This is a genomic window from Haloarcula sp. H-GB4, assembly GCF_030848575.1.
Lineage (GTDB): Archaea > Halobacteriota > Halobacteria > Halobacteriales > Haloarculaceae > Haloarcula.
This window is the reverse complement of sequence record NZ_JAVDDX010000003.1, coordinates 285939-343609: the sequence shown is the minus strand read 5'-3', so window position 1 is coordinate 343609 and position 57671 is coordinate 285939. Positions and strand designations below refer to the sequence as shown.

Here is a 57671-nt window from a genome sequence, read left to right as displayed (position 1 = left end):
CAAGATTGCGAGCGAAGCATCTGAGACCAGGACAGTCGGCGTACACACTTTGTTTCGATGACGACTGACTGTGTTATCGTCTCTCAGCGGTATCCTCCTGAAAAGGGAGGCAATGCATCCAGAATCCACGACACAGCCGTTAATCTGGATGATGACTTTGATGTGACCGTTCTGGCGCCGTCCCTCTGCTACCCACCGGGGAACTTCGAACGGACTTGGAAGCGCAAGCAGACAGAACACGATAACGGGGTGGTTGTCCACCGTCTGTGGACGTGGCAGCCACAGAGAGAGAATCCCTCTCTGCTCCGCCGACTCCCTTATTATCTTATATTCGCACTGCATGCGGCACTCTGGTTAGTCATGAACTTCCGGCAGTACGACGTTGTCATGACATCTACGCCACCAATCACTACCGGGTTCCCCGGACTTGTGGCTGCTGCCATTGGGAATCCCTGGGTAATTGATGTCCGGGATCTGTGGATTGAGAACTCGATTGCTCTTGGATACATTACAGCAGACAGTCCACTAGTAAAAGCTGGTCGCACCTTCCAGCGCCTCGCGTTACACTCCGCTGATCGCATTACGGTAACGACTGAGACACTCGGAGATGCGGTCGCTGACACGTATGGCACCGATCTCCGGGAACGGGTTCGGGTCGTCCCAAACGGTGTGGACACCGACCGCTTCTCCTCGGTATCTACCACTGAAGGCAACCACTCGCGAATAGTATACACCGGGAATATCGGAAGCGCACAGGCACTTGAACCGTGTATCCGGGCAATGCAGCACGTTTCAAGCGATGATGCCGTGCTCCAGTTGGTCGGTGATGGGGACGAGGTGTCTCGGCTCAAGAGTATGACAGATAGACTTGGTCTTGAAGACCGCGTAGAATTTGTTGGACTGGTGGACCGTGGACGAATTCCGGAGATTCTTGATAGCGCAACTGTCGGACTGGCCCCGATAAAAGACAGCCCAGAGCTGGACTACGCGATACCCACGAAACTCTACGAGTACATGGCGTGCTCGCTACCTGTCGTCGTCACTGGTAGAGGGGAAATCAAGCGGTTTGCGACGGATACAGACGCAGGTATCCACACAGAGCCTGAACCCGAGAGTATTGCGGCAGCGATTGACAGTCTCCTCGAAAACCCCGAACAGCGGGTGGCAATGGGTCGAGATGGGCTCCAAGTCGTATCCGCGGGGTACGACCGGCAGGCCATCGCGGACCGACTTGGAGAGGTGTTTCGGACATTGACAACAAGTAAACGACAAGAACCGTACACGGCCCCATGTATTGAAGATGACTGAGCACCTTCAGGCGCTTCCGAAAGCGGTCAGGTTGTACGGACACACACTCACACAGTTGGAGCCTGCTCAGGTACTTGGAATGGCTGAGCGGACGACCCGTAACTCCGTACTCACGCGACTCCCACTCGACTTCGATGGGCGATACGACGCCGCGATCCCTCAGACCCTTTCGGTGGCAACCACTCCGGTCAAAGCTGACCTTGACCTACTTCAGGGCGAACTCTCGGAGGCAACCGTCCAGACGTTCCAGCAACGGAGCCGCCAGGCGGCAGACGGCAACCTGACCTTCCTCAACAGGTCGATACAGCTTCGGTCGCCGGATCTCCCTCACTGGTTTGACGACCGATTTGACGACTATCCGCTACTCTGGCCGCTGAAACTATATGCGTTCGACCCCCTCCGATGGGCGACGCTGGGATTCAAAGGCCCGCAGTCCGCCCCCGACAGGGTTGTCGAGGTGTTCGACCAGTGGGTACGGGACTGGGCCGACAGTATCGAAATCGGTCAGCCGGGGTACCTTCGAAATGCGTGGACACCGTGGGCAGTATCACTCCGTATTCAAACACTCGTGCGATACCTCGCGTGGCGAACTGGGGGCACGCAGGGAACTGTCCCAGAGAAACTTATTGCGGCACTTGCCCGAGAGATATATCGGAGTTCGACCTTCCTTGAAAATCACGTTGAGGGTGATGTCGGCGGTAATCATCTCATCGAAAACGGGCTCGCACTGCTCATGGCCGGCCTCACCTTCCCAGAGTCTGACCAGTCCTGGATTTCAGATGGAATATCTATCCTTGGCCGTACAGGAGCTAAGCAGTTCCTTTCTGACGGCGGGCATTACGAGCGGTCGCCGATGTACCACGCGATTGTAACAACGAGATACGTGACGGCGTGCTCCGTACTGGCAGCCAGTGATCGCACAGTCCCTACTTGGCTGACAGCGATGACGAGGCAGGCCGTCGCGTACCTGCGGTACCTCTGTCCCCCGGACGAACAGATTCCGATGTGTAACGACGCCGTGTTTGGTCAAGCGCTCCCGCTTACGGACTGTTTGGAGTATGCTGGTGCTGCCGGATTCGAGCCTACTGACCGGCCAGCCCCGGCTCATAGTCCAGCGAGCGGGGAGTCAGGGTACTATTGGCTCGATACAGACCATGGACGTCTGTTAGTGGACGGTGGCCCCGTCGGGCCTCCACATTTACCCGGCCACTCTCACAACGATATGCTGAGTGTCTTACTCTGGGTTGACGGACACCGTGTGCTTACCGATACTGGGGTATATGATTATGCTAGCAACGAACGACGACAGTACGTCAGAAGTGTTGCTGGACACAATACAGTCCAGGTTGGCGATACGGAACCGATCGAGATCGGCGGAAAGTATCTGATGGGTGCGCGAACGGAACCGACGGTACGCTACGAGGATACGGACCCGACGGTTTTCAACGGACGATATGAGACAGATCCACATGCACCGGCGTCGTATCAGCATAGCAGGGCAATCGTTGCGGCGGACGACTGGTGGCTTGTTCGCGATACACTCCGCGGGCCCGACACTGAGACCGAGCCAAGCATCTCCCGACTCCACTTCCACCCAGATATTGGCGTTACAATCGACGAGTCTGGAACAATACGGGTATTTCACGGAACAGTCACCGACGATGATCCACCCTTGCTAAGTATTCACCCGCTGGGTACCAACGACGTTCGCACCACTACGACCGAATACTTCCCCGAGTTTGGCGTTGCTCAGGAGCGACAAACAGTGGAATTACGATCCGGTCCCGAGTCAGGAGCAACAGCTTTGGGCTACCTTCTTAGCCCGGGAGCTAGCCGTGGAGATATATCTGGCTTCTCGAGTGACGATGACATAACCGCCAATGAGATACAACGGTTTGGCTCTCGGATAAGGCCGGTTTAGGACATTTCAGACGATTCGCAATCCCGCATTTGAGACTGGATTGTCCACTTTCTACTTAGCTCCGTAGCTGATGGAATTGCCCACTCCGAAGGGACCGGGCGAAAAATATCCTATGTCGGCATGATATAGCTCCGAATCAACTGAACAGACGCTTCAGTCGGGCCACGAAACTCTTTGAACGGTCACCGCCACGGCGGCGCTGCTGATCGGACTCAGTACTCGTGGACTCGGCATCCTCTCCTTTGCCCCCGGTTGCCGGCGCGTCGCCGTCAGCAGCCGCAATCGCATCAGCGACCATTCCTTCAGCGTCGTTAACGGCGTCTTTAACGGTTCCGTCGACTAGCGGGACACCACTGAATCGGTCCGGACTCACCGATGTATCTGCGGCGATGATGGCCGCATCGGCGGCTGCAACGTCCTCATCGGAGAGTTCGTTTTCCGCACCCATTGCTCCCTGAACTTCGACCTTGATATCGTGGCCCTGTTCTTCTGCTGTCTGTTCGAGGTTCTCGGCTGCCATCTGACTGTGTGCGATCCCAGTCGGGCAGGAGGTGACTGCGACGAGTTTCATGTGTCTAGTGTGGTATACTTCGCTGCGCGTTGCGGCAAGTCGGGCGCGGTCCCCGCGCTCGCTTGCGGAACTGTACTCTGTTTCGCTGACGGCCGTCTTGACCTCCGGAATCGTCACGGCGCTCATGCTGAGTTCGTCGAGGCCGAGACCAACAAGGAGCTCCGTCAACTCTGGATCACCGGCCATCTCTCCACACATTCCGACCCAGGCGTCTTCGGCGTGGGCCGCGGTGACTGTCTGCTCGATGGCGCGGAGGACGCCCAGATGAGTGGGATCGTGCAGGTCGCCGACGCGCTCGTTCTGGCGGTTGGCAGCCATGACGTACTGTGTGAGGTCGTTCGTCCGATCGAGAGGAAATCGACTCGTGCGGCGAGTTCCTCTGCGATGAGGGCGGCGCTCGGTGTTTCTATCATTACGCCGACTTCGGGATCAACGGCCTCGGCGTCGCGGCCATCAAGATCGGCCGCCGCTGCATCCAGTGCGTCGAGTGCAGCATCGAGTTCCTTGACGGTGGCCACAAGCGGGAACATGATGGCGAGGTCTCCAGCCCCGTCCGCAGCAGCGTGCAGGAGCGCACGGAACTGCGTGGCGAACAGGTCCGAATCCGGAGCGAGTGAGCGCCGGATTCCGCGCTCGCCGAGGAACGGGTTCTCTTCGTCTGGTAGGTCAAGATAGGGAATCCACTTGTCGCCACCGATATCCAGCGTCCGAACAACGACGCGCCCATCTGGGAATGTATCGAGCGCCTTGCGGACCGCCTCGTACTGCTCGTCTTCCGACGGTGGCGTCTCCTGATCGAGAAAGAGGAACTCGGTTCGGTAGAGGGCAACGCTGTCGGCTCCCGCTCTGCTCCGGGCTTCAGCTCCGCCGGTTGTCAAATATATGTTGCCATTTCGATGTGTCGACCGTCAGTGGTTTCGACAGACTCATCGACGACAGCGGCCCCCGAGTCGCTTGTTGCCCCTGCCCGCTCGGTGCCGTCAGGACTGATCAGTAGGGTTCCGTTGTCGCCGTCGATAATGACCTCTGTTCCGTCCTCAACGGTGTCGAGCGCGTCGCCGACACCGACGACGGCCGGCAGGGCCAGCGAGCAGGCGAAAGTCGCCGCGTGAGACGTCGGTTACACCCATACCCGTATCCCGAATTGCAGCCACAAGCAGGGCCTGGTTGAACCGATCAGCGAGGTCACGTAGACTCTGTCGCTGCCCATTCTCTCCGAGCCAAGCGCGTTTCAGTTCCGCGCCCATCGACGACAGTTCATACGTTTCGATCAACTGTGCGGCTTTCGACTGCGCTGACCCCATTATCGCCAGAACGCATCGGTCCGGTTTACCCGTTTTGTTGCGATATCAGGTAGTCTGTTCACCGGTCCGTGGCGATATCTGTTTATCAGAGCGCCCACCATTCAGATTCAGAAATCAGATTTTATATACTCGATATATGGAGTGATATCTGGCGGTATAGATGTGTAAAGATGGCATTTATGAATGTATCAGCGTCTACTGGCATCAGCGTCCGCATCTGATCCCAGCTATAGATGGTCTGATGTGATTTGAGCAACCACGAGAATTTTATACCTGACATTACAAGCGAGAAATTACACGATGGTCCCCTCCACCCGACGTACCCTCCTCCACAGCGTCTGCGGGCTGGCGACAGTGCTATCGGGCTGTAGCGGGGTTTTCGAGGGCAGCGACGAATCAACACGTACCGCTTCGAAAAACAACGGTTCGAGTGCCTCAGGAGCAGGATCAGTATCCGACCCGGATGCAGTTGTCACACGCGTAGACGCAGACCGTCAGCCAGTCTGGCTTGCTGATGGAGATGGTCGGCCGACCGAAAGCCCACACTCCCGTCGACTGGAATCCAAGATTATCGATACGGCATCCCAAGCAGATCAGGTCACTGTCGCCGAAGACGCGGACCGGCCGCTAATCAGGACCTTCCTCGATGAGACTGACTTCGACACGGAAACCGTCTACGTCCAGAATATGATGACCGAGGAGTGCTTTCGATTAACGCTCTGTCAGATCCGTTGGACGTCGGATAACATCTCGACCGACTACGGTCGGGTGAGCCGACCCTACGACGCCTCCTGTACAGCAGGCAACAAGGTGTACGCGGTCTGGTTCATCCGGATTCCTGACACAGTCAACGCCGACGACATCTCCAGTTATTCCTCCTCCATTGGAGGCAACAGTTGCGAAAGACAGCGAGCCGGTGCTGCGGGGGAAAGTGAGGGCGGGAGCGGGGCAGTACCGAGTAGTGACCGACGCACCCGGTCCGAAGGTGAGCAGGCATGACAGACGAGGCATCTGAGACGGACGGGAACTCCGCTGAGATGACCCGGCGGGGTGTGCTCGTCCTAACTGGGGCCAGCGCTATCGCTGGCTGTAGCAGTCTCGACAGTCTGGGTGGGGGAGAGGAGGCAACTATCGATGCCTACAACCTACCCGATATCCCGCGCGACGAGGATCGAGAATCCCCAGTACCCCCTTCGGTTCCGGTCGACATCGCAGCGAGCCATTTCGACGCCGCGCGGGAGCGGGTTCGCTCGCTTCTGGCGACGCTTCCCACGCCACTGGGTCCGGAGCAGATTCCGAACGGTCACATCCGCAAGCGACTGACTGACGCCGCCAGCGACGCCTCAGACGGTCTCGATGATGCACGGACAGCCCGAACTGGCTTGATCGCGCTCCGATCGTTGCGGCGGGCGCGTGAAAACGCCCGCTACGCCGCTGCGGGGTGGGGAGTCGTTGACCGCGGTCTCACCCCTGCTCCGCTCCGGGACGAATACGACCAGACCGTGTCTGGGGCTCACACAATCTGGCAGGAACACGAGTACGTCGGGTCGGATCCAGTGCGCGCGGCGCTGGTTCACGCCCGCATTGAAGCGGGACTGGCACGGGCCACTGACACAGATACCAGGCCAAGGGAGGAGTCGGAGCTGTTGTCTGTCGCCGAATGGGGCGAGACGGCCGAGTCGGCCCAAGCCTATCTTAGCGACGCTCGCCACGTCCGCGCAAAGTTCGCTGCCTCGCTCCCGGCCGATGCTGGGTCAGTCGGGAGAAAACTGACCGCCGCAGCAAAAGCACTGCTGTCGGACATTCGCGACACGCAGTCGAACTTGGCACCGGAGACGAACGCTGATGACCGAAATCCGGGGCAGATGGTTTTCGATGAGCTCCGGTGGGAAGTAGAGAGCGGTATTAGCCGTCTTGGGGATGCTGTCGGCCCCGCGAGTGCCGTTGTCGATGCGAACAGTCAGCTCGCCCGCCTCCAGGCACTCGACCGCGTTCAGACGCGGCGGGAGGCGGGCGAACTCGTTCGGCCATCGGATGGGGAAGCGGTTCGAGACATTAGGGAAACCGCGTACGAGGCGCTCACTGTGGCCCTGGAATCGAGTTCACAACCGGAACTGGTCCGGACGGTTCTCGTCGATGCTGGCCACAAGGTCATGGCCGCTGATCGCGAAGTAGCACATCACCAGGGAGAGATTTCTGCGTCCACCCTCGACAGAAGCGTTGTGGACTACTGGCACGCGACAGCACTCGCCCGTTCAGCGTCAGTAGCGGCTCAACAGACTGTTCAGGAACTGAGCTCTGACTGAAACAGCGTTACGAAAGCAACGTTGCGGCTGGCCCGTCGGTCAACAGGAACGCATTTACTGACATGTGGGGGACTCATTGAACATTCTTGTAATACAGGATATTCACAGTCGGTGATACGTTGTGGTGCGAAATCACAATGTTACCACTGTTATTCGAGTAGTGAACTGATGGGGAACAGAGACTTTGTACGTCGAGTCCCCCTGTTTGCTTGTAATGGATTCCCGGGAACAGGAACCTGCACAACAGCACGATACTGCAACCCAACCGACAGACGGCTTTGACGAAGAGAAGGCGCGACGTGGCGCTCGCCTTCTGCTTGAAGCCGCTGGCCGTGATCCCGATTCGGCAGCGCTCTCGGATACGTGGAGCCGGCGTGTCCCGGACATGTTCGAGACGCTGACGGCAGGGTCTCGGTCCGAGTCAGGACCGGTCATGCGGACCTTCAATGCGGAGACCGACGGACTCATCGTCAAAACCGGAATTCCGCTTCACAGCATGTGCGAACATCACTTGCTCCCCTTCCAGGGCGTTGCCCACGTGGCGTACAGACCCGGGGAAGAAATGGTGGGATTATCAAAGCTCATCCGGTACGTCCGGTGGCAGTCACGCCAGCTGACGACACAGGAGACGCTCACGCGAGATATCGCAGTCGGTCTAGCCGATGAACTCGACGCGCACGGCGTCGTCGTCGAGGTGACCGCAACGCACATGTGCGAAGTCATGCGGGGCATCGAGACGGAGACTGAGACGACGACCAGAGAACACGTCGGAACGATCAGCGAAGCGGACCGTACGCAGTTCAGGGAGTCGATTCGACGACACGACCAGTAGTCACTGATGGGTGATCCGCATTTCAGGAGGGTATTGATAAACAGGAATTCTACCTGCTACTGCGTCTCCGATCGCGTATGGTGCCTGTGTGACCAGTGCGTGGTGCAAAACTCAACGTATTTGTAATCATATAGGATGAGTGCATGCGGTCTAGCCACGGAACCCTGGCCTGTACTCGTCGATCGTTTTGGAAAGATGGCGATGGGCCACGTCCTCGGCGGAGGTGCAGCCTCGAAGACGAGGAAGCGACTGGCCGACCCGACTCATTCCTCGATAACGTAATTTCCGAAGTTATCGACGGTTTCCACCGGTGGCGCACCGAGGGCAAGCCACACGTGCGTCTCAGCAGTATGGTTACACAGGGTTCGAACCGTATCCGGATACACACGGACCACTCTGCGCTAGGGGACGTCGTAAACGTCGCATTCGATAGATATCTGGCCGCCGGTCGTCGCGACGAACACTTCTTCTTGGCCGTCGTGCGTATGCGGCGTCGTCACGGAGTCCGGTTCGACGACCTGATTCACCCGCATCACCTCACAGCCGAGCGGGTCCGTGAGCTTCCGGACCTCCGTCTCGCAGGTATTGAACTGTTCCGTTAGTAGCGTCGCTGGCTGGACGGTTTCGCACGAAGAGGCCATACTTCGTCTTGACACAGCCCAGTCATAGCCTTTGTGACGGGAGGGCCCACATGGCGTTCGAATACCTTCAGGGAAACCATTAGGCAAGTGGGCCGAGAGTGGTGCAGTATGGGCAGTCAATCACCAGAGACGACTGGCACTGTGGCCGACAAATGACCTTCGGGGACCAGCCAATCGGCGAGTTTCTCGACGAAGTCGCGTCGGGGCAGGTAACTCCGAGCGGTGGCGCGGTCGCGGCCATCGGCGGGGCGATGGGCGCGGCGCTCTGTGAGATGGTCTGCATCCACACCGTCAGTGCTGACGAGCCCAGTGCAGACTTCGGTGAATTAGCGGCTCTGGCGGATGCGCTGGCCGATAGCCGGGCACGGCTGCTTGCCCTTGCTGACGAGGACGCGGCAGCGGTCGACGCGGTCGGGGCCGCGTTCGAATCCGGGAACGACAACCGGATTCAGGCGGCCTCGAAACGCTCGACAGAGGTGCCACTAGAGACGGCCGAGGTCTGTCTCGACGTCGTCGAGCACGCCCGTACGGTGACTGCGAAGGGGACGCCGGTCGCCGTCCCGGACGCGACTGTCGGGGTGCTGCTCGCGGCAGCGGCGCTACGGGCGTCCGTCTCGACTGTCCGGGCCAATCTTGACATGATAGACGACGAATCATTCGTGGCAGCGATGAAACAGCGGGCAGACGAAGCAGAAGTGGCCGGCGAAGCGGCGCTCGACGAAGCGGTCACAAACGCGAAGCGGTGAGCGGCGTCCGCTCGTTGAACGTCGAGCAGTGTCCGTTGAAAGTCGAGGCAGCGAAACGCGAATGCTGGAACGCAGGACCGGTCCGTCAGAACAGGCCCGAAATGTTGCCGTCTTCGTCGATGTCCATGTCGGCCGCTGCTGGACGGGCCGGCAGGCCGGGCATCGTGAGCGCATCGGCTGTGAGCGCGACGAGGAAGCCCGCGCCGGCGGATGGGTACACTTCGCTGATTTCGAGTTCCCAGCCCTCCGGCGCACCCTTCTGACTCGCGTCGTCGCTCAGCGAATGGAACGTTTTGGACATAACGACCGGGTAATCGTCGAAGTCAAGCTCGTTCATCTGCTCGATGTCGTCGAGCGCGCCACCGGTGTATTTCACGTCGTCAGCGCCGTAAATCTCGGTCGCAACGGTGTGAATCTTCTTCTTGATGCTGTCCTCGTCGTCGTACAGCATCTGGAAGTCCTCCTCGTTGCTCTCCTCGGTTGCTTCGATGACGTTCTCCGCGAGGTCGACACCGCCCTCACTGCCATCGGAGAACACGTTCGACTCGGCCGCTCTGACGCTGAGTTCGTCGTGACAGTGGTCCAGTACAGCCTGAACCTCCTCGTCGGTGTCGTCCGGGAAGCGATTAACAGAGACGACGACCGGGACGCCGAACTTCTGGAGGTTCCGCGCGTGTTTATCGAGGTTCGAGAAGCCCGCTTCAACGGCTTCAACGCCAGCCTCGTCGATCTCGTCGTAGTCGACGGGCCACTGGTCCAGTCCGTGGTACTTGAGCGCGCGAACCGACGCCACGAGCACGACGGCGTTTGGCGTCATGTCCCCCTTGCGACAGACCACGTCCATGAACTTCTCGGCTCCCAGGTCGGAGCCGAAGCCGGCTTCGGTGACGAGGTAGTCACCCATTCCGAAGGCGGTCTTGTCGGCGACCAGCGAGTTCGTTCCATGGGCGATGTTCGCGAACGGCCCGCCGTGAACCAGCGCCGGCGTCCCTTCGATGGTCTGGACGACGTTCGGCTTAATCGCATCCCGGAGAAGCATGGTTGCTGGGCCGGTTGCCTCGATGTCATCGACAGTCACCGGGTCACCGTCCTCGTCGTAGGCGACAATGATGCGACTGACGCGCTCTTTCAGATCCCCGATATCGCTGGCCAGACAGAGGACCGCCATCAGCTCGGAAGCCGCCGTCAAGATGAAGCTATCCTCCCGCGGCGTCCCACCGGTTTTTCCGCCGAGACCGACGACCGTCTCCCGGAGCGCGCGGTCGTTCATATCGATCGCGCGCGGCCAGGAGACGTTGTTGATGTCGATGTCCAGGTCGTCGCCCTGCGAGATCTTCGCGTCGAGCATTGCAGCAATGAGGTTGTGCGCGGAGGTGAGCGCGTGGAGGTCGCCGGTGAAGTGGAGATTGATGTCCTCCATCGGAAGGACCTGCGACCGGCCGCCACCTGCTGCGCCGCCTTTGACGCCGAACACCGGGCCAAGCGAGGGTTCCCGGATGGCAATCATCGCCTCCTCGCCGACGTGGTTGAGCGTCTGGCCGAGGCCGACGGTCGTTACCGTCTTCCCTTCGCCTTTCGGTGTCGGCGTCATTCCGGTTACGAGTACGAGGTTCTGTTCCCTGTTCTCGGCCTGTTCGCGGAGGCGCTCGATGGCGTGTTGTTTGACTTTTGCGGTGTATTCGCCGAAGTATTGGAGGTCGTCAAGGCCGAGTCCCCACGGCTCGACCAGTTCCCATATCGGCTCCATATCGGTCGACTGGGCGATATCGTAATCCGTTGGAATCGGCTCCCGTGTCTCTTCGGTCGCGGATTGCTCATCCTGTGAAGACATCTCAGTTAGCTCTTCCCTGCACCGTCGTAATAATGTTAGTGAAACTGACACTACCGGGATAGGATGTGTTCGAGATGCCGTTGCAGACCCTAGAAGCCACATCATGTATCTCGGCTTACGAGATCTGTTCACAGATCTGACAGCAGGTCAGCCGACAGTGGCCGCAAAGGCAGAATTTGCGAGATTACTTGACCGCAGCTTCAGGTCCAGTATTTAGGTTTTACACCGATTGAAGCCCGAATTGGCTACGTTACTTGGGTACGTGATATCGAGGCAGATTCGCTCTGGCGATAAATTAATCAGGCCGCCGCCGCCCAATTGTGCTATGGAGTACCACGAGTCGGCGGACTACCTGCAGTCACTACAGCGTCGTCGGCCCAAGTTGGGGACCGATACGACGGCGCGGATGCTCTCGCATCTCGGTGACCCGGACGACAGTTTCGACAGCGTGCAGATCGCTGGGTCGAACGGAAAGGGAAGTACCGCCCGAATGACCGAGAGTGTGCTCAGAGCCGCCGGGCTCGATGTCGGCCTGTTCACCTCGCCAGGATTGAACGGTTTCCGGGAGCAAATCACGGTCAACGGCGGTCGGGTACCGAAAGAGCGAGTGACGGAGTTCGTCGAACAGATAGATCCCTGTATCGACCAACTGGCTGCCGAGGACGACAAGCCGACGCATTTCGAGGTACTCACGGCGCTGGCGTTCTATCACTTCGATGTCGAAGATGTCGACGTGGCAGTACTGGAAGTCGGTATTGGCGGCCGGTACGACGCAACAAGCGCAGTCGATCCCGTCGCAAGCGCTGTCACCAGTATCAGTTTAGAACACACTGACCTGCTCGGCGACACAGTCGAGGAGATCGCTCGCGACAAAGCGCAGGTCAGCCCCAGAGACGCCCCACTTGTGACGGGAACGACCGGCGCTGCTCTCGATTCGGTTCAGGGGATTACCGACACTGTCACGGTCGGTGATGAGGCGGCCGATGTCACGGCCGTCGAAAACGGCATGCGCTCGGCCGTCGAGAACCGTATCGCGCTCACGGGGCCGGACTGGGCCCTCGAATCGAACCTCAAGCTACTTGGACAGCATCAGGCGGAGAACGCTGGCGTCGCCGCGACACTGGCTCGACAACTCACCGACGTAGACACGGAAACTATTGCCGAGGGGCTGCGGGCTGCGACGCTGCCGGGCCGATTCGAGATCCGGTCGACCGACCCGATGGTGGTTCTCGATGGCTCTCACAACCCCGGTGCGATGGAGACGCTGACGACACTTATCCAGCGATACGAGTACGATAATCTCCACGTTGTCTTCGCCGCGATGCAGGACAAGGAGTACGAACAGATGATTGCGACGCTTCCGGCCGTCGAGACGGCCTTCGCGACGAAACCGGCGGTCGACCGAGCCGCAGGCACCGGATCGCTCGCTGCTGCGTTTGAGGGGCAGGCAGCACAGATACAGCAGATTGAGTCCGTCCCCGAAGCTACCGAACGAGCCATAGCCGCGGCCGGCGCGGACGACTTCGTGCTCGTGGCCGGCTCACTCTACGCAGTGGCCGAGGCTCGGGACCGCTGGAGTCGGCTCGTCGTTCCGAAAAAGACTCTCCAGCAGGCGTCCACCGAAGAGACTGCTGGAGTCGGAAAGAAGCCACAACTTCACCAGCAGATGCTCTCGGTCACGTTGCGGCGTGACCAAGCAGGAGTCGTCAAACAAGAGTTCGAGGACTGTGGCGGTACGTGTACCTGTTCGGCTGTCGGAATGCCGGAGAAACTCGTCGATACGACGCTTTCAGGGACGCCGCGACAATTTAAACAGCTCACTGACCGTCTGGCTTCGGCCGGGCTGGGGCTCAGTCGCCTCGCCATGCAACTCGAAGATAGGCTGTCTGGGCGGTCGTTCCCGCCGCCGTTCGATAGTGAGGAGGCGGCCGTGATGGGTATTCTCAATGTTACGCCGGATAGTTTCCACGACGGCGGCGAGTACAACCATCGCGACCTTGCTATCAGTCACGCAGAACAGATGATCGAATCCGGGGCGGATATCATCGATGTCGGCGGCGAGAGCACGCGTCCTGGGGCAGAGCCGGTGTCCATTGAAACGGAAATTGATCGCGTAGTACCGGTCATAGAGGCCGTTTCGTCGCTTGACACGACTGTCTCCGTAGATACCCGAAAGGCCGCCGTCGCTGACGCGGCGCTGGGTGCTGGCGCCGACATCGTCAACGACGTGTCGGGGCTGTCGGACCCCGAAATGCGGTTTGTGGTTGCTGATCACGACGCGTCCGTTATCCTGATGCACAGCCTGTCTGCGCCGGTGGACCCAGGTCGGACTGTGACCTACGACGATGTCGTCGATGACGTGCTTCGAGACCTCACGGAGCAGATACTGCTCGCCGAGCAAGCCGGCATCGACCGCGAGCAAATTATCGTCGACCCCGGCTGTGGGTTTGGGAAGAACGCCGCCGAATCGTTCGAACTCGTCGACCGACTCCACGAGTTCCATGCGCTCGGTTGTCCGGTGCTGGTCGGGCACTCCCGGAAGTCGATGTTTGCTGGCATGAGCGACACAGGAGCGGACAGGCTGCCGCCGACCCTAGCAACGACAGCGCTTGCTGCTGAACGCGGGGCTGACGCCATCAGGGTCCACGACGTCTCCGAGAACAACGCCGTACTCAAGACGGTATCAGCGACAGCGTCGCGACCGTCTGAGCCGCAGAAACAATGATACCCGTCCAACACCAACAGTATGTATGGTACAGTTTCCGGTTCAGCTCGGCTCTGGTCTGCTCGAATCCGTCGGGCAGGTGGCTGCAGTCGCTGGGACCGTCGTTCTCCTACTGATACTCGTCGGCCTAGGTGCCTTCGCGTACAAGAGCGTCGTCGGAGACGGAATCCGGTGGCCCGACGAGCGAGAGGAGATGGACCGTGACGAAGACGGCGACGTCGTACAGGGAAGCCGTGAGGACGACTGGAAGTACTACTGAAGTTAAATCCAACGCGTGTGGTATAAGGAGAGCATCCCACGCTTGACCCTGTGGCCGTTTCGAAGCCACACATAGGCAGCCACATGACGGTACTCCGGTTCGTGTGCCTCTTGTCTAATCGGTACTGTGGTCGTAGGAGTGTTCGAACTCCCAGTGGTACCGACAGTCCGTACAGGTCGCCCACTCGGGAATGTCGAACCGCTCGGGATGTCGTTGACCGTGTTCCATCCGGCTTCGACAGACTGGACACGTGAGATATAGGAGTTGCAGGTCAGCAAATTCGTCGTGGCCGTACTCACCGACACACCGCGGGCAGTCGATGCTGTCACGCGCGTTGTGCTGGAAGATTTTCGACTCGCATCGCGGACACTCGACCGTCGCTGGCGGCCGTCTTGCCCACCCAATGTCACCGTCGTAGGTCGTCGTTGCCGTGTCCATGCTCGACAGCCTGAACTTGTTCGGCCCATCACTCCGCTGGAGTGGCGCCGCAACCCGCTTCCCAACCCAAACAAGCTTCGAGAGCAGAACTGCGGGCCATCTAGACACTGTGACATGGTATGTATTCTGACGGCTTAAATTTCCGGGCAGTGCCGACACTGACCCGGTGCTGTGCGGTCGATAGGTTTTCACGGTGACCCACGGTATGTGAAGTATGAGTTTTGACGTGGCTGCCAGTGTCGCGCCGGCCGTCCCGGAACTGGCCGCAACCAGTTGGAACCCCGTTGTGGGGCAGTTGGCCCCCGGCGTTAGGTCCGAACTGTCCAGACCGATCCGCGGGCTCGCCTCGTTCGTTCTTGTACTGGTGGCTGGCGCAGTAGTACTCCGACTGCGGCAGGGCTACGTTGACGAGTCGATCAACGCGATACTGGCTAGCCCGATGACAGCCGTCCTCTACGGCATCGCTGGATACGTGATCGTCGGTATTGTCGGCCTCTACGGGGCAACGACGCTGGCCCGACTCAGTGTCGCTGGCGGGGTGTTCGTCCGCATCGCGATTCTCGTCAGTAGCGCGTTCGTTCTGGTACTCACAAGTTTCGGGTTTCTCGTCGTCGGCACGCTTTTCACCGATATTCTGTCCGACCGACAACCAGCGTTGGGCCTGCTCATCGGCGCATCGCTCAGTGCTGTGCTGTGGGTCCTGTTGTCTCCGGCTGGCAGTATCGTCTCTAGCATTGCCATCGCCGCGCTCGGAATCGGCGGCGCTGCCCGACTCTGGATACACTCTGAACGGACGGTCGAGACAGAACTGGGTGGTCAGTAGCGTGACCGGTTGTGACCGCTGTTAGCGAGAGCGAACAGACTCGCGCGGTCGCGTACGAAAACGGCAAAACAAGAGCCCGTCAGTCAGTGCCTGTAGCAGTGTCGTCTCCTGGGTCGGAGATATCCGTTACCATCTCGTCACCAGAGGTCACGACGTCCACGTCATCCCGTTCAGAGAGATCCTGAATTGTCTCTGCAAACTCCTCGGACTCGAGTATCTGGTACTCGTTATCGAGCCCCAGATACACCGTATAACACATCAGACACAGGATGGCTGCGAACGGGAGTCCCGTGGTGATTGCGGCCGTCTGGAGCGCAGTCAGTCCGCCGCCGATGAGCAGGATCGACGCGACAAGCCCTTCAGTGAGTGCCCAGAAGATTCGCTGCGTTCGCGGAACGTCGTGTTTCCCGCCCGAAGTCAGGTGGTCGATGACCAGTGACCCCGAGTCCGACGACGTGACGAAGAACGTGATGACCAGCAACGTTGCCAACAGGCCGCTAATCACGCCAAGCGGGAACTGCTCCAGCAGGGCAAACATCGCGACGGTCTGGCCGACTTCGTTATACGTCGCCAGCGCCTGTCCGTTCCCCATCAGTGAATTGAACATCGCGCTGCCGCCGAACACCGACAGCCAGAGCGTCGAGAACAGCGACGGAAGGAACAGGACGCCCAGGACAAACTCCCGGACGGACCGCCCCTTCGAAATGCGTGCGATGAACATCCCGACGAACGGCGACCACGCGATCCACCAGCCCCAGTAGAACACGGTCCATGCAGTGACGGTCCCGTTTGAGGCCTCGTTGAGTGTGCCGGTGAAGAACCCGAGCGCGAGGATGTTCCCGAAGTACGCGCCGAGTCCTTCTACCCAAGAACTGAAGATGTACACCGTTGGGCCCACGATAGCGAGGAACCCAAGCAGTGCGAACATCAGGTAGAGGTTGAGCGTGCTCAGCCGCTTGACACCGCCGTCAAGCCCCGCCGCAACCGAGAGCGTCGCGATAAGCGTGATACCAGCGATGAGCACGACTTGCGGCAAGGTCCCTGTCGGGATACTCACCGCACCGAGCATGTCTCCGCCCACGTATGAGAGGCCCGTGTTGACCTGTGCAACACCGAGTCCCAGCGAGGTTGACAGCCCGAACAGCGTAGCGAACACTGTCACGAGATCGATAATGTGGCCCGGCCAGCCGTAAATCCGCTCACCGAGCAGGGGCCAGAATATCGACCGGAATGTGAGTGGGAGCCCGCGGTTGAATGAAAAGAACGCGAGGCCGAGTCCCACGAGGCCGTACACCGCCCACGGATGAAAGCCCCAGTGGAAGAATGTCTGTGCCATCGCGGCGGACGCTGCCGCACCGGTTCCGGCTTCCGCTCCGAAGAAACTCGGCGGGTTCTGGAAGTAGTACAGCGGTTCCGAGACGCTGAAGAACATGAGTCCGATCCCCATGCCGGCGCTGAACAGCATCGCCATCCAGGAGAAATCGCTGAACTCCTTTTCTGCCTCCACGCCACCGATTTTGATATTGCCGTACTTGCTGAACGCGAAGTACAGCAATGTAATAATGAACACGTTCACCGCCAGCAGGTAGAACCAGCCGAAGGTGTCTCCGATAGTGTTGAACAGCCACGTGTACGCGGAGGCTGCTGTGTCACCCAGCAGTACCGTGACTGCGACAAATAACGCAATGATCGCCAGCGCCACCGGGAATACCACCGGGTGGATGTCAAATCCAGCCGCCTGAATGTTTGTGTCACCGGGCTCGCGGTCGGACTCCGGGTGGAACAGTTCTACCTGAAGCCCGTCCGACATCTCGCCGGTTTGGTCGTCACTGTCTGACATACGTTACCCCTCTCGAACGCGGTACTGATCTGTGGTGTCTCATTGTCGTAGTTACGGTCCTGCTCTGTCATGATCCGTTGCCACCGTCATGCCAGCGACATCCCGGCGTAGGGCGTCTGCAGCATTCGCATCCTGTTTGTCTCACTGTACTCGCCTGTGCGGGCACAGCGTGCCCGTAGGGTTATTGTCGATGTGCTTTATGTGCTACACAGTCTCATACATATGCACTAATGCAACTCTAATAAAACTTCACCTTAGACAGCAATATATTACGGATTGAAGCGCTGTACTGCGGTGGTTTGACAGATACGTATTCAATCTAGCACATTGAGGTTTACTGGCCGTCGATGAGTCGTTCGATTGTCTCGCGGCATGGTGGGCGCGTATTTATTTCGGAATCCCACCTACGACCAGTATGGGACGACTTCTGGCAACGGGGGCAGCCGCGGTGGCAGCACTGCTGATGGGCGTCGGTCTCATCGGGATGACAGCTGGCGACTTTCGGCTTGCAGGGTTCAGTTTCCTCAGCGCAAGTCTTGTGATCTACATACGCGAGACGCGATTGATAGACGCGTAGTATGGGTCAAATATCGTTGACGCTCATCCGCTGACTGATGACTGGAATGCTTGACGTTCGGACCACCTTGTCGGTCGTGCCACCGAGCAGGTTCCCGAGTTTGCCGCGGAACGCCGAGCCAAGAACAATCGCGTCCATACCTTCGCCTTCGGCGAACTCGACGATCTCCTCGCTGGGCGCGCCCGTTTTGAAGTGCGTTTCGTAGTCGACACCGTGTTCTTCAGCGATAGTCCTGAGATTCGCCAGTACCTCCTCCCCGTAGTTCCGATACTCCTCGCGCATCTCTTCCTCGTCATCTCTGAGCGCAAGCGCACGGGGTGTGCCCGGCAGATCGATGACGTACAATGCATGGACTGTCGCACCGAGTGCAGCGGCGAGTTCGATGCCGTGCTCTGCCCCCTTCCGGGCCTCGTCGCTGCCGTCATACGGGACGAGTATGTGGTCGTACATGGTACCTGACTCATGTGTACTTCCCCCACACACCTGTTATAGGTTTCCCCGCTTGCGGAGTCGGTCCATCTGTCTGAACGCTGATTCCCGCTTACAATGCGCTGCTTTTCGCTTCCCGTGCAACGTTATCGACGGGATAGCCCGCGTCGCGTATCGCTGTGATGATGGTCTGTGCGTGCTCGGCACCGCTGGTCTCGACGTTGAATACGAGATACGCCTCCCCGATTTCGAGATTCTCGACAGACCGTTCGTGCCGAACGTCGTGGATATTGGCCCCTTGCCGGGCGATAACGCCCGATATTTCCTCCATCACGCCTGGCTGGTCGTCGATACGAACCCGGAGCTGGAGGAGTTGCTGGCGCTCGGTGAGCGCATGGATGAGAACCTCTCGCATTTGTGTCATGTCGAGGTTCCCGCCACAGAGCAGTGGCATCACAGTTTCGCCCGATACGTCAAGGCCATCACTCAGTACGGCGGCCACGGAGGCGGCCCCAGCACCTTCCACAACCTGCTTTGCCCGTTCCATCAACAGGAGAATTGCCTGTGCGATGTCGGTGTCCGAAACCGTCACAACCTCGTCAACGTTCGCCTCGATGATGTCAAGTGTCGTCTCCGAGATACCGCCGGTGGCGATACCGTCGGCAATGGTGTCAACTTCATCAAGCACGACCGGAATCCCCTTGTCGAGGCTTTCGTGCACCGTCTCCGCGCCGGTCGCCTGAACGCCGACGACGCGCGTCTCGGGCGAGAGGTGCTTGATTGCGGTCGAGACACCGCTGATAAGTCCACCGCCGCCGATGGGGACGATGACCGTGTCGACATCGGGGCAGTCGTGGTACATTTCCGTACCGAGGGTCCCCTGTCCGGCAATGATATCTAGATCGTCGTAGGCGTGAACGAACTCAGCGTCGGTTTCCTCGACGACAGCTTTGGCGTGGGACATCGTCTCCTGAAAGTCGTTGCCGACCAGTTCGACGCTTCCGCCGTAGGACCTTGTGGCGTCGATCTTGGCCTGTGGTGCGTTTTCCGGCATGAAAATCGTCGACTCTGCCCCGCATTTCGTCGCGGCAAGGGCGACGCCCTGTGCGTGATTCCCGGCGCTGGCGGCGACAAAGGATTCCACACCATCGGCGACATCCTGCGAGATTTTGTTATACGCACCTCTGGTTTTGAACGACCCTGTCCATTGGAGGTGCTCCATCTTCAGGTACACCTCGGCGTCAACGAACCCACCAAGGGACGAGCTGCGTTCGACTGGCGTTTTCTTTACAACTGTGTCGTCGTCCAGACGTTCGCGGGCTCGTTCGATATCTGCGTATGTGATGGACAGCGTGTCCGATTCAGTTTGTGTCATATGTTGATATCGTCTCGGGCCTGCTATCAAAGTTGTTGGGGCATTGCGCTGTCCTGTTATTTGATGATTCGCTCCCGGGTCGGGTCGAACAGCGGCTCGTCGCGTACGGTCGCGTCGTATGTCTCGCCCTCGCACTGGATCTGAACCGACGTGCCGGCTTCAGCGTGTTCGGTTGGAACATACGTGTACGCGATTGACTCGCCGAGACTGTAGCCGTAGTTCCCGGCCTGCACGTAGCCAATCGCGTCGCCGTCTTTGAGCACTGGTCGCCCACTTAGCATGATGTCTGTCGAGTCGTCGAGCGTGAGCGGCGTGATTTTGCTGTCGATACCTTCCTCGCGTGCGGTTTCTAGGGCCGCCTTGCCGATGAACTCGGTATCCATATCCACGGCAAAGGGAAGGCCGGCCTCGAAAGGGTTCGAGTCCGTATCGATGTCCGTCCCCCAGAGTCGGTAGCCCTTCTCGAGTCGCATGGAACTGAGCGCGCCGCCGCCCATCGGCCGAACCCCGAGATCCTCTCCAGCGTCCTGCAGCGTCTCCCAAAGTCGCTGGCCGTACTCCGTCGGAGCCCACAGCTCCCACCCGAGCTCGCCGACGTACGAGACCCGCAGCGCGATGACCGGCACGTCGCCAACGTACATCTGCTTGGCGCTGAAGTACGGGAAGCCCTCGTTTGTCACGTCCGCGTCTGTACATCGCTGGAGGAGGAGCCGCGCGTTCGGTCCCCAGAGGCCGATTGTGGATTTTGCACCTTCTTCAACGTGGACCGACACCGTCGCAGGCGCTTCGTCTTCGAGGTGGCCGCCGTGGATACCGGGAGAGTTCCCGCCACCGGTCGTCACCATGAATTCCTCGTCGTCGAGTTTGACGACAGTGATATCGGCGAGGATGCCGCCACCCTCGTTCAGCAGCAGCGAGTACCGTACCTGGCCGACATCGAGGTCCATGTCGTTGCTACAGACCCGCTGGAGGAACGACTGGCTCCCCTCACCTTCGACCATAATCGAACTGAACGTCGTCATGTCGAACATCGACACATTCTCGCGGGTGTGGAGATGCTCCGCGGCCTCGATCTTCGAGCGATTGACGCCCTGCCAGCCGTCCTGGTCAGGAATCCGGTCGTCGTACTTCTCAACGAGGTCGGCGTTTGACTCGTACCACTGTGGTGTCTCCCAGCCGCCGCTCTGGTAGAACTCCGCACCGAGTTCCTTCTGCTGGTGGTAGAATGGACTCGTCCGGAGCGTGCGGTGGTCATTAGGCTGCCACCGCGGCTCGACAATGCTGTACACCTGCTCGTAGCGCTTGGCCCCGCGGTCGACAAAGTAGTCCTTCTCGCCCGCGTGGGGTTCGAACCGTCGGACGTGGATGCCGCCGGTGTCGACCGGGCCGGACGGCAACCGGGGAACGCCGTTCTCCATCCACTCGGCAAGGATGCGGCCGTAGCCGCCGGAGTGGGTCCACCAGATGGCCAGCCCCGTCCAGAGGCCGTCGACCTGCGCCGTCTCGCCGACGGCCGGCATCCCGTCGGGCGTGAAGACGAAGATACCGTTCTCGGTGGCCTCGTATTCCACGTCCTGTGTCGCCGGTAGCAGTTCGTCGAAGGCCTGTTTCGCGGACTTGTCCCGGCCGCGGTGGGTCGGCGTATCCCAGTGTTCTTTCGTGAACCCTCTAACTGACGCCTGATGTTCCTCGGTGTTCTTCCCCATCGCTTCGGGATCGACCGAGAGCGTCTCGTGATTGTACGACCCCATTCCGAAGGCATCGCCGTGGGTTCGGAAGTACAGCGAGTGGTCCTGGTCGCGGCCGACGGGCTGGTGTGGCCCTTCGCTCATGTACTCCGCGATAGAGCGATCCCCCGGAACGTCTAGCCCCGTCGTGTTGTCGCCGACGGAGGATTCGGTGTCGGCGAGTTCGTCCATCGGTTCCGTGACGACGTACTGGTGCTCGACCGGGGCAATTGGGAGGTCGAGTCCGGCCAGTTGGCCGGTCTGGTAGCCCCAGTTGTTCGTCGCAATAACCGCTCGCTCGCAGTCGATTCCGCCCTGGTCCGTCTCGACGGCGTTGATCTCGCCCCCCGAAACATCCAGATCCGTGACCTCCGTGTTTCCGTAGAAAGACGCCGAGGAGTGCTCCATGTACCACTGGAGCGCGCCGATACCGTCAACGCGCCCGTCGGTCGGCGAGTAGTAGCCACCGAGGATTTCGTCTTCGTCGACCATCGGAAGGTGCTCGGTGACCTCCTCAGGCGAGAGCAACTGTGGTTCCGGCAGTCCGTAGGAAGTCGCCCACTCGACACGCCGACGGAGGAAGTCCATGCGCTCCTCGCTGCGGGCCACTTCGATGCCACCCACCTCGTCGTAGACGCCGGCGTCCGAAAGGAGCCGACTGGTGTAGTAGGCTGTCTTTGTTTGTATCTTCGACGGCGAGGTCTGGAACATTATCCCAGGGGCGTGGACCGATGAGCCGCCAGTGACCGGGAGCGGTCCCTGGTCGATGACGGCAACGTCCTCCGCGCCGAGTTCCGTCAGGTGATACGCGACGCTACACCCGACGGCCCCGGCACCGATAACGACAGTATCCGCCCGAGATGGGGGAGTCTCTGTGCTCATGTATCTCGTTTGGGACTGTTTCTGTCACAATCTTAAATACACCGGTGAGGAGAACCGCTCTGGAAAGAAAATGTCATATAGAGGCGCCAAAAGTACGAACTTCGTCCAGTACCGAAACGTCTGCTATTCGTCGGGCAGGGAGAGTAAACGGCGATGCGGAACTGAACCACAGCGTGTTACAATTACGATAGAACCAGCGACCGGTCAGACCGTTCTCAGACGAGCGGTTCCTCGCGGACAGTGGCGTCGTATCGGTCCCCCTCGTAGAGGATTTCGACACTCGTCCCCGGTTCGGCGTATTCGGGCGGCAGGTACGTGTAGGCGACGCAAGCGCCGACGGTGTAGCCGTACTCGGCGCTATGGAGGTAACCAATGGTGTCGTCGCCGTCGAGGACCGGCTTGTTATCCAACACGACGGCGTCCTCGTCGTCGAGTGTCAGGCAGGCGACTTTGTGGTTGATGTTGTCGCCGTCGGCGGCCGCCGCGACCGCCTCCTTGCCGATGAAGTCGGTTTCGAGGTCGACGGCCCAGCCGAGGCCGGCCTCGTAGGGATTATGCTCCGTGTGGAGGTCCTTCCCCCAGAGTCGGAACCCCTTCTCGATTCGAAGGGAATTGAGTGCGCCGTTGCCGTACGGGCGGATACCGTACTCCTCGCCGGCCTCCATGATGTGCTCCCAGAGGCGCTCGCCGTACTCCGAGGGCGTGTAGAACTCCCAGCCGAGTTCACCCGCATAGGAGACGCGGAGCGCAGTCACGGGGATGTTCTTGACGAAGAACTGCTGGCTCGTGAAGAACGGGAAGGCGTCGTCGGAGAGGTCGATGTCGGTGACCTTCGAGAGAACCTTCCGGGCGTTCGGGCCAGTACAGACCATCGCGGCGAGGCTGGAGGTCACGTCGTTGACGACCACGTCGTCAGGGGACTGTTCGCGCACCCACGCGACGTGGTTATTCCCGACTTCGCGACCCGTCGTCAGCAGGAGATAGCGGTCCTCGCCGGTTCGCGTGACCGTGATGTCCGCCCGGACGCCACCGCCTTCGTTGCACATCAGCGTGTACTTCACGTCGCCCACGTCGATGTCCATGTCGTTCGTACAGAGGTACTGGACGAACTCGCCGGCGTCGCTCCCGATGACCTCCATCTTGTTGAACGAGGTCATGTCGTGGAGGCCGACGTTGTTGCGGACGTTCAGCGCCTCGGCACCCTCGATCGGCGACCAGTACTTCGCCTCCCAGCCCTCGCGGTCCGGAATCCGGTCGCCGTACTCCGCCAGCAGGTCGGCGTTGGAGTCAAACCAGTGTGGTTCCTCCCAGCCGGCCTCGGCCCACAATTCGGCGTCATACTTCTTGTGGGTGTGATACATCGGGGTTCGGCGGATGTCCCGCTGTTTGTCGGTCCAGACCCACTTGGGGTGCATGATGTTGTAGACGATGCGGTACTCCTCACCACCGATATCCCGAGCGAAGTCCCAGCTGCCCTCGTGCTCGTCGAAGCGGTTCACGTCACAATGGGCGAGGTCAATCGGACCGTCAGGGAGCCGTGGAACGCCGTGTTCCATCCACTCGGCAAGTGCTTTGCCGGCACCGCCGGCGTGCGTGACCCAGATGGCCGCCGCCGTCCAGAGGCCGTCGTATTCTTGAACGGGACCCATCACGGGGAGACCGTTCGGCGACTCTGCGAACATCCCGTTGTACTTGTGTTCGAGCTCCTTGCCGGCCGTCGCAGGGAGCAGTTCATCGCTGGCCTGACGCGGCGCCTTGTCCGGCCGATCCGGATGGGTCGCGTTGTCCATGTGGTAGTCCGTGAACTCGTGGACGGACCCTTGTTCGCCGTCTGGATCGTTCCCGCCGAGGTCCTGCGGGTCAGGCACGATAGGGTCGTGGTTGTACGAGCCGATACCGTAGGAATCCCCGTGATTCCGATAGTACATCGCGTTGTCCTGGTCACGGAGAATCGGGCGGTCCGGCCCAACGAGAAGTCGCTTCGCCTTCTCTCCGGAGACGTTCTCGTAGTTCTCGAACAGCGGGTGGTCGGTAATGTCGACCGCGCTGTCGGCCAGTTCATCGAGGGACTCCGTCATCGTGTACTGGTGCTCGACCGGCGTTACGGGCAGGTGCACGTCGAGTTTCTCGCCGAGCTGGCGGGCCCAGATGTTCGTCGCTACCACCACCTCGTTGCACTCGATACTGCCGTTCTCCGTGACGACAGCCTGTACCGAGCCGTCCTCTGTCTCGACGTTCTCGGTGCGCGTGTGTGGGACGAACTTCGCACCCCTATCCATCGCTTCCCTGGCCAGCGCATCGCAGGCGACGACACCCGAGACCTGCCCGTCTGTCGGGGAGTAGTAGCCGCCCTTGATCTGGTCGGCGTCGACCAGCGGGAGGTGCTCGGTGACTTCTTCGGGCGAGAGTAACTGCGGGTCCTCGATGCCCCAGGCGTTCGCATACTCGACGCGGCGCTGGAGGAAATCCATGCGCTCCTCGCTGCGTGCGACTTCGATGCCACCTGTTTCGTTGTAGGCCTGATGTCCGTCCGCGCCTTCGAGGTCCGAGTACAGCCGTCGGCTGTAGTCCGCAAACTGGCTGAGGACCTTCGGTTCCGCGGTCTGAAACATGATTCCGGGGGCGTGCGTCGACGATCCACCCGTGGTCGGCATCGGCCCCTGATCGACCACGACCACGTCCTCGCGGCCGAGCTCTGTCAGCTGATAGGCGATGTTACAGCCGACGATTCCAGCACCGACGATGACGGTATCGGTCTGGGTCGGCAGGCTATCGGTAGGCTCCATAACTCTGCGTAGAACGTGCTATGGCGTGGCAATATAGTTACCGCCTGACCCACCGCTTTTGCAAACTGACATTGTTTTATCACGTAGTGTTTCAGAATAACAGGAGTACCATTGTTAATAAATTTGGTCCCCCTATGGTGGTTGCCACTTATGTTCAAAAGCTTCTAATTGCTCCCAACTATCAGATTGTACTGTCGGCTTATGTGTTAACAGTGACCACACAACATTTTCCACATGACGCTCTCACACCATTGAGGGCCGCTGTATCGGGGTGCCTCTGTTCCGGGGGAGTATCACAGTATCACTCCATGTGGCACAGTGGCGCTCCTCCTCCCAGCGTTTTTTGTTTGCACGCCATCAGGCAGTGATATGGACTACACGGCCGTCACGCATACGACGACTGACCGACGGCTTGGACGGTTACCGTCGGGTCGAGACGTGTCTGTGACTGTCCACCAGTACGTCGGCAGCCCCGGGCCGACAGTGTACATTCAGGCGGCGCAACACGGCATCGAACTCAACGGCCCAGCCGCGTTACGTCGACTGCACGGCCGCCTGACCGGCGCGGCCATCGCTGGGACGGTACTCGTCGTCCCGGTAGTGAACCAGCTCGCGTTCGACCACCGGTCATATATGACCCCTGGCGAGTACGACGTGATGAATCCGAACCTGAACCGTGTGTGGCCGGGCGACGAGTCCGGAAGCCTACAGGAACAGTTTGCCGCTCGGCTGTGGGAACTCGTGAAAGACGCCGACGCAGCAGTCGATCTCCACACCGGCACGGCAGATATGCTGGAACACGTCCGGTGCCGGGCGGACGACGAAGCCGCCCAGCGCCTCGCCGAAGCGTTCGGCACTTCCTACAGACTCACCGACGGTCACGAGGACGCCGGCGACGACGGGTCGGGTGGGACGTTCCGCGCTGCGGCTGCGGAAGCCGGGATTCCGGTCATCACTGCAGAACTGTCGAACAGTCGTCGGATAGCACAGGATGCGGTTGCAGCTGGTGTCGACGGGATACAGAATCTCCTGCGCGAGTGGGCAGTCCTCCCAGCGGAGCCGGAACCACAGGCTGTGCAGACGGTGCTCCGAAACGATGCGGAACCAGTCACCGCATCGGAATCGGGGTTGTTTGAGTGCCGACCGGACATCGCTGTCGGCGACACTGTCGACGCCGGGGAGCGACTGGGCACCGTCTACGAGCCCGCCTCGTTCGAGCAACAACAGATCGTCTCAGCGACAGAACGGGGAGTGATATTCTCGCTTGCCAGGGAGTCTGTTGTCGTGAAAGGGGAGCGACTCGCGGGTATTGCGATACCGCGATAACCGGCACGAGTCCAAGGAATCGTCCACGAGCACTGTTTCAGACGTTCGTTGCTAGCCGCAGTTTTGGGGTAGTTTATAAATGGGTTCGGTATTCCACACCTATCTCTACACCACAACGTGTCATAGTCACTCAATGACATGGGACTTCACACCGCTTTCATGGCGCTCGCGGAGGTCATCGATGCGTACGAATCCCGCGGTCGGTCAATCGAGACCGTCGAAGCATCGCCGGCCGACACCGGTGATGCAGTCCTTGATGTGACGCTGGCGATGCCGGTCTCGTTGCGGTCCGGCGGCGGCGCTGATGAGGGCCTCACGCCGGAGACGGCGAGGCTGAACGACAGTGGTGACCTCGAAGTCACATTCTCACCGTCGGCCACCGAACTCCCGTCAGCTACCGGTTCCTCACTGTCGGTAGACGATGCCTCAGCGACAGTCACCGACGACGGCTTGCTCCTGACGGTGCAACTGATAATCGACGCCACAGGCGCGCCAGACGAGGCAGCCAGCGCCGACTGTGGACCGGAACAGGCTGACGCTGGCGGCGCAGAAACCGTCACCGAAACGCGTTTGGCCGCTACCATTGAGGGTGACGATGCCTTGCCCGACGGGTCGGCTGTCTCGGATTCGGAGTCTATCAGTGACGGAAGCGACAGTTCACAGAAAAGCCCACAGTCAGATGCCGCGTCTACGGCGGATACGCAGTCTGATCGCGAGACCGACTCTGAATCCGACCTATTCGCCGCCGTCCGCGACGACTCCGTGCCACCGTACGAGGACACCGACTACCTGCAAGCGCTGTACGATGAGTGTGACAACTTCAGAGCAATCGCTGAGCAGATACAGATGGACGTCTCTTCTGAGACGGTCCGCCGATATATGATAGAAGCGGATATCCACGTCCCGAACACGTACGATACGTCCAGTGATGACGAGGAAGACCCGTCGGCTAAATCAGGGACCGCGGATGAGGACGCTGCCCAGTCTGCAGCGATAGATGAGGACGATCAAATCAGTGTCGCGGAGCCTGTCTCAGCCGAGTCGTCGGATTCTGCCAGAGAGTCGGTCAGAGAACTTCCGGACGAGCAACTGGTCACTGACGGGATTGGACTCCCGGCTGCTGTCCAACTACAAGACGTCGCGGATGCCGTCGTCGATTCTGACACGGTGTACGAGGTGCAGCGATGTCTGCGTCTCGAGCGTGGCCAGACCCGAGATCTGCTGGAGCAACTCAATCTGTTAGATCTCGTCCTCTGCCGGCTCGCAGATGAACCGGACCATGCTGTCTCCTACGGGACTGTGGCCAGTCGAATCCGGCAGTGTACGCCTCATAGCGCGTGATAGGAGTGAGTCCTTATAAATGGGTTCGATGCCCCACCCACAGAGAAAAGTACGGGTGCGTCCTAGCTCTGGCAACTCATGGCCCTCGGAACACGCACGGTCTCAGACAGTCAGGGTGTCCGGACGCTACTGACGAGCGCCCGGTTTGAACTGATGCCGTTCGAGAGCTTCGACGAGGAGATTACCCACCTCCCCGACAATGCGACTATCGCAATCACGACTTCGCCCCAGCTCGGCATCGAGAAGACCGTCGAAAAGACGGCGGAAGCCGCCGAAATGGGGTACGACGTTGTGCCACATATCGCGGCCCGCTACGTGGAAGACAGGGACCAACTCGAATCGATAGCCGAGCGACTGGAACAGGCGGGCATCACGGACATCTTCGTTCCCGGTGGCGACCGCGAGGAACCGGCCGGTGAGTACGAGTCAGCGCTCGACATGCTCGAAGCGCTCGAAGAGACCCAGTACTCCTTCGAGGAGGTAGGCATCACGGGCTACCCCGAGGGCCACGACTTCATCAACGACGAAACGCTGGCGGAGTCGATGGCACAGAAAGCACCGTACGCGACGTATATCGTTACACAACTCTGTTACGACCCGGATGCCGTGCTGGAGTGGGTCGAAGACATCCGTGCTCGCGGTATCGAACTCCCAGTCGAAGTGGGCATCCCGGGCGTGATGAACTACCAGCGGTTGATGCAAATCTCACAGAAAGTCGGCGTCGGTGATTCGATAAAGTTCCTCAGGAAGACCACGGGCATTCTTGGGTTCGTCAAGCAACTGGTCGGCTCCCGCGGGACCTACGAACCCGACGAACTCATCGATGGGCTCGCGCCCTACGTTGGAGACGACGAGTACAATATCCGCGGCGTCCACATCTACACGTTTAATCAGACGCCCGACACAGAGCAGTGGCGGCACAAGCGTCTCGACGCCTGAACCTGACCGGCTACTGTCCAGACCCGGGACAGCCAGCTACACTCTGTTTTCGACAGCCTTGCGAGCCGAAACTGTCAGCAGGCCCCACTATGACCAGACTATCCCCAACGCAGTCCAGCAGGAAACTGAATTAATATTCGCCACGCCGCATCTATATGGCCGCATCTGTACGGCTGCAGAGCGGCAGTAACAATCGGCATGTGAGCGCGATGTCGCGCTACAACAATGTTGGTGGGGACGGAGTGCTGTGATCTGCATCATAAAAAGGTGTCAGGCGAAAATAAGCGAGTAGGGTGCTGGGACAGACGGAGTGGGGGCTAGTCGTCGCTTTCGGCCTCTTTCCGGGCGTTGAGCTTCGCTTGCTCGCGGGCGCTCGGATTGACAGACTCCTTGAATGGCACCTTCGCGGCGGTCGCAAACACCGGCTCGCCGGATTCCTCGGCGTACTCATCGGGGAGGTGGACCTGGAACTCCAGATCCAGTTCCTCGTCGTATATTTCGTCGTTGAGCGGCGTATCGCTGACTTCCTGAATCTTCTCGGCTGGGACGAATCCCATCCCGATGTTGGTCTCTAAGTCCGGATTCCACCACGGGGACGTGAGGTAGCCACACTCCTCACCGGTATCCGGATCGGAGATGAGCCAGAAGTCCGGGGCGTAGTCACGGATTGGCTCGCCAGCAATCTTCAGTCCGATGAGTTTGTGCTCGAACGGATAGTTGCCGTTCTCGATCTGTTCTTTCTGTGCTTCGAGCGCCTCTCTGCCGATGTAGTTGGCTTCTTTGTCGTCGGGGACGTGGTAGCCGAGGTTGACCTGGAACGGGGACGTTTCGTGGTCCATGTCCTGTCCCCAGGACATGATGCCGGCGGCGATACGGCGGTGATGGCCAGGTGCGATCTGGCGGCCGCCGTGGTCCTTGACAGACTCCATGACAGGGTCCCAGACGCGCTCGGCGTTTTCCATTGCGTCTTTGACGTAGATTTCGAAGCCTTTCTCGCCCGAGAAGCCAGTCTGGCTAATCAACACGTCACAACCGTCGATTTCGGCGTCCATCAAGCCGTAGTACGGCACGTCACTGACCTTGTCGCCGACGACATCAATCATCACGTCCTCGGAGCGCGGGCCCTGAATCTGCATCGGCGCCACGTCGATCTCGTCGATTTCAACATCAAAGTCGTTGTCGACGTTGACACCCTGTAACCACTGCATCAGCGTCGAGTCCGAGATAGAGAACCAGAACTCGTCTTCCTCGGGGCGGAGCAACACTGGGTCGTTCAGGATGCCGCCATCTTCGTTACACAGGATGACGTACTTTCCGTCCATGGCGTCCATGCCTGTCACATCACGGGTGACGACATAGTTCGTCAGCGCCTCGGCGTCGGGTCCCTTGACCCGGACCTGACGCTCTACGGCGACATCCCAGAGGGTGACAGTGTTGGTCAGTGCGTCGTACTCTTTCATCACCCCACCGTCCTCGGGTTCGATGAGGCCACGCGGGTGATAGAGGCGGTTGTAGACGGTCGCCCGCCAGGCGCCCTCCTCATTGAAGGACTTGTGGAAGAACGGGGACTTTCGAACGCGCGTCGACACCAACATCTCGATGTTGGGGTCACCAGTCTGGCGGAGGTTACGGGGGACGGTCCGGTCTGACTGGTCGACACTGGGATAGTTAGGATGTTCCTCGTTACCGGTCATGCCTCTGAAAGAACATATGAAATGCTAATAAAAGATATTGTTACTTGCTTCTGGGGTTTATGTACGGGTAGCTTTTGTGGGTAGCAAAGACGGACAGGAGCGTTTTCCAACAGCCCGTGAGCAGGAGTATTCCACCAGAGCCGTGTCGTGTTACTCAGCAGATGCCGAGGGTTGTAGTGTGAGAACGGACCGACACAGAACACAACCGGGCAGTTGCTGTGACTGTTCGGACAGATATCAATCCTAGTCGCTGCTGGTTCGAGTGTATCTCACAATAGCAAATTCGCTATGAGTCGTTCGTTCCGTCTCAGTCCAGTGCGACCAGTCGACTGTCGGAAAGACCGTATCGCCGTCGAAAGCTGCTGTTAGTTCGGTCAGAATGAGTTCGTCGGCCTGTGGGAGAAACTGCTCGTACACTGTCGCCCCGCCAATAACATACGCCGTAGATGCGTCACTATCGGCCGCTTCGGCCAATGCCGCCGTCGTCGAGGTAACGGCCGTGACACTGTCTGGAAGTTGCTGCGGCGCCGTGGTCAAAACAATGTTCAGCCGCTCCGGCAGCGGGCCATCAAGACCACGCCGAATACTCTCGAAGGTCCGCCGCCCCATAATCACCGGATGGCCGACAGTTGTCTGTTTGAAATGTGTCAGATCCTCGGGATACTGCCACGGGATGTCGCCGGCGGCACCGATCACACCGTTAGCCGCGACGGCGGCGATCAGTGAGAGTTTCATACGTACCCCTTTGTCGGGTTACTGGTAATAAATCCGTCCCAGCACGACTTCGCAACGCCAGAGCCACCCCGGACTTTGATAGCGTGTCTCGCGCGCGACTTATGGTGTTCAGCCATATAAAATGCCGTATGGATACGATTCACCTGTCGCCCGGTCCCGCCGCCGCTCAGGCGTTTCGTCTAGGGATCATTGCGAGTGCTGTCGGTGGACTCGCCGGAATCGCGACACTGTACTGGCTAGATGTCCTGACTCCGGTCTTTGCTGGATACACACTCGTTCTTCTGTTCCCCGTGTATCTTGTCTTCGTTGCGACAGCACTGAGCGTGTGGTTAGGCTATAACAAAGACGCGACAGCACTACGGCCAGTCTACCGTCAAAAAGATTCGAACGGGCGATCCGAGTAGAGTATTGCGGGAATGTAGATCTCATATCCGTTCTGATACATCTATTTTTGAGGGTTTTTGTACACATACTGTAGAATTTAAATTCAAATAGGGTTCGGTATCACAGGCGTGGATTTTAATTCAACAAATCGAATGGGAGCGGCCGCGGGCGCCCCCAATAATGGATCTGTGAGCTTACTTCTCTCTATCAATTATTGTTGCCGCAATGAGGTTCCGCATTCCACGACGGAGTCTGCCGCTCATCGCTGTTGAGGACAGGCCAATTTCGTCGGCAACTTCGTTCAGAGAGATATCCCTTGGTTCTCCGAAATAGCCGTGTTCATATGCAGTTATTAGCGCAGTCAGTTGTTCGTCGGTCAACCCGTATGACGACTCACCGCCGGTGTCCGTATTTCCGTATATTTCGATGATATCGAGAGAAATGTCGTTCTCGTTTGCATACTCCCAGATCGTATTGAGTGCCTCGCGGTCAGGGAGCAACAGTCGGACGAGCCAGCCGTTGCTCTTTGTCTCTGTATGGACGAGAAATCCGTTGACATCAGTAACGACAGAGCTGATGAGTTTCGTTTGTGGGGTGTGTTCGATATAGTATATGCCGGTCTGGTCGGTCCAGTCGACAAGTTCGTAGCTCTGGACTGTCGGGTCAGCATCAAGCATCTCTTCGAGTCGGTCCCTGTCGGGATACTCAATGAGGAATGGAAATACGGTGGACCCCGGATCGGTGTTCCCCTGCGTGATGACACGAATCGCTACGTCTTCGAGGTTCTGTAAGGTTGGAACCAGCGCGAGGCGTTCGTGTTCGATATGTATTTTAGTCGTTATTGACATTTTATGGTGCGAAGACTGCTATCGAAGTCAGAGACGAATACCAGTCCGACAACTGGGCGCCATCATATGTGAATTACTGTATATACGCAGGTTCTCTACGTCAATGTTTACATGCACAGGTGCACACACGAGGGCAAAAATAAAAAGATGACTGCCGGCGGAAATAGCTCACATCACTCATAGCAGATCGTATTCTCACTAATGAGACCAGCATGGTGGCCACAGTCAAAACACCGAAGAAATATAGAACAACTTTGAAACTGTGTATCATGAATCCACTAAATTCGTTGCACAGCACACGTATATACCCAGACATGCATCAACAATCATTTATAATTGGGTGTAATAAACACCCGTAATTATCCCCTAGTGAGCTTAGAAAGCTATACCCAGTATTATGTATTGATATGAGCAAGACACAAATCCAATCCACCGAGGAAAGCAAGTTCTCAAACAACGACTTCTATCTGCCGGCAGTCGCCCTTCCACCGAACTTCGGTCGTATTGAGTCGGTCGTGTCCGACCTGTTCGACTTCCACGGTGTCGTGTTGATTCCCGACAGTTACAACAAGTAATACGCCGACCATCGTTTTGCAGCCTGTTCAGGAATAGACTAGCACGTCCGTTTAGCCTACCAACTCGTCAGCAACCGCTTCGACAGCCTCGACAGGCACATCGTACTCGTCGGCTACCGCCTGTGCTTGTGCTGCCGAGAGCGACCCGTTTCCAGCGACGGCATGCTTGCTGGGTCCTTGTGGCTGTGACGGCGCTAACGTTTCGTCACTGATGGACAAGCTGACTGCGTCCCACCGTGTGTAGTGACCCATCGCATCGAAGTACGCCTTCGTCGCCCGCCGTTCGTCGTCTCGGAACTCGGCGGTCAGGAGGCCCTCCTCACCAACCAACGGTCCGGCTTTGACGATCCCCGCCGGGTTTACCAGCATACTCCCGCCTGCGGCGACGTTGAACCCGAGTTCGTCCTCTGAGAACCCATCCGGCACAGCCTCGCTCATGTACGCCGAGCACGCGGCGACGAACGACTGGGTTTCGAAGGCGTACTCACGCATTGCAGGATAGATGTCACAGGTATCTACAGCCTCACTGGTCTCCGCGCGGGTCTTGTCCCCCGGATGACCGTGCTGTTCCCAGAAGCCGGGCCAGACGGCAGCGTGTATTTCTTCACCCATTGCGGTCAGCGCCGCCTTCGAGAGCGTCATATGGTTCTCATAGCAGATGAGCCCGCCGAGTCGACCGACATCCGTTTCGTAGGTGGCCAGGCTTGATGGGTCGCCACGCCCCCAGATGGCACGCTCCTCATGGGTCGGCATTAATTTCCGGTGGCGACCCATCAGTTCCCCGGTACTGTCGAAGTAAAACAGCGAATTGTAGAGCGTCTCGCTCCCCTGCCGGTCACTGACTTCGTTCGTCCCCAGTACGAGCGTGAGGTCGGCTTCCGCGACTGCCTCGCCGAGTATCTCGATAGCCTCATCGTCGACATGGAGACTGTTCTTCTGGAGGTCCACCATCAGGTCAGTCCATCTGGAGATGGACACACTGCCCCGCCAGTATGGGTACCCCGGGAAGTACGTCTCCGGGAAGACGACGATGTCCGCACCGCCCCGGCCGGCCTGCTCGATATACCGGCATGTCTTGTCCAGCGTTCCCTCTTTGTCGTGGTAGACGGGCTCTACCTGCGCGGCCGCAAGTGTGAATGATTCGGCTGGCATACGTTTGCAGCACACAGGCCAGCAGCAAGTCAGTTGGGCCGATATCCATGGGACGCGATCTTTGAACTGTGTCGTGAGAGACCGGATTGAGCGCGTCCTATCCTACTGGCGTCCCGGTTCTGGAGCCTGCCAGGCGACGATGATACCTGCGACGGCAACCGCGCCAGCCAGTAGAAACGCCGGCTCGAATCCAGCTCTGTTCACCACGGCTCCGCCGGCAATCGGTGCAACAAACGCCCCCGCGAGGCCGATACTGGTCTGGAATGCGACCGCCGTTGCAGCGACGCGCGGGTCGACGAGTTCTCGGACGTACGTAAACGAGAGGCCAAGCGTCAACTGGACCGCAAATCCAATCAGCAGGAGGACAGCAACGAGCAGGGCCAGCGAGCGAAACTGTGTAAACCCGAAGAGAAGCGGAGCGGCAAGACCGAACGACCACAGCACGATCGGTCGCCGTCTGCCGTCAAAGACTCGATCCGAGATGAGGCCGCCGCTGATTCGAGAGAGTACACCAACGGCGGGGAATACGGCAACAACAAGCCCGCTCACGGCTAGAGAGAAGTCCAGCCCCTGCGTGAGGTACGACGAGCCCCAGCTGTTCACGAACAGGTACAGCGCGTAGCCGAGAAAGCCGAGGACACCGACGAGCCAGACGCTTGGGCTCCGGAGCACTGCTCCGAATTCCCGCAGGGACGGGGCATCGCCGTGGCTCCCGCCGTGCCCGCGGCTCGCTGGCCAGAAAACGGCCAGCCCCACGATTGCAGGGCCGATAAAGGCCAGAAAGACAGCCGGCCAGCCGAACCGCTCAGCGATGAGCGGACCTGATCCCTGTCCAAGTGCGAAGCCAACCGGCCCGCTCGCGGTGAAGATGCCGACTGCTGTCGCGCGGTGAGAGCCGTCGACGGCCCGGCTCACCATATCGATGCCGGCGTTCCAAACGACGACATACGCGGCTCCGCCCAGTGCACGCGAGGCGAGGATTGATTGGAATTGACCACGCCGCCCGGCTCGCCAGCCCCACACCCCGGCGATGAGTAATATGCCCACTGCAAGTGCCATCGCGGTTCTCGAATCGGTCCGATCCAGCACAGCACCGGCAGGGAGGCTGACAACAACAGCGGTCCCAAACATGACTCCGACCAAGAGGCCGGCAGCTGTCGGCCCGACCCGCAGTGATTCCTGAATAAGTGGTGTGACACTTGCAGGGACGATCTCGTATGCGGCCAATCCCATCGAAATCAGGCTCGCACCAACCACGAGCCACCACGTCGAATTGGCCGTTCGGACAGATGATTCAGCAGTGGTATCGGAAATGTCGGAATCAGTGGCCTGTGGTGTCATTCTGTTGGGCGAGAGTGTTCTGTCATCGCAGTGTCGTAGTTGGCATCGGAGCGAGAAGTGAGAAGCGCAGCCAGTTCGAGTGGCGAGCGTCTAGCAAGCAGTTCACGAACAACACCGAAAAAACTGCCTGATGAGGAGCGGTGGCGACTGAGAGTCACTGTTTGCGAATGAGATAACAGGTCATATTGAAACCATGGGGCCTGAAGCGGATGATACGACAGAGTGGTTGCCGAGTGCGGCGTAGCATGAACGTGGAACCCGTGGCACGACACCCAAACAGAAACGGGAAAGCAATCGAATATATAGACGCCAACCCATATTATAGGAGTGAAACATAAAAATAGGGCCTGTAATTTCCCGGTTTTCGTTTTATTTTTTCGTTTATACCAACAAATAGTCTAATCCCAGTATTCGTTCGAGCACATTCAAAATAACTGTGCCAGATATGTTTATACTCGCGTGAGGTGAAACGTGGTTCAGTATTTGTATTGAGTCTCCAAGGTTGGCTATCACATCAGATCAGTGGGTTCCATGGGGCAAGTCGAGGAGACTCCACTTCCCCACCGGGATATCGGGTTCCAAAGACGCTAGAATACCGTTGAAAAGGGTCGACCGCTGAATTTTGCGGCATTCTAGCGTCAGATTTCGGGGCTGTCGAGGTTGACGTACACCGTTTTGGGTTGCTGATACTGCTCTACCGCTGCCCTGCCGAGGTCGTGGCCAATGCCTGACTGCTTGAACCCGCCGTACGGCCCTTCGGGTCGGATCGGTCCGTACGCATTGATGTAGACAACGCCTGCGTCTATGTCTGTGGCAGCCTGATGGGCGATATCAGTCGATTCTGTCGCGACCCCGCCGGCAAGTCCGAACTGCGTGTCGTTTGCCAGCGCGATGGCCTCGTCATACGTCTTGAACGACTGGACAGTCTGTACGGGGCCAAAGATTTCTTCGCGCGCGATTCGCATATCGGACTCGACATCTGTGAACACAGCCAGTTCAACGTAGCAGGCTGACGGTTTCACGGAAAGGATAACAGAAGTGCAGGCGTTATCTGTGGTGAGAGGTGACCGGTGCGCTGGTCGTGCAATCAGTGTGAGAAAGCGACGCAGATGGCTTCCCAACGATTTTGCTATTTCGATCATATGAAACGTTCGAATCAAAACACGAGATGTAGAGGGAAAATCAAAAGGGCCCAATACCCACATAGCCAAGCTCGGGGACAAAATCATGCCGAACTGACGCTACGTCTCTATTTTAGCGGTGATGCCAAGCGTTTCACTACCATATTCACGTCTATCCGTCTATAGTACTGTATTCGTAGTACTGGCTTCGAACTTCGATTTCGTTTTTCGTATATCGAAGTATCTCTAGTAGATTTGCCATATACCTAGAGGTGAATCGATCTCTGGGTCCAGTAATACCAAGCGACACCATGACTTCCTGTTCGTCGTTGAATATCGGAACGGCGACGCCTCGAACGCCTCTGAGATGCTCCTCATCATCTATCGCATAGCCCTGGTCACGGATTCGCTCAAGCGCCGCTGCGAGATCAGACCGGGACGATAACGTGTTATCAGTCCCTTTCGGAAGCCCATGGTTGGCAACGATTTCGTTTCGCTTTTCGACCGGAAGATGCGCCAGAATTACTTTACCCAGCGATGTCCAGTGCATCTCTGTGTGATTCCCGATGGGAATTTCGTCGCCCGCAGCCTTTCCGCCTGAGCTCCTGTAGAGGATGACCCGCTGGCCGTTCTCCTCGATGCCAGCACCAGCAATCTCGCCGGTTTCTCTGCTGAGCTCTTCAACCTTATTGCGAAGCAGTCGGCCGATGTCAAGTCTTTGCCGAACACTGCCACCGAGCTCCAGAAAGCGGAACGAGCGACGATACTGTCCGGATTCCTTGACAACGTAGTCCCGCTGGACGAGTGTATTGAGGTGGATGAAGACAGTGCTTGTGGGGATATCAAGATGAGACGCAAGATCGGAGAGGCCAATTGGTTCAAGTTTTCCGAGGGCGGCGAGAATGTCCAGCGTTGTCTCAACCGCGCTGATCGTTTTTTTGTTCTGTGAAGGCATGAATGCGCTTTTTCTCCCAGGGTAAAATAGATTCCGTCAGGAAACAAAATGTTTCCAATCATCTTGAAAACTGATGCTTTCCCCTGAGAGAGGCGAATCTAACAAGAGTACGAGTGTTATTTTTGTATCCCTCCCTACTCACGGAAAATGGCAACATACCACATGAGGGCCTATGATGTAATGTCGAGTGCCGGATTTAGTAGTTACAGACACTCTAGAGTCGGTTTGTGACAGTCGTGTATTCCGTACGAGCGTCCCCAGTGACTTTCAATCTCATTGAAAGAGATTGGAAACGCGTTGATATCCGGCCTTTACGAAGTAGTGAGCCTCTACTCCGTATTCTGTATCATAGGATGTGGTCATACGTATCGGTGTGACGTTTAGCCTCGGTTCAGAACCGTCGGCTACGCAGTCATATCGGAGGTTGCGCCACAGGTGCTCCGCGGGTTCCGATGTGAGTGGCCTGCGTGATGTGCCAATACTACCAACATTTATTAATGATGATTGCGATGCTTCTTCTACTCGGTATGAGCGAAGTTACACTATCAAACGTCAGCAAGGTATACGACGACAGCGTCCTTGCAGTTGAGGACCTCTCTCTGGCCGTCGAGGATGGGGAGTTTGTCGTCGTTGTCGGACCCTCGGGGTGTGGCAAGTCGACGACACTTCGGATGATTGCCGGCCTCGAAACGGTCACCGACGGTGAGATTGCTATCGGGGAGAACGTAGTCAACGACGTTCGTCCACAGGACCGGAACATTGCGATGGTGTTCCAGAGTTACGCCCTGTACCCACACATGACCGTACGCGATAACATGTCTTTCGGGCTTCGGCTGTCAGGCGAGTACGATGATCAGATCGAGGAGCGGGTAACTGAGGCCGCCGAGCTACTGGAGATTTCGGACCTCATGGACGACCTGCCGAAGCAGCTCTCGGGTGGCCAGCAACAGCGTGTCGCACTTGGACGGGCGATTGTCCGCGACCCAGATGTGTTTCTGATGGACGAACCGCTGTCGAATCTTGACGCCAAGCTCCGGACACAGATGCGTACGGAGATACAGCGGATTCAGGAAGAGCTTGACGTGACGACAATTTACGTCACGCACGATCAGACGGAAGCGATGACGATGGCCGACCGGATCGTGATTCTCAATCAGGGTGAACTCCAGCAGGTTGCGCCACCGGAACGCTGCTACGATAAGCCCAACAACAAGTTCGTCGCGGGGTTCATCGGATCGCCATCGATGAACTTCTTCGAAGCGAGTGTGACGAATAGCGGCGGGCGCGCGACGTTCCACTCGTCAGATATCGAGTTTACGCTCAACGTCGACATTCCGGACGGAGAGTACACGTTGGGCGTTCGTCCAGAAGATTTCGTCGCCGAGGGCGCCGGCGAGTACATCGATACAGTTGTCGACGTCGTAGAACCAATGGGGTCTGACAACTTCCTCTATCTGGAGACTGGGGGCGGGTCGAAAGAAGTCGTAGCCCGGGTCGATAGCGAGTATCGCCCGGAACGGGGCGACAAAATCGAGCTCGGGTTTCATACAGAGGATATGCATCTGTTTGGTCCCGATGGCGAGCGAGTGGAACTGAATCAGCCACAGCGGACAGAATCAGTGTAATATGTTGTACGATACTATCGGTCGGAAGGACAACGAATGGGCTGGGATGACTGCGAGTCAGATCCGAGATGTCGGTGAACAGTCGGGCTCTGTCCTCGTTATTCCCGTTGGAAGCGTCGAACAGCACGGGAATCACCTCCCGGTCATCACCGACACGCTCCTCGTTGAGGCGATGGTCGACACTGCTATCGAGCGTCTGGACGACGTGCCTGTCGTCGTGACACCGCCGGTCTGGAGCGGGTTCTCGCCACACCATCTGTCGTTCGGTGGGACCCTGTCACTCGAGTTTGCACACTTGCGAGCGACACTTGAGGATATCGCACACGCTGGCATCCAGAACGGATTCGATGCGGTGCTGTTCGTCAACGGCCACGGCGGGAACAGTTCACTCATTGACGCCGTCGTGAGTACCGTGGGCGTCGACACTGACGCCGAAGTACTGGGAACGACGTACTTCCACTTGGCGTCGGATAGAATCGAGGAATTCCGAACGACCGAGACAGGGGGGATGGCGCACGGCGGTGAGTTCGAAACGTCCCTCATGCTCGCGCTCCGACCAGACCTCGTAGGCAACCCAAAGGTCCGCGACGGCGAACCGATGGACGAACATTACGGCTGGGGCGGGCAAGACTTGCTTGACGGAGGCAACGTCTCTGTCTACCGCTCGTTCGACGAGTATTCTACGTCCGGGGCCATCGGGACGCCGAAGCAGGCGAGCGCAGAGACAGGCAAACGAATCCGCTCGGTCATCGGCGACGAACTCGCGGCCCTCATGACTGCGATTCACGAGCACAATGCTGAGCAGTGAGTGACACAATACAAAGAATTATGTACATGGAAATAGGTGACATTAACGATGCAGCCCGATAACAACGACAGGTCTATCGACGACAGTATCGACCGCCGACGGCTTCTCCAAGCACTCGGCGCAGGCGGCGCCATCGCTATCGCCGGGTGCAGCGGCGACGGTGGGAGCGGTAGTGACGGTGGTGACGGCGACAGTGAGAGCGGCGGTGATGGCGGCGACGGCGGTACGCAGAGCGTGCAGTTCCTCACGATGGGTGTCGGGGACAACATCAAGCAATTCTTCGAGGAGAATAACACAGCCTTCGAGGACGAGCATGACGTCGACGTCGAGTTCACCAGCGTTACGTGGGACAACGCCCGGCAAACTGTGAACAACCGTGTCGACGGTGGGGAAGCACCCGATGTCAGTCGGTGGCCTGCGCGCTGGATCCCCCAGCTCGTGGGTAAAGAGGCACTCGAACCGCTCGATGACATGATGGACGGGGAGTTCGGTGAACAGTTCTACGACGGCGTGGCCGATGGAACGATGTACAACGGCTCCCACTACGGCGTGCCGTGGGCCGCCTCGAACAAGTGCCTGTACTACAACAAAGACGTCTTCGAGACGGCGGGGCTCGACCCCGAAGACCCGTCCCTCAACTCGTGGCAGGATATGTTGGATGCCGCAACGCAGATCCGCGACAGTGATGCGAGCGTCCCAGCACTGGGCCTTGCAGGGGCCGACGCGATCGAGACTGGGTCGCAGTACTACCACTACCACTGGTCACACGGCGCGGACCTTGTCGACGACGAGGGAATGCCTGTGGTAAACTCCAGTGGAGCTGTCGATGCCCTCTCGTTGTACACCGACCTCCACCTCGAACACAACGTCACACAGTCCTCACCGCTCTCCTCGACGCGGCAGGACATCCGACAGCTGTTCGAGAACGGGGACCTCGGGATGGTCATCGGGCACGTGTACACGGGACTCAACATCGAATCCGCGAAAGAAAACGGGGAAGCCGACTTCGACTACGGTATCGTGCAGGTACCGCGTGGCCCAGAAGGCCGGTACAGCCTGTTCACCATCGACACGCTCGCCATCCTGAGCCAGAGCGAGAACAAGGACCTCGCCCGGGATCTGATTCGGTTCTACTTCGATGAGGAGCGGCGGTTCCAGTACTCGAAGCAGAAAGGGTTCCTCCCAGTCGTCGAAGCCGTCGGTGAGCGCTCGTACTTCTCAGATTCGGAGAACTGGGGACCCTTCGTCGAGGCGGGGCAGTACGCCCGCGCCCGACCGAAGCTCGGTAACTTCAGCGAGTTCAACGACCGGATGGTCCAGGCGATTCAGGAAGCGCTGGCGGACCGAAAGTCGCCGCAGAAAGCGCTCAACGATGCCCAGAGTGATCTCGAAGATGCCATGGAGTGACAGACAGGGATGAGTTTGGCAGAGGAATACACCGAAACGTCCGATGACTCACGTCTCGAACGAGGGCTGGCGTACGTCCAGCGCAATAGCCGAGCGTACCTCCTCATTGCTCCCGCAGCGGTGTTCCTGCTTTCCGTCGTCGGGTACCCGATTATCGAGACGTTTCGGCTGTCACTGTACCAGTCACCCGCCGACTCCAACATTGAGACGTTCGTGGGACTCCAGCATTACGTCGAGATATTCAACAGCGACATCTTCTACAGGCTGCTCTGGCAGACCGGCCGCTGGGTCGTTGCCGGTGTCGTTGGCAAGACACTGCTGGGACTGCTTATCGCCGTTCACCTCAAGGGTGATATTCGCGGTCGGAAGTTCTTCCGCACAGCGTTTCTCATTCCGTGGGGGATTCCCTACGCGATCTCCGCTGTGGTGTTCCGCTGGATAGAGCACCCGCAGTTCGGCTACCTCAACGCGATCTTGCTGAAACTCGGTGTCATCGAGCAGGGTATCGGTATCCTCGGGAACCCGAGTCTGGCGTGGCTCGGCGTCGTCGTGGCTGATATCTGGATCGGGACGCCGTTCATGGCGATCATATTCCTTGCGGGATTGCAGTCGATACCGCAGGAGCTCTACGAGGCAGCCGCCATCGACGGTGCCGAGAAGTGGCATCAGTTCAGGTACATCACGCTCCCACAGCTGAAAAGCGTCGTTCTGATTGCCACGCTACTGTCGACGATCTGGACGTTCGTCAGTTTCGACGTCATCTGGACGATGACTGGCGGCGGGCCGATCAGTTCGACGGCGACGCTCGTCATCCATATCTATCAGGTGGGCCTCCAGAACGGGAACCTCGGACGCGGCGCCGCCTACAGTGTCATCGGGTTCCTGTTCCTGTTCGTCTTCGCCATCATCTACCTGCGCATCTACACGCGCGGGGGCGATGAGCTGTGACGATGGCAGGCCACGACCGGAGCAGTCTCCGCAAAGTCCGCCTCTACGGCGTGCTGATCGGACTGCTTGGGCTCATGATGTTGCCGTTCTACGCGATGTTCTCGAGTACGCTCAAGCCGGAATCGGAGATATTCGCTGCGCCAGCGACACTGGTCCCCAGCGACCCCAGCATTCAGGCGTATCTTCAAGTCTGGACGCAGACTGACGTGTTACTCTGGGTCGGGAATAGCTTCATCATCTCTGTGGGGACGGTCGTGCTGACGCTTCTGTTAGCGATACCGGCCGCCTACTCCTGTGCCCGGAACGACTTTGTGGGGAAGCGAACCTTCCTCCTCGCCGTGCTGGTCGTCCAGATGTTCGCACCAGTCGTGTTAATCGTCGGCCTCTTCGACGTTATCACCCAGCTGGGGCTATTCAACACCTATTTGGCTGTGATTGTCCCGGCGGCGGCGTTCACACTGCCGTTCAACGTCTGGATGCTGTACGGGTATTTCAAGACGATACCCGTCGCGCTCGAAGAATCAGCGCGTATCGACGGGGCGAGCCAACTACAGATCCTCACGAAGATCGTGCTCCCGCTCACGAAGCCGGCGCTGGTCGCCAGTGTCACATACACCTTCCTCTACGCGTGGAACCGGCTGCTGTTCGTGCTCACCTTCCTCACTGACAGTGCGAAGTACAACATCCCACGCGGTGTCTTCTCGATGGTCGGCGCACTGCAAACCGACTGGCGGATGATGCTCACCGTCTCTGTTATCGGTATTATCCCACTCCTGATTTTGTTCGCCTTCCTAGAGGAGTATATCGTGGCTGGCATGACGGCTGGCGCGGTCAAGGAGTAACCGCCTCTACTTTTATTATCGCCGCGATAGTTGTCCGCGTATGGAATTCGCGATGTGGGCGTACCCGTGGGACCTCTTGGACCAAGGGCCGGCCGAGGTGGAAACCCGGCTGCGTGACATCGGCATCGACGAACTAAATCTCGCGACGAACTATCACACTGTACAGGCATTCACGCCACACAATCCGGAGCGGCGGACACTGTTTGCCCGTGCGAGTTCGTATTTCGAGCCCGGCCCGGAGTACGGGGACCTCGAACCGGTTCCGTATGAACAGATGGACGGGGACTGGGTCGCGGACATCGCCGCCGGCCTGTCAGAGCTTTCACTCAATTCCTGGACAGTCGGCTGCCACAACTCTCGGATCGGGATGGCCAACCCCGAGTACACGCTGGAATCTGCACACGGTGACGACCTGATCTTTGGCCTGTGTCCGTCCCAGCCCGCGGTCCAGACGTATCTCTCGGCACTGGTCTCGGATCTGGCGTCCCGCGATGAGTTTGCCCGTATCGAACTGGAAACATTCGATTACTTCTACGGGACGGGGTTCGGCTGGCACCACCAGAAGATCCACGCGCAGTTGGGCGTGCTCGGAGAGTTCCTGCTCGGAGTGTGTTTCTGCCCACACTGTCAAGAAAATGCGACGGCTGCGGGTGTCGATACTGAACGGGCACGCGAGACGGTGGCCAGCGCGCTGGACGATATCGTCGCTGGCGACGTATCACACGGCCGCTCACCTGAGGAGTGGCTTGCAGACCACAGTACTGTCGCCGCGTACGTTGATGTCCGCGAACAGACGCTGGTGTCACTGTACGCTACGCTGGCTGACGCCGCGGGAGCGACACCGCTTAGCTACTACGTCGGCGCACCGGAACCCGGCCGCGAGTGGATCGTCGGAGCCGACCTGCAAGCGCTCTCGAACCACGTCGATTACTACTGTCTGCCAGCCTACGAGTCGTCAACTGAAGCAGTCATAGATGCGTACAACGCCGTTGAGACCGTGATCGATGACGTGCCACTCCACGTCGGCCTCTTACCGGGCCATCCAGCCATCGACGACGAGGCTACCGTGGTCGATATCGTGGAAACCCTCGACTCGAAGGGAGTGCCGCGGCTCTCGTTCTATAACTACGGACTGCTCCCGGAGCAGTCACTGGAGTGGGTCGAAAGCGCCATCGAGACAGTGACCTGAGAGGGGGAAGCGGTACTTTGATATCGGTTCCCGAACGACAGGGGTGCATGGAGATAACCGGCGTGTCAGCGGTAACTGTAGATGTACCGTTGGCCGACTTGGATGAGCACCTCGGAATCGGGCCGTACGTGACCAACCACGGGAAACTACACTCGATGGAACGCGTCCTCGTCCGTGTCGACACGGATGAGGGGATCAGCGGCTGGGGCGAGATGCGTGTCTTCCTGTCACCAGAGGCCACCGAGTCGATTATTGAAGACGGTGTTGGACCGATGATTGAGGGCCAGTCGCCGTTCGAAACCGAGCGGCTCCGCCGGCAGGTGTTCGTTGAGTACACGAACGTCGATATGTTCTTTGCCGCTGTCGAAACAGCCTGCTGGGACATCGTCGGCAAAGCCCTCGAGAGACCTGTGTACGAGCTTCTCGGTGGGTGGACAGCACCGACACAGGGTGCTCAGCAACACCGGCAAAGCGTCGATGGCAATAGTACTGCACCCGCTGACGTCCCTGTCGCCTTCTGCCTCGGTATTCTCTCGCCCGAGGAGTCTCGTCTCAAGGCGCGAGAAGCGCTTGAAGCTGGCTTCACTGTCCTCAAAACAAAGGCTGGGCGGGACTGGCGACAGGACGTCGAGCGGATCAAAGCGATGCACGATGAGGTCGACGGGCAACTGGAGTTTCGACTCGACCCGAATCAGGGCTGGACGCTCGACCAAGCAGTTCGGGTCGGTGCGATGCTCGAAGATGCAGGTATCTACTTACAGTACATGGAACAGCCGATTCGAGTCGATTCACACACGTCGCTAGCTCGGCTCCGGCAACGACTCCGCCAGCCAATCGCACCGAACGAGGACACCTATATCTCCCACAATCTGCAGTCGCTCGTGGAGGCTGGCGCGATGGATGTCGGCGTTATCGACTTGACCCCAGCTGGCGGCATCAGTGGGATTCGACAGCAGGCCGCTATCCTCGAAGATGCCGGGGTTCCCTTTACCCACCACTGTGCATTCGACCTCGGAATTCGGACTGCGGCGATCCTCCACGCGTTCACCGGCATCCCAGGCTTTTCGTTGCCACCGGATTCGACGTATTACGGCTGGGAGGCAGACATCATCGAGACACAGTTCGAAGTCAGCCACGGCTGTCTTCCGGCTCCGGAGGGTCCCGGCCTCGGTATCACTGTGGATATGGCTGCCATTGAGGAGTATCGAATCACATGAGCGGCCAAGAGCAACTTTCAAGAGGGCAGCTTACGTGGGTGACCCTGTCATGGTAGAGCTATCACTAGCGGACCGGCCCGCCATTGTGACTGGCGCGTCACGGGGTATCGGGCGCGAGATCGCGGCCCGGTTCGCCGAAGCGGGTGGCGACGTCGTCGTCTGCTCGCGCACCTACGAGGATGTGGAAGCGGTTGCGACGGAGCTAACCGAGACACACGAGGGTCGCGTTGTTCCGGTCGAGTGTGACGTCACAGACCGGAATGCAGTACGGGACCTTGTCGACACGGCCATCGAAGAATTTGGGGACATCCGGGTACTTGTAAACAACGCTGGTGGAGCAGACGAATCCGCCAATCTGTTGCACCGGTGTGACGAGGAGACCTTCGAGTCGATGGTCGAGTTGAACCTGAAGAGCCAATTCCTCCTGAGCAAAGAGGTACTGCCAGCGATGGTCGCCGCTGGCGGCGGGTCGATAATCCACATGGGCTCGGTCAACGGCCTGTTCGGTATCGGTCTCTCCGGCTACTCCGAGGCGAAAAGTGGGCTTCTGGCGCTCTCCCGAAACATCGCCGCCCATTACGGCCAGCACGGAATCCGCTCGAACGTTATTTCCGCGGCGACCATCGAAACAGCAAATAGGCGGGCAGAGATGGAAAACACGGAGGAACGAACCGGAGAGACGAGCGCACGGGAGCGCTGGCTCGACCAGTATCCACTCGGTCGGTTCGGCACACCGCAGGAAGTCGCTGATACGACGCTGTTCCTTGCCTCCGAAATGTCGAGTTTCCTGACCGGTGAGAATCTGGTGCTTGACGGCGGATTAACGACGAGCCTGCCGACATCGTTCATCAACGAAGTCTACGACGCGGACGACCAGCCGACAGCCAACTAACACCCATGGAAGAACTAACAACTGACGACGCACCTGATAGTATCGGCCCGTTCTCACAGGGAATCGCAAGCGGTGACCGTATTTACGTTTCCGGACAGGGCCCGGTCGATCCGGACACCGGCGAGGTAATCCAAGGCACGGCCGGTGAACAGACTCGGCGCACACTCCAGAACGTCGCTGCCGTACTGCAGGCCGGTGGCGCTTCGCTCGACGATGTGGTGAAGTCGACGGTGTTCGTGAAGGATATGCGGTACTATGACGAGGTGAACGAGGTGTACGGTGAACTCATGTCATCCCCCTATCCTGCACGCAGTGCTGTTGAAGTCGTTAAATTGCCAGTGGATATCGACGTTGAGATAGAAGTTGTTGCAGAGCGGTAGTATGTCGCATCTGGTAGTGTTCGACCTCGACGGGACGCTCACTCGACAGCGCGGCGGGTTCGAGCTGTTGCACACCCTCTACGGAACAACACCGGAAGCCGAGGCGCTGACGAACCGGTTCGAGGCCGGGCAGATTACGTTTGAAGAGTGGTGTCGAGGAGCGGTCGACGTGTGGCGTGCGAACGATATCACTAGGTCAGATATCACTCGTGCGACCCGATCCGTCAAACCGAAAACAGGTGCTGTCGACCTCCTCAAACACCTGCAGCAAACGAATATCCAATTCGGTATCCTCAGTGCCGGCGTCGCAAACCTCGCGACGCAGTTCGAGCCGTACGAGCCGGCGTTTGTTCGGGGGAACTGGCTTCAGTTCGAGGATGGCCGGATTTCGGGTATCGATGTCGGTGTCGGGCCCGACGAGAAAGGAGAATTACTGAGAGAAGTTCGAAGCAAGCAGAATCCCACGTCAATCACCTATATCGGCGACTCGCACACTGATACGGAGGCGTTCGTCGAGGCAGATACCGCGGTGTTGTTCGACCCGGATGAACGCGTTCCTGAAACAGCGATAGACGCAGCAGATACAATCATCGAAAGTGCGGATATAAGAGAGGTACGGACCTCATTCTAATAGTGTAGCCCAATACCAACTGATGGAGATATATACGCTCAAATGCGTCTCTTCCTCACTAGCTTTTGCAATATATGTTCTCATAGACCTAATATGCTAGTCCATATAGCATAGAGTATATCCAAATATCTGTTCTTAGGAAGGCCTGGCTTTCAATGTGGGAACTGGATCGCTATCGACGTTACTCACTGGCGTACTGATCCCGACCGTGGATTACACGGACAAATGCAGCCCGATCATCGGCACCACGTCAGGTGGTCGCTGGCGCAGTGGCAACGTCTAGCAATTTGTAACCGGATTCGACGGCCCTTTTAGCGTCGGGCGGTGATCGACAACTGAATGAGTCGCTATCGAACGACAGGTTGCTTTCTCCTCCTGGCTGCAATCTGGGGTACTGCATTCATGGCGACAGATGTCGGCCTCGCCGACCTGCCGCCGGTACCGTTCGCTGCCGTCCGCTTTGACATCGCCTCCGTCCTCCTGTTTGCCGCGTTGGCCATCACAGGTTCACTAGAACGGCCACAGACCCGCGATGACTACGTGTATGTCCTCGCTGGTGGGACACTTATGATTGGCGTGCATCACGTATTCCTGTTCACCGGGCAACAGTACGTCACCGGAGCCGTCGCCGCCGTCCTGCTCGGTCTCGTTCCCGTCGTGACGCCCGCGCTCACGAAACTCGCATCCAGCGATGACACGTTCACCGCGAATACTGGCGTCGGCGTAGTACTCGGGTTCGCCGGTGTTGTCGTCATTGCTGATCCTGACCCAGCGAATCTCATCAGCAGTACTATTGGAATCGGGCTCGTGTTTGCGGCAGCGCTGGCGTTTGCCATCCCAGCCGTCGTGACGCACGACACCAGCCCGTCGATATCGTTTCTGGCCACGCAGGCATGGTTGATGGCTATCGGAGCCGCTGTCCTCCATATCACCGTACTCGTACTTCCCGGACAGTCGTTTTCGGACGCATCGTGGACACTGTCTGCGGTTGCGGCGCTGTTGTATTTGGCTGTCGTCGCCGGCATCGGCGGTTTCCTGCTGTACTTCCGGTTACTTGACCAGCTAGGTCCGATCGAGATGAGTTTCATCGAGTACGTCATTCCCCTGTTCGCCGCGCTCGCCGGCTGGCTCGTGCTCGATCAGCAGGTCACGCTCGCCACCGTCGGTGGGTTCGGGTGCATCCTGCTGGGGTTCATCGCAGCGAAGTGGACAGCGTTACGAGCAGAGTTGCGTCGGGTTGTCGAACCGAAAACCAGTCCACCGGCCGACTGACTGGAGATAGAGTCCGCAGACCGTCACTGGCTGCGCCACCCTGCCGGATTCAAGAAAATCGACAACGAAGCGGGAAACGGTAAGAATGACCGTCAGACAGGAGTGATAACGGCGTCAAGCTTCTGAAAACAAACGAATTACAACCGCTATTGTACTGTCTTTTCAGATTATCAGCGGAAGTGCTTGCTATTTGTCGATAGACCAGTCTGAAAGCGGAATCTTGTAAGAGAAAACCGCATCATAGCTGCTTGCACATACTGGCAGGGCTAACGGGTTTTTATAAGACCGCCCGTTGCTGTGTAATATGATACAACCCATTCGCACCCTATGGAGCCGGTATCGATCCATCCCACTTATTTGGCGTATCTTTGTCGCCTTCGTACTGGGCGCAGGTGCCGGTATCGTGTTCGGGGAGCAGATGGCTATAGTCAGACCAGTGGGCGACCTCTTCCTTCGACTGCTCAATATGCTGGTCATCCCGATTATCGTCTTCACGCTGCTGACCGGTATTCGGCAACTCTCTCCCGCAAAGCTTGGGAAAATCGGCGGTGCGACCGTCGGTCTCTACGCTCTGACGACGACCCTCGCAGGCATCATTGGCCTCGTGGTTGCAAACGTGCTTCAGCCGGGCCGTGGGCTCGAATTCGGTGGTGGTGAAGCACAATCCCAAGCGCCGCCGTCGTTGCTGGATGTTGTTCTCGGTATCGTGCCGAACAATCCCGTCGCGGCGCTCGCAGAGGGGAATCTGCTAGCAACGGTCTTTTTCGTCATCGTGTTCGGAATCGCGCTGACATACGTCCGCTCACAGCAAGACGAGCTCGCAGAGAGTGTCGATTCAGTGTTCGAGGCCTTCGAAGTGGGTGCTGAGGCGATGTTCGTCATCGTTCGAGGGGTCCTCGAATTCGGTGTACTCGGCGTATTCGCGCTGATGGCGTCCGGGATCGGCACGGAAGGCGTCGGCCTGTTCTCCTCGCTGGGCGAACTCGTATTGGCAGTCACTATCGCAATCGTCATTCATATTGGCTTCACCTATCTCGTTTTTCTGATGGGCGTGGTTGCCGATGTCTCCCCGATTGCGTTCCTTAGCGGGGCGAGAGACGCGATGGTGACCGCGTTCGCGACTCGGTCGTCGAGCGGAACGCTCCCTGTCACGATGCGTAATGCGGACGAGGACCTGCAGATCGCCGAGCGGGTGTATTCCTTCACGCTTCCAGTCGGTGCAACGGCGAACATGGACGGGGCCGCCATCCGGCAGGCAATCACCGTGATGTTCGCCGCGAACGTCGTCGGACAGCCACTGGTACTTACTGAACAGGTCTTCGTCTTGATTGTTGCAGTTCTCATCAGCATCGGAACCGCTGGCGTTCCGGGAGCGGGCATCGTCATGCTCACTGTGATTCTCACACAGGTCGGTCTCCCACTGGAAGTCGTTGGGTTCGTCGCCGGCGTCGACCCGATCCTCGGACGGATTGCGACGATGAACAACGTCACTGGCGACCTCGCAGTCTCGACCGTTGTGGGGAAGTGGAACGACGGACTCGACCGTGGTGAGGGCGTCTGGTCACGAAACCTGAGCGGAGTCGCCGAGTTCGTTCCCGGAGATGACTAGAGGGGGTCGGCGGTAGCGATTGCAACAGACGCTAATGCTGGTACAGTTGTTATTCTAATCTATAAGATCAAAAATACGTCTCGCGACTGGACTGACAACAGCGGATGAGTGGTCCATGGGCCGGTACGCATATCAGAACCATACGTCCAGCCGATTCGTAGTCGCTGTGCAGTTTCAGACACCGCGTGATATCAGTTGTAGTTTACTTGGTTCGTTTCCGTTCCTGAGTCGGGTGGTCTGTGACGTACACTTTCGTGTCGTCCGGAACGTCGTCGGTGACCCAGGAGTTCGCCCCGATGCTGACGTGGTCGCCGACGCTGATAGCGCCCAGAACTTTCGTCCCCGCGCCGATAACGACGTGGTCGCCGATATCCGGGTGTCGTTTGTATCCCTTTTTTAATCTGTGTTCGTCGCTCTCGTCGGCCTCGAAGTGAAGCGCGCCAAGCGTCACGTCCTGATAGAGGCGAACCCATTCCCCGACAGTGGTGGTTTCACCGATGACGACACCGGTTCCGTGGTCGATAAAAAAGTGGTCGCCGATTTCAGCGCCAGGGTGAATGTCGATTCCGGTCTCTGTCTTAGCGTATTCGGTGAGTTCTCGGGCGTACTCGGAGGCCCCAGCCTCGTAGAGAGTGTGGGCCACTCGCTGAACCAGTATTGCCATGAACCCCGGATAGGACCGGATTATCTCCATGTACGTCTTCGCCGCTGGGTCACCTTTGAACGCGGCCTCCACGTCCTTTTTGAGTCGTGTGCGAACCGCCGGGAGCTGATCGATGACGGCGTCGACTGTCTCAGCAGGGTCCGATCCGGAGTATGGTCTGATACCAGCAAAGAAGAGACCTCCCAGGGTATCAAGACGGTCCAGAACGGCGAGTTCGTCCCGGACCAGTTCAGCAGCGTTCCAGCAGGTCGGGAAGAACAGTCGTTTGAGGATATCGATTTCCGGCCTTCGGTGTTCTCGCCGCGGGAACTCCATCTGTGTTTGGGTTGGAAACGGGGCTTCGTCAGCCCGGTACGCTGCGAACAGGTTCTCGTGTGTGTCGCCCGTGTAACAGTAGTCCATATCTGATGATTGGGCCGCAGCATCTTAGTTTTGAAACAACAGTTGTCTTTTCGGCTATATGTTGTGTTCTCGCTGACGCTGTAGAATTGAAAACAGGCAGAACTGAACACTGAAAGCTAGCTATTTGATACTGGCCTGTCATCGATTCTGTATGAACGGCGAGTGTTACTTCTGTCACGGCATCGTTTCAGCACCGGAAGAAGGCCACATCTGGTTGCGTGAGCACGACAGCCACGAAGTGTATATGCACGAACAGTGTGCCAGCGGTCACAACGTCATAGAGGGAGGGCAGGACCCAGCAGGTGAGCTCCTGATTACGTGCCCGGAATGTGGTGCGGTCGAAACGGTGTAACAGCCCAGGCGGGTAGTCCTGCGAACGGGCAGCAGTCCCACCCTACGGAAGTGTAATATCGACGCCGGACTGCAGGCTAGCCGCTTTCACAGTGTTGTACATCAGCATCGCAATGGTGAGCGGTCCGACACCGCCGGGAACCGGCGTGATGGCGTCCGCTTTCACTTTGGCGCTCTCGAAGTCCACGTCCCCGACGAGTTCGTACCCCTTCTCCGTGTCAGCATCAACGCGATTAATACCCACGTCGATGACAGTTGTGCCCGCCGAGAGCATCGATCGGTCTATCATTTCCGGAACCCCAGCGGCGGCGATCACGATATCCGCGTTGCGAGTCTTTTCCGCAAGGTCGTCAGTTCGGGAGTGGCACACGGTCGTTGTCGCGTTCCCGCCCGGCCCATACTGGATGAGCAGGTTCGCCATCGGCTTGCCGACGATGTCCGAGCGGCCGACAACGACGGCGTCTTTCCCCTCCGTCTCAACACCCGTTTTTGCCAGTATTTTCTGTATTCCGTGGGGCGTGCAAGGTTTGTATCGGGCGTTCCCCGCAACGAGTCGGCCGACGTTTTCCGGATGGAACCCGTCGACGTCTTTCATCGGGTCGATGCGTTCCAGCACGTCGCGCTTGGGCACGTGGTCGGGGACCGGCATCTGGACGAGGATGCCGTGGACGGCCGGGTCCGCGTTCAGTTCGTCAATGGTCGAGAATAGCGTCTCGGCCGGTTCGTCCGCGCTGAGTTCGTGATGGAACCCCTCGATGCCGATTTCATCACAGGCCCGCTGTTTCATCGAGACGTACGTTTCACTCGCGCCGTCATCGCTCATCAAGACTGTCGCCAGCCCCGGTGTGACACCCTCGCTGACGAGCGTGTCCGTACACGCCGCGACGCCCTCCGTGATCTGGTCGCCGATTTCGTTCCCGTCGATTACTGTAGTCATTGTTGCTAGGTTTGCTGTCGGCCCCGAAGTCCCTAGTTAGATGTCCAGGGTGAGCAGACTGCTGCACGGTCAACTGCTGGGGTTGGCCAAGCGTTCGGTGTCTCCCTCAAGCCCCGCCGGCATAGTGGGTGATGCGGAATAGTCCAGACTTTGAAATGATACCGGCTATTCGTCCAGTGTGCAACTGCGATCGGTCGACAGTTCGACAGTATTTCCGGCAGTGTGCCGAAGTACCGAAGGTTTTTGTCCTGACCCATGCTTGACCTACACAACCACACCGGGAGGCAATCCCTCTCGTTCAGGAGCAACTGCACTATGACTGAGATCCGATTCAGCACCGACAGAGAATCGTTCATCGAAACCGCGAGGGCGGCAGCGGACGGCGCCCGCGTGCCGGTCGAGGCGCGCGTCACCGTCGCTGACCCGTTCGAGGCGTATCGCCGCGCCCGCGACGGGAACACAGACAGCTTCTATCTCGAGACGACCGGTGGGCAGTCTGGCTGGGGGTACTTCGGCATCGAGCCAATCGAACAAATCGAGGTTTCTGCGGGAGCGATACCTGCACAGGCTGGCGGAAGTCCGAGTATCGAAGCTATCGACGACCTACTCGACCGTGAACACCTGAAGCGGGGCGACTGTACGGTTCCATACCCGTGTGGCGCGTTCGGCTGGCTTTCATACGACGTAGCACGGGAACTGGAAGACATCCCAGAGACGACCGTTTCGGATGGCCTCCCACGGCTCCAGTTTGGCGTGTTCGACTGCGTCGCCGCGTGGGAGGAGCCACACGATGGAGACGTCGAGATGCACGTAACGGCCTGTCCCATCGTCAACGGGTCGCCCGAGGCGGCGTACGAGCGTGGCCGTACAATGGCCCGCGAACTGGCCGAGGACGCCATCCACGGTGAGAAACACGTCCAGTTCCAGCCAACCGCTGCGAGTCAGGCCACGTTCGAGAGCGAGTGCGGCGAAGCAGCGTTCGCCGACCGCGTCCGGCAAATAAAGCAGTACGTCAGGGACGGCGACACGTTCCAGACGAACGTGTCACACCGGCTGACCGCCCCGGCGGCCGTCCACCCGGTCGACACCTTCGATGCCGTCCGCCGGGTGAACCCGGCCCCGTACTCAGCCCTACTTGAGTTCCCCGGCGTCGACCTCGTCAGCGCCAGCCCGGAGCTGTTGCTGGACGTTGACGGCGACCAGTTACTCACCGAGCCGATTGCCGGGACGCGGCCGCGCGGCGCGACGCCGTCCGAAGACGAGGAGCTTGAGACAGACCTCTGCAGCGACGAGAAGGAGCGGGCCGAACACGCAATGCTGGTCGACCTCGAACGCAATGACCTCGGCAAGGTCAGCGAGTATGGATCCGTCGATGTCGCCGAGTACCGCCGCGTCGACCGGTATTCCGAGGTGATGCACCTCGTGTCTCTCATTGAAGGGGAGTTACGCGACGACGTGAGCATTGCCGACGCGGTCGCTGCGGTGTTCCCCGGCGGAACCATCACCGGCGCGCCGAAACCGCGGACGATGGAGATTATCGACGAGGTGGAGCGGACCCGACGGGGGCCCTACACCGGCAGTATCGGGATGTTCGGCTTCGACGACCGAGCAACGCTGAACATCACCATCAGAACGCTGGTTCACTACGACGGCGAGTACCGTCTCCGCGTCGGGAGTGGCATCGTGCACGATTCCGTTCCGGCAGCGGAGTACCGGGAGACACTGGACAAGGCTCGGGCGCTCGTCACGGCCGTCGACGAGGCGCTCGGCGAGCAGGGGTCGTTCGCGGTCGAATCCGGGACTGAACCGATGGAGGGGATGCGATGATACTCATCATCGACAACTACGACTCCTTCGCATACAACCTAGTCCAGTACGTCGGCGAGTTCGACGATGTCACCGTCCGCCGGAACGACGCTATCGACGTTGAGGGCATCCACGAACTCGACCCGGACGGCATCGTCGTCTCGCCGGGGCCCGGGACGCCAGCGGAGGCCGGCGTGTCCATCGACGTGTTCGCCGAGACGGCGTACCCGGCGCTTGGCGTCTGTCTGGGCCACCAGGCGCTCTGTGCGGCCCACGGGACCCCTGTCGGCCACGCACCGAGCGTGGTCCACGGGAAACCCTCGGAGGTTCGCCACGATGGAACGAGGCTATACGACGACGTCGACGACCCGTTCGAGGTCGGGCGGTATCACTCGTTGGCCGTCGAGGCATCGGAACTCCCAGACACGCTTTCGGAAACGGCCTACACCAACGACGAGCAGGGGACCGTGATGGGCGTCCAGCACGCCGAGAAACCGCACATCGGCGTCCAGTTCCACCCGGAAAGCATCCTCACTGACGCCGGGAAGCAGATCGTCGAAAACTTCTGTACCGAGGTCGCGAAGGCCTGAAACCGCATCGCCGGCGCAATCTACTTCTTTTCGGGTGGGTCGACGTCGTGGTGTGTCTGAACGGTCGGCAATTTCCTGACGGCGCGTCTGAGGAGGGACGTGTGGCCCTGCTCGTCCCGGTACCATGTCACGGTTAGCCCGCCGACCGCCACGAGTGAGATCACGGCGAACGGGCCGCCAGTCAGGACGGCCAGAGCCTGTAGCGTCTCAGCGCCTCCAAGAAGCAACACCGAGACAGCGACCGCTCCCTGAAAAACGCCCCAGAAGACGATATGCGTCGCCGACGGTGCCATCCCCCGTCGGGTCGCCAGAACCGAGACGACGAGCGTCGAGGTATCCGCCGATGTGGCCATGAACACGATGATGAGCGCGAGAAACAGGAACATCAGGAGCTGTCCAAGCGGCAGCGACGCGAACAGCGGGAACCCGGCGACGGCTTCCGAACCACCACGCTGTGCGATCGCGGCAAGGATATCGGCCTGCCCTGTCTGCTGGATGAACAGTGACGTGCCACCGAGCAGCAGGAACCAGACCATCGTCGCCGCCGAGGTTGCGACGACACTCGTGAACACGACAGTTCTGACCCGGCGGCCGCGGGAGAGTGCGGCGATGAACAGCCCCGCGAAGGGTGCCCAGGAAAACCACCACGACCAGTTCCAGACGGTCCACGCCGCGACCCACTGCCCGCCCGTGTGAAGACTCAACGGAACGAACTCCACCACGTAGGTCCCAAGTGCCTGCGTTCCTCGCTGGAGAATGAACGACCGTGGACCGACGGCAGCGATGAGAAGCGCGAACAGGCCGAACAGGACGATATTGAGACCGGCGATGCGACGGATGCCACGGTGGATTCCAGTCGCACTGGAGACAACGAATATCAGCGTCAGGCCGCCGACGAACAGGACCGGCCCGACCTCACCGGCTGCCACGTCCCACTGGTAATTGATTCCGGCGAGGAACTGCTCGCTCACGAGTGCGACCGAGGTGGCGATGCCGCCGATAGTGGCAAAGACGGCCAGCGTATCGACCAGTGTAGCCCAGGCCGAGTCAAGTTCATCGACACCGAGAATCGGTGCCAGCACCGTCGAAACCCGGAGTGGTGCGTCCCGCGTGAACGCGAAGTACGCTATCGGGACGCCGATGACGGCGTAGGCGCTCCAGGCCGAGACGCCCCAGTGAAAGAGGGTGTACACAAGCGCACCGTTGACCGCGCCCGGCGACCCGGCGGCTGCCCCGACGTACGGCGGTGGCTGGTCGTAGTGAAACAGGGCCTCGGTAGGACCCCAGAAGACCAGTCCAGCTGCGATGCCAGCGGTAAACACGAGCGTAAAGTACGTCGGATAGGTGTAACTGGGTTCCGTGTCCGGACCGCCCAATTTGATGTCTCCCCAGGGCCCAACCAGTAGGAACAGACAGTAACAGACGGAGAGGAAGACGGCAGCGAGAAACAGTGGACCGCCGCCGCGAAGGACTGTGGCAGCGGCGGCGTCAACAGCACCCGTCGTCCGTGCGGGGAATGCGATCTGGAGCCCGAAGAACGCGGCGAACACGAGCACGGGGAACGTGAGGATAGCTGGCTCGTGCTGTGTAAGGAACTCCCGGACGGCCCGCCTGACATTGGTCCGACGGACGCGGAGCAGGACATCGGCCGCGGCCGGCCTGGTTGCGTCTTCGGAGTATGGAAGGAGCGCTATATAACAGAGTCCCGAGCTGAAAAACACGAGGGCGATAGTCAGCCACGCCGGACCGGTCACGGCTTCGCCGACAAGCGTCGGAAAGAAGAACCCCGCGAGCACGAGCGCCCCGGACGCAGCACACAGTGGCACCAGTAGCTGGCCAACGATCTCCGAAATGCCACTGGCGTCCGAGGTGGCCATACATCGATATTCAGTATCGTATACATATATTAGTATCCCACAGTGTGATGCAAGGCGGTCGACACCGTCGCTGGCGAGCGTCGGGACCGTTACTCGGGGGTGTCTCCACTCCCCTCGTCGTCCGCGACGATTCCGTCCAGCAGTGGTTCGCTCGACTCACGGCCCAGCACCGACTGTCCCAGAAGCCGCCCGCCAATCGACCGGGGGTTGATAACTTCGTCCGCCCCGACCGCGCGGAACTTCTCGACGTGTTTCTCGGCAGTCGCTGCTGCGACTGTGCGGATGTCCGGATTGACGTTTTTCGTCGCGATGACAGCCAGCACGTCGCGGGCGTCGTCGTTACTCCCTACGACAACGCCGCTTGCGGCCCCGACGCGTGCGTCCCTGAGGACATCCTCATCGGTGGGATCACCGGTGAGCAGATTCACCCCCTCTCCTTGTAGCGACGCGACCGTCTCCTCGTCGGGTGTAACGACCACAACCTCCGTCTCG

The 57671-nt window shown here is 58.9% G+C and carries 50 protein-coding genes and 2 pseudogenes (1 of these 52 only partly in view); 30 read left to right on the top strand and 22 right to left on the bottom strand.

The window, feature by feature from the left end; genetic code table 11:
• Positions 1-57 precede the first annotated feature (57 nt).
• Both RBH20_RS17735 and RBH20_RS17730 read left to right on the top strand, forming a co-directional pair.
• Entirely contained in the window at positions 58-1308 is a 1251-nt protein-coding gene (locus tag RBH20_RS17735; RefSeq protein WP_306711127.1) for a glycosyltransferase family 4 protein, read from the top strand.
• A complete protein-coding gene (locus RBH20_RS17730) occupies positions 1301-3229 on the top strand; it encodes an alginate lyase family protein (RefSeq protein ID WP_306711125.1) in 1929 nt (642 codons plus the stop codon). Before RBH20_RS17735 ends, RBH20_RS17730 begins: the two co-directional genes overlap by 8 nt.
• Positions 3230-3365: 136 nt before the next feature.
• On the opposite strand, the gene RBH20_RS17725 is transcribed toward RBH20_RS17730, so the two are convergent.
• From RBH20_RS17725 to rdfA, 3 genes and pseudogenes are all read right to left on the bottom strand, one after another.
• Positions 3366-3800, bottom strand: coding sequence for a PTS fructose transporter subunit IIB (locus RBH20_RS17725; protein ID WP_306711240.1), 435 nt, complete (start codon positions 3798-3800; stop codon positions 3366-3368).
• Positions 3797-4917: pseudogene (ptsP, locus tag RBH20_RS17720) on the bottom strand (phosphoenolpyruvate--protein phosphotransferase); the annotation flags it as partial. The pseudogene ptsP and the gene RBH20_RS17725, both read right to left, overlap by 4 nt.
• Complete coding sequence (rdfA, locus tag RBH20_RS17715; RefSeq protein ID WP_373567977.1) at positions 4838-5047, bottom strand: rod-determining factor RdfA; 210 nt, start codon at positions 5045-5047, stop codon at positions 4838-4840. The pseudogene ptsP and the gene rdfA, both read right to left, overlap by 80 nt.
• Positions 5048-5404: 357 nt before the next feature.
• Here rdfA and RBH20_RS17710 point away from each other — a divergent pair, with 357 nt between their 5' ends.
• The 3 genes from RBH20_RS17710 to folE all read left to right on the top strand — a co-directional run bounded on the left by RBH20_RS17710 (position 5405) and on the right by folE (position 8242).
• Positions 5405-6103 carry a hypothetical protein gene (locus RBH20_RS17710; protein ID WP_306711121.1) on the top strand — a complete coding sequence of 233 codons (699 nt, stop codon included), beginning with the start codon at positions 5405-5407 and terminating at the stop codon, positions 6101-6103.
• Positions 6100-7410 (top strand): hypothetical protein, encoded by a 1311-nt coding sequence (locus tag RBH20_RS17705; RefSeq protein WP_306711119.1) that lies wholly within the window; start codon positions 6100-6102, stop codon positions 7408-7410. The genes RBH20_RS17710 and RBH20_RS17705 overlap by 4 nt, the downstream gene beginning before the upstream one ends.
• 214 nt (positions 7411-7624) lie before the next feature.
• Positions 7625-8242 carry a GTP cyclohydrolase I gene (folE, locus tag RBH20_RS17700; RefSeq protein ID WP_306711117.1) on the top strand — a complete coding sequence of 206 codons (618 nt, stop codon included), beginning with the start codon at positions 7625-7627 and terminating at the stop codon, positions 8240-8242.
• 401 nt (positions 8243-8643) lie between these two features.
• Here folE and RBH20_RS17695 read toward each other — a convergent pair whose 3' ends face one another.
• Positions 8644-8883, bottom strand: coding sequence for a hypothetical protein (locus RBH20_RS17695; protein WP_306711115.1), 240 nt, complete (start codon positions 8881-8883; stop codon positions 8644-8646).
• Between the two features lie 152 nt (positions 8884-9035).
• On the opposite strand from RBH20_RS17695, the gene RBH20_RS17690 reads away from it, so the two are divergent.
• Positions 9036-9629 (top strand): cyclodeaminase/cyclohydrolase family protein, encoded by a 594-nt coding sequence (locus RBH20_RS17690; protein WP_306711113.1) that lies wholly within the window; start codon positions 9036-9038, stop codon positions 9627-9629.
• 85 nt (positions 9630-9714) lie between these two features.
• Here RBH20_RS17690 and RBH20_RS17685 read toward each other — a convergent pair whose 3' ends face one another.
• Positions 9715-11460 carry a formate--tetrahydrofolate ligase gene (locus RBH20_RS17685; RefSeq protein WP_306711111.1) on the bottom strand — a complete coding sequence of 582 codons (1746 nt, stop codon included), beginning with the start codon at positions 11458-11460 and terminating at the stop codon, positions 9715-9717.
• A gap of 325 nt (positions 11461-11785) precedes the next feature.
• Between RBH20_RS17685 and folP the strand changes: the two genes are divergently transcribed.
• Positions 11786-14185: a dihydropteroate synthase gene (gene folP / locus RBH20_RS17680; RefSeq protein ID WP_306711109.1), complete on the top strand. Its 2400-nt coding sequence runs from the start codon at positions 11786-11788 to the stop codon at positions 14183-14185.
• 25 nt (positions 14186-14210) lie between these two features.
• Positions 14211-14444 (top strand): hypothetical protein, encoded by a 234-nt coding sequence (locus RBH20_RS17675; RefSeq protein WP_306711107.1) that lies wholly within the window; start codon positions 14211-14213, stop codon positions 14442-14444.
• Positions 14445-14558: 114 nt separating this feature from the next.
• On the opposite strand, the gene RBH20_RS17670 is transcribed toward RBH20_RS17675, so the two are convergent.
• The gene (locus RBH20_RS17670; RefSeq protein WP_306711105.1) at positions 14559-14882 is read right to left on the bottom strand and encodes a hypothetical protein; all 324 of its coding nucleotides are present in this window, start codon (positions 14880-14882) and stop codon (positions 14559-14561) included.
• 214 nt (positions 14883-15096) lie between these two features.
• Between RBH20_RS17670 and RBH20_RS17665 the strand changes: the two genes are divergently transcribed.
• On the top strand, positions 15097-15705 hold the full coding sequence (locus RBH20_RS17665; protein WP_306711103.1) for a hypothetical protein: 609 nt from the start codon (positions 15097-15099) through the stop codon (positions 15703-15705).
• Positions 15706-15784: 79 nt separating this feature from the next.
• Here the strand turns inward: RBH20_RS17665 and RBH20_RS17660 are convergent, their stop codons facing one another.
• Positions 15785-17545 carry a BCCT family transporter gene (locus RBH20_RS17660; RefSeq protein ID WP_306711100.1) on the bottom strand — a complete coding sequence of 587 codons (1761 nt, stop codon included), beginning with the start codon at positions 17543-17545 and terminating at the stop codon, positions 15785-15787.
• Between the two features lie 415 nt (positions 17546-17960).
• On the opposite strand from RBH20_RS17660, the gene RBH20_RS17655 reads away from it, so the two are divergent.
• Positions 17961-18122, top strand: coding sequence for a hypothetical protein (locus RBH20_RS17655; RefSeq protein WP_154020974.1), 162 nt, complete (start codon positions 17961-17963; stop codon positions 18120-18122).
• Between the two features lie 6 nt (positions 18123-18128).
• Here the strand turns inward: RBH20_RS17655 and RBH20_RS17650 are convergent, their stop codons facing one another.
• From RBH20_RS17650 to RBH20_RS17635, 4 genes are all read right to left on the bottom strand, one after another.
• Complete coding sequence (locus RBH20_RS17650) at positions 18129-18572, bottom strand: universal stress protein (RefSeq protein WP_306711097.1); 444 nt, start codon at positions 18570-18572, stop codon at positions 18129-18131.
• A 91-nt stretch (positions 18573-18663) separates the two neighbouring features.
• On the bottom strand, positions 18664-19926 hold the full coding sequence (ilvA, locus tag RBH20_RS17645; RefSeq protein WP_306711095.1) for a threonine ammonia-lyase: 1263 nt from the start codon (positions 19924-19926) through the stop codon (positions 18664-18666).
• Positions 19927-19982: 56 nt separating this feature from the next.
• Positions 19983-22535: an FAD-dependent oxidoreductase gene (locus RBH20_RS17640; protein WP_306711093.1), complete on the bottom strand. Its 2553-nt coding sequence runs from the start codon at positions 22533-22535 to the stop codon at positions 19983-19985.
• Positions 22536-22750: 215 nt separating this feature from the next.
• Positions 22751-25321, bottom strand: coding sequence for an FAD-dependent oxidoreductase (locus tag RBH20_RS17635; protein WP_306711091.1), 2571 nt, complete (start codon positions 25319-25321; stop codon positions 22751-22753).
• 369 nt (positions 25322-25690) lie between these two features.
• Here RBH20_RS17635 and RBH20_RS17630 point away from each other — a divergent pair, with 369 nt between their 5' ends.
• The 3 genes from RBH20_RS17630 (at position 25691) to RBH20_RS17620 (ending at position 28927) form a co-directional block, all read left to right on the top strand.
• On the top strand, positions 25691-26647 hold the full coding sequence (locus tag RBH20_RS17630) for a succinylglutamate desuccinylase/aspartoacylase family protein (RefSeq protein ID WP_306711089.1): 957 nt from the start codon (positions 25691-25693) through the stop codon (positions 26645-26647).
• 138 nt (positions 26648-26785) lie between these two features.
• Positions 26786-27988, top strand: coding sequence for a hypothetical protein (locus RBH20_RS17625; RefSeq protein ID WP_306711087.1), 1203 nt, complete (start codon positions 26786-26788; stop codon positions 27986-27988).
• A gap of 78 nt (positions 27989-28066) precedes the next feature.
• Positions 28067-28927 (top strand): methylenetetrahydrofolate reductase, encoded by an 861-nt coding sequence (locus RBH20_RS17620; RefSeq protein ID WP_306711085.1) that lies wholly within the window; start codon positions 28067-28069, stop codon positions 28925-28927.
• Between the two features lie 317 nt (positions 28928-29244).
• Here RBH20_RS17620 and RBH20_RS17615 read toward each other — a convergent pair whose 3' ends face one another.
• Both RBH20_RS17615 and RBH20_RS17610 read right to left on the bottom strand, forming a co-directional pair.
• Positions 29245-30621 (bottom strand): aminomethyl transferase family protein, encoded by a 1377-nt coding sequence (locus RBH20_RS17615; RefSeq protein WP_306711083.1) that lies wholly within the window; start codon positions 30619-30621, stop codon positions 29245-29247.
• Positions 30622-30864: 243 nt separating this feature from the next.
• Entirely contained in the window at positions 30865-31356 is a 492-nt protein-coding gene (locus tag RBH20_RS17610; RefSeq protein WP_306711081.1) for a dihydrofolate reductase, read from the bottom strand.
• 128 nt (positions 31357-31484) lie between these two features.
• On the opposite strand from RBH20_RS17610, the gene RBH20_RS17605 reads away from it, so the two are divergent.
• Positions 31485-31760 (top strand): hypothetical protein, encoded by a 276-nt coding sequence (locus tag RBH20_RS17605; RefSeq protein ID WP_306711080.1) that lies wholly within the window; start codon positions 31485-31487, stop codon positions 31758-31760.
• Positions 31761-31934: 174 nt separating this feature from the next.
• Here RBH20_RS17605 and RBH20_RS17600 read toward each other — a convergent pair whose 3' ends face one another.
• Positions 31935-32588 (bottom strand): helix-turn-helix domain-containing protein, encoded by a 654-nt coding sequence (locus RBH20_RS17600; protein ID WP_306711078.1) that lies wholly within the window; start codon positions 32586-32588, stop codon positions 31935-31937.
• Positions 32589-32995: 407 nt separating this feature from the next.
• Here RBH20_RS17600 and RBH20_RS17595 point away from each other — a divergent pair, with 407 nt between their 5' ends.
• On the top strand, positions 32996-33163 hold the full coding sequence (locus RBH20_RS17595; protein ID WP_306711076.1) for a hypothetical protein: 168 nt from the start codon (positions 32996-32998) through the stop codon (positions 33161-33163).
• Between the two features lie 51 nt (positions 33164-33214).
• Here RBH20_RS17595 and RBH20_RS17590 read toward each other — a convergent pair whose 3' ends face one another.
• From RBH20_RS17590 to RBH20_RS17575, 4 genes and pseudogenes are all read right to left on the bottom strand, one after another.
• Positions 33215-34315 carry a nitrilase-related carbon-nitrogen hydrolase gene (locus RBH20_RS17590; protein WP_306711074.1) on the bottom strand — a complete coding sequence of 367 codons (1101 nt, stop codon included), beginning with the start codon at positions 34313-34315 and terminating at the stop codon, positions 33215-33217.
• 102 nt (positions 34316-34417) lie between these two features.
• Positions 34418-35656: an MFS transporter gene (locus RBH20_RS17585; protein ID WP_306711072.1), complete on the bottom strand. Its 1239-nt coding sequence runs from the start codon at positions 35654-35656 to the stop codon at positions 34418-34420.
• Positions 35657-36294: 638 nt separating this feature from the next.
• A pseudogene (locus RBH20_RS17580) lies at positions 36295-36660 on the bottom strand (aldehyde dehydrogenase family protein); the annotation flags it as partial.
• 289 nt (positions 36661-36949) lie between these two features.
• Positions 36950-37732: an IclR family transcriptional regulator gene (locus RBH20_RS17575; protein ID WP_306711068.1), complete on the bottom strand. Its 783-nt coding sequence runs from the start codon at positions 37730-37732 to the stop codon at positions 36950-36952.
• A 527-nt stretch (positions 37733-38259) separates the two neighbouring features.
• On the opposite strand from RBH20_RS17575, the gene RBH20_RS17570 reads away from it, so the two are divergent.
• The 12 genes from RBH20_RS17570 (at position 38260) to RBH20_RS17515 (ending at position 50552) form a co-directional block, all read left to right on the top strand.
• Positions 38260-39357 (top strand): ABC transporter ATP-binding protein, encoded by a 1098-nt coding sequence (locus tag RBH20_RS17570; RefSeq protein WP_306711066.1) that lies wholly within the window; start codon positions 38260-38262, stop codon positions 39355-39357.
• Between the two features lies 1 nt (position 39358).
• Complete coding sequence (locus RBH20_RS17565; protein ID WP_306711064.1) at positions 39359-40165, top strand: creatininase family protein; 807 nt, start codon at positions 39359-39361, stop codon at positions 40163-40165.
• A 48-nt stretch (positions 40166-40213) separates the two neighbouring features.
• A complete protein-coding gene (locus RBH20_RS17560) occupies positions 40214-41572 on the top strand; it encodes a sugar ABC transporter substrate-binding protein (RefSeq protein ID WP_306711062.1) in 1359 nt (452 codons plus the stop codon).
• Between the two features lie 9 nt (positions 41573-41581).
• Positions 41582-42520: a carbohydrate ABC transporter permease gene (locus RBH20_RS17555; RefSeq protein WP_306711061.1), complete on the top strand. Its 939-nt coding sequence runs from the start codon at positions 41582-41584 to the stop codon at positions 42518-42520.
• Positions 42517-43362, top strand: a complete 846-nt coding sequence (locus RBH20_RS17550; protein ID WP_306711059.1) for a carbohydrate ABC transporter permease — start codon at positions 42517-42519, stop codon at positions 43360-43362. The genes RBH20_RS17555 and RBH20_RS17550 overlap by 4 nt, the downstream gene beginning before the upstream one ends.
• 40 nt (positions 43363-43402) lie before the next feature.
• Complete coding sequence (locus RBH20_RS17545) at positions 43403-44551, top strand: hypothetical protein (protein ID WP_306711057.1); 1149 nt, start codon at positions 43403-43405, stop codon at positions 44549-44551.
• A 47-nt stretch (positions 44552-44598) separates the two neighbouring features.
• Positions 44599-45768 (top strand): mandelate racemase/muconate lactonizing enzyme family protein, encoded by a 1170-nt coding sequence (locus tag RBH20_RS17540; RefSeq protein ID WP_306711056.1) that lies wholly within the window; start codon positions 44599-44601, stop codon positions 45766-45768.
• A gap of 49 nt (positions 45769-45817) precedes the next feature.
• Positions 45818-46660 (top strand): SDR family NAD(P)-dependent oxidoreductase, encoded by an 843-nt coding sequence (locus tag RBH20_RS17535; RefSeq protein WP_306711054.1) that lies wholly within the window; start codon positions 45818-45820, stop codon positions 46658-46660.
• Positions 46661-46665: 5 nt separating this feature from the next.
• Positions 46666-47040 carry a Rid family detoxifying hydrolase gene (locus tag RBH20_RS17530; RefSeq protein ID WP_306711052.1) on the top strand — a complete coding sequence of 125 codons (375 nt, stop codon included), beginning with the start codon at positions 46666-46668 and terminating at the stop codon, positions 47038-47040.
• A 1-nt stretch (position 47041) separates the two neighbouring features.
• Positions 47042-47671, top strand: a complete 630-nt coding sequence (locus RBH20_RS17525; protein ID WP_306711050.1) for an HAD-IB family phosphatase — start codon at positions 47042-47044, stop codon at positions 47669-47671.
• A gap of 339 nt (positions 47672-48010) precedes the next feature.
• Positions 48011-48943: a DMT family transporter gene (locus tag RBH20_RS17520; protein ID WP_306711048.1), complete on the top strand. Its 933-nt coding sequence runs from the start codon at positions 48011-48013 to the stop codon at positions 48941-48943.
• A gap of 304 nt (positions 48944-49247) precedes the next feature.
• Complete coding sequence (locus RBH20_RS17515; protein ID WP_306711045.1) at positions 49248-50552, top strand: dicarboxylate/amino acid:cation symporter; 1305 nt, start codon at positions 49248-49250, stop codon at positions 50550-50552.
• Positions 50553-50754: 202 nt separating this feature from the next.
• On the opposite strand, the gene epsC is transcribed toward RBH20_RS17515, so the two are convergent.
• Positions 50755-51618: a serine O-acetyltransferase EpsC gene (gene epsC, locus RBH20_RS17510; protein ID WP_306711043.1), complete on the bottom strand. Its 864-nt coding sequence runs from the start codon at positions 51616-51618 to the stop codon at positions 50755-50757.
• A gap of 151 nt (positions 51619-51769) precedes the next feature.
• On the opposite strand from epsC, the gene RBH20_RS17505 reads away from it, so the two are divergent.
• Positions 51770-51970: a hypothetical protein gene (locus tag RBH20_RS17505; protein ID WP_306711041.1), complete on the top strand. Its 201-nt coding sequence runs from the start codon at positions 51770-51772 to the stop codon at positions 51968-51970.
• A 42-nt stretch (positions 51971-52012) separates the two neighbouring features.
• Here RBH20_RS17505 and RBH20_RS17500 read toward each other — a convergent pair whose 3' ends face one another.
• Positions 52013-52906, bottom strand: coding sequence for a bifunctional methylenetetrahydrofolate dehydrogenase/methenyltetrahydrofolate cyclohydrolase (locus tag RBH20_RS17500; protein ID WP_306711039.1), 894 nt, complete (start codon positions 52904-52906; stop codon positions 52013-52015).
• 315 nt (positions 52907-53221) lie between these two features.
• On the opposite strand from RBH20_RS17500, the gene RBH20_RS17495 reads away from it, so the two are divergent.
• A complete protein-coding gene (locus tag RBH20_RS17495) occupies positions 53222-54733 on the top strand; it encodes an anthranilate synthase component I family protein (RefSeq protein WP_306711037.1) in 1512 nt (503 codons plus the stop codon).
• Entirely contained in the window at positions 54730-55302 is a 573-nt protein-coding gene (locus tag RBH20_RS17490; protein ID WP_306711034.1) for an aminodeoxychorismate/anthranilate synthase component II, read from the top strand. The genes RBH20_RS17495 and RBH20_RS17490 overlap by 4 nt, the downstream gene beginning before the upstream one ends.
• A gap of 20 nt (positions 55303-55322) precedes the next feature.
• On the opposite strand, the gene RBH20_RS17485 is transcribed toward RBH20_RS17490, so the two are convergent.
• Positions 55323-57179 carry a BCCT family transporter gene (locus RBH20_RS17485; protein WP_306711032.1) on the bottom strand — a complete coding sequence of 619 codons (1857 nt, stop codon included), beginning with the start codon at positions 57177-57179 and terminating at the stop codon, positions 55323-55325.
• Between the two features lie 89 nt (positions 57180-57268).
• Positions 57269-57671: the 3' end of an NAD-binding protein gene (locus RBH20_RS17480; RefSeq protein ID WP_306711030.1), read on the bottom strand. Its footprint extends 845 nt past the window's final position; the window shows 403 of its 1248 coding nt (coding positions 846-1248); its start codon lies off the right edge, out of view; its stop codon occupies positions 57269-57271.

Excerpts from the sequence above, each read along its gene's own strand:
- folP (WP_306711109.1), top strand. The coding sequence starts at position 11,786 with ATGGAGTACCACGAGTCGGCGGACTACCTGCAGTCACTACAGCGTCGT.
- RBH20_RS17505 (WP_306711041.1), top strand. The coding sequence starts at position 51,770 with ATGAACGGCGAGTGTTACTTCTGTCACGGCATCGTTTCAGCACCGGAA.
- RBH20_RS17690 (WP_306711113.1), top strand. The coding sequence starts at position 9,036 with ATGACCTTCGGGGACCAGCCAATCGGCGAGTTTCTCGACGAAGTCGCG.
- RBH20_RS17565 (WP_306711064.1), top strand. The coding sequence starts at position 39,359 with ATGTTGTACGATACTATCGGTCGGAAGGACAACGAATGGGCTGGGATG.
- RBH20_RS17655 (WP_154020974.1), top strand. The coding sequence starts at position 17,961 with ATGGGACGACTTCTGGCAACGGGGGCAGCCGCGGTGGCAGCACTGCTG.
- RBH20_RS17520 (WP_306711048.1), top strand. The coding sequence starts at position 48,011 with ATGAGTCGCTATCGAACGACAGGTTGCTTTCTCCTCCTGGCTGCAATC.
- RBH20_RS17515 (WP_306711045.1), top strand. The coding sequence starts at position 49,248 with ATGATACAACCCATTCGCACCCTATGGAGCCGGTATCGATCCATCCCA.
- epsC (WP_306711043.1), bottom strand. The coding sequence starts at position 51,618 with ATGGACTACTGTTACACGGGCGACACACACGAGAACCTGTTCGCAGCG.
- RBH20_RS17605 (WP_306711080.1), top strand. The coding sequence starts at position 31,485 with ATGGATACGATTCACCTGTCGCCCGGTCCCGCCGCCGCTCAGGCGTTT.
- RBH20_RS17545 (WP_306711057.1), top strand. The coding sequence starts at position 43,403 with ATGGAATTCGCGATGTGGGCGTACCCGTGGGACCTCTTGGACCAAGGG.
- RBH20_RS17735 (WP_306711127.1), top strand. The coding sequence starts at position 58 with ATGACGACTGACTGTGTTATCGTCTCTCAGCGGTATCCTCCTGAAAAG.
- RBH20_RS17725 (WP_306711240.1), bottom strand. The coding sequence starts at position 3,800 with ATGAAACTCGTCGCAGTCACCTCCTGCCCGACTGGGATCGCACACAGT.
- RBH20_RS17635 (WP_306711091.1), bottom strand. The coding sequence starts at position 25,321 with ATGGAGCCTACCGATAGCCTGCCGACCCAGACCGATACCGTCATCGTC.
- RBH20_RS17525 (WP_306711050.1), top strand. The coding sequence starts at position 47,042 with ATGTCGCATCTGGTAGTGTTCGACCTCGACGGGACGCTCACTCGACAG.
- ilvA (WP_306711095.1), bottom strand. The coding sequence starts at position 19,926 with ATGACACAAACTGAATCGGACACGCTGTCCATCACATACGCAGATATC.
- RBH20_RS17620 (WP_306711085.1), top strand. The coding sequence starts at position 28,067 with ATGGCCCTCGGAACACGCACGGTCTCAGACAGTCAGGGTGTCCGGACG.
- RBH20_RS17585 (WP_306711072.1), bottom strand. The coding sequence starts at position 35,656 with ATGACACCACAGGCCACTGATTCCGACATTTCCGATACCACTGCTGAA.
- RBH20_RS17705 (WP_306711119.1), top strand. The coding sequence starts at position 6,100 with ATGACAGACGAGGCATCTGAGACGGACGGGAACTCCGCTGAGATGACC.
- RBH20_RS17490 (WP_306711034.1), top strand. The coding sequence starts at position 54,730 with ATGATACTCATCATCGACAACTACGACTCCTTCGCATACAACCTAGTC.
- folE (WP_306711117.1), top strand. The coding sequence starts at position 7,625 with ATGGATTCCCGGGAACAGGAACCTGCACAACAGCACGATACTGCAACC.
- RBH20_RS17625 (WP_306711087.1), top strand. The coding sequence starts at position 26,786 with ATGGGACTTCACACCGCTTTCATGGCGCTCGCGGAGGTCATCGATGCG.
- RBH20_RS17595 (WP_306711076.1), top strand. The coding sequence starts at position 32,996 with ATGAGCAAGACACAAATCCAATCCACCGAGGAAAGCAAGTTCTCAAAC.
- RBH20_RS17560 (WP_306711062.1), top strand. The coding sequence starts at position 40,214 with ATGCAGCCCGATAACAACGACAGGTCTATCGACGACAGTATCGACCGC.
- RBH20_RS17575 (WP_306711068.1), bottom strand. The coding sequence starts at position 37,732 with ATGCCTTCACAGAACAAAAAAACGATCAGCGCGGTTGAGACAACGCTG.
- RBH20_RS17650 (WP_306711097.1), bottom strand. The coding sequence starts at position 18,572 with ATGTACGACCACATACTCGTCCCGTATGACGGCAGCGACGAGGCCCGG.
- rdfA (WP_373567977.1), bottom strand. The coding sequence starts at position 5,047 with ATGGGCGCGGAACTGAAACGCGCTTGGCTCGGAGAGAATGGGCAGCGA.
- RBH20_RS17660 (WP_306711100.1), bottom strand. The coding sequence starts at position 17,545 with ATGTCAGACAGTGACGACCAAACCGGCGAGATGTCGGACGGGCTTCAG.
- RBH20_RS17685 (WP_306711111.1), bottom strand. The coding sequence starts at position 11,460 with ATGTCTTCACAGGATGAGCAATCCGCGACCGAAGAGACACGGGAGCCG.
- RBH20_RS17710 (WP_306711121.1), top strand. The coding sequence starts at position 5,405 with ATGGTCCCCTCCACCCGACGTACCCTCCTCCACAGCGTCTGCGGGCTG.
- RBH20_RS17730 (WP_306711125.1), top strand. The coding sequence starts at position 1,301 with ATGACTGAGCACCTTCAGGCGCTTCCGAAAGCGGTCAGGTTGTACGGA.
- RBH20_RS17675 (WP_306711107.1), top strand. The coding sequence starts at position 14,211 with ATGGTACAGTTTCCGGTTCAGCTCGGCTCTGGTCTGCTCGAATCCGTC.
- RBH20_RS17540 (WP_306711056.1), top strand. The coding sequence starts at position 44,599 with ATGGAGATAACCGGCGTGTCAGCGGTAACTGTAGATGTACCGTTGGCC.
- RBH20_RS17530 (WP_306711052.1), top strand. The coding sequence starts at position 46,666 with ATGGAAGAACTAACAACTGACGACGCACCTGATAGTATCGGCCCGTTC.
- RBH20_RS17570 (WP_306711066.1), top strand. The coding sequence starts at position 38,260 with ATGAGCGAAGTTACACTATCAAACGTCAGCAAGGTATACGACGACAGC.
- RBH20_RS17500 (WP_306711039.1), bottom strand. The coding sequence starts at position 52,906 with ATGACTACAGTAATCGACGGGAACGAAATCGGCGACCAGATCACGGAG.
- RBH20_RS17665 (WP_306711103.1), top strand. The coding sequence starts at position 15,097 with ATGAGTTTTGACGTGGCTGCCAGTGTCGCGCCGGCCGTCCCGGAACTG.
- RBH20_RS17630 (WP_306711089.1), top strand. The coding sequence starts at position 25,691 with ATGGACTACACGGCCGTCACGCATACGACGACTGACCGACGGCTTGGA.
- RBH20_RS17600 (WP_306711078.1), bottom strand. The coding sequence starts at position 32,588 with ATGTCAATAACGACTAAAATACATATCGAACACGAACGCCTCGCGCTG.
- RBH20_RS17495 (WP_306711037.1), top strand. The coding sequence starts at position 53,222 with ATGACTGAGATCCGATTCAGCACCGACAGAGAATCGTTCATCGAAACC.
- RBH20_RS17590 (WP_306711074.1), bottom strand. The coding sequence starts at position 34,315 with ATGCCAGCCGAATCATTCACACTTGCGGCCGCGCAGGTAGAGCCCGTC.
- RBH20_RS17670 (WP_306711105.1), bottom strand. The coding sequence starts at position 14,882 with ATGGACACGGCAACGACGACCTACGACGGTGACATTGGGTGGGCAAGA.
- RBH20_RS17555 (WP_306711061.1), top strand. The coding sequence starts at position 41,582 with ATGAGTTTGGCAGAGGAATACACCGAAACGTCCGATGACTCACGTCTC.
- RBH20_RS17485 (WP_306711032.1), bottom strand. The coding sequence starts at position 57,179 with ATGGCCACCTCGGACGCCAGTGGCATTTCGGAGATCGTTGGCCAGCTA.
- RBH20_RS17615 (WP_306711083.1), bottom strand. The coding sequence starts at position 30,621 with ATGACCGGTAACGAGGAACATCCTAACTATCCCAGTGTCGACCAGTCA.
- RBH20_RS17640 (WP_306711093.1), bottom strand. The coding sequence starts at position 22,535 with ATGAGCACAGAGACTCCCCCATCTCGGGCGGATACTGTCGTTATCGGT.
- RBH20_RS17610 (WP_306711081.1), bottom strand. The coding sequence starts at position 31,356 with ATGAAACTCTCACTGATCGCCGCCGTCGCGGCTAACGGTGTGATCGGT.
- RBH20_RS17695 (WP_306711115.1), bottom strand. The coding sequence starts at position 8,883 with ATGGCCTCTTCGTGCGAAACCGTCCAGCCAGCGACGCTACTAACGGAA.
- RBH20_RS17535 (WP_306711054.1), top strand. The coding sequence starts at position 45,818 with ATGGTAGAGCTATCACTAGCGGACCGGCCCGCCATTGTGACTGGCGCG.